53 protein-coding genes and 2 tRNA genes (1 of these 55 cut by a window edge) are annotated in these 56,002 nt (G+C 62.1%); 25 read left to right on the top strand and 30 right to left on the bottom strand.

The window, feature by feature from the left end:
- From ACLBXN_RS21110 to ACLBXN_RS21120, 3 genes are all read right to left on the bottom strand, one after another.
- Positions 1–397 (bottom strand): nuclear transport factor 2 family protein (locus ACLBXN_RS21110; RefSeq protein WP_447613465.1); only part of this gene is annotated, 397 nt, incomplete at its 3' end.
- Entirely contained in the window at positions 397–2,880 is a 2,484-nt protein-coding gene (locus tag ACLBXN_RS21115; RefSeq protein WP_447613466.1) for an efflux RND transporter permease subunit, read from the bottom strand. The genes ACLBXN_RS21115 and ACLBXN_RS21110, both read right to left, overlap by 1 nt.
- Positions 2,877–3,884 (bottom strand): WD40/YVTN/BNR-like repeat-containing protein, encoded by a 1,008-nt coding sequence (locus ACLBXN_RS21120; RefSeq protein WP_447613467.1) that lies wholly within the window; start codon positions 3,882–3,884, stop codon positions 2,877–2,879. Before ACLBXN_RS21120 ends, ACLBXN_RS21115 begins: the two co-directional genes overlap by 4 nt.
- 210 nt (positions 3,885–4,094) lie before the next feature.
- On the opposite strand from ACLBXN_RS21120, the gene ACLBXN_RS21125 reads away from it, so the two are divergent.
- From ACLBXN_RS21125 to ACLBXN_RS21140, 4 genes are all read left to right on the top strand, one after another.
- Entirely contained in the window at positions 4,095–5,309 is a 1,215-nt protein-coding gene (locus tag ACLBXN_RS21125) for a thiolase family protein (RefSeq protein WP_003057311.1), read from the top strand.
- Between the two features lie 4 nt (positions 5,310–5,313).
- Entirely contained in the window at positions 5,314–6,252 is a 939-nt protein-coding gene (locus ACLBXN_RS21130) for a bifunctional OB-fold nucleic acid binding domain-containing protein/MaoC family dehydratase (RefSeq protein ID WP_407715530.1), read from the top strand.
- A gap of 350 nt (positions 6,253–6,602) precedes the next feature.
- Positions 6,603–6,806, top strand: coding sequence for a hypothetical protein (locus ACLBXN_RS21135; RefSeq protein WP_447613468.1), 204 nt, complete (start codon positions 6,603–6,605; stop codon positions 6,804–6,806).
- 214 nt (positions 6,807–7,020) lie between these two features.
- Positions 7,021–9,120 carry a TonB-dependent receptor gene (locus tag ACLBXN_RS21140; protein WP_447613469.1) on the top strand — a complete coding sequence of 700 codons (2,100 nt, stop codon included), beginning with the start codon at positions 7,021–7,023 and terminating at the stop codon, positions 9,118–9,120.
- A 178-nt stretch (positions 9,121–9,298) separates the two neighbouring features.
- On the opposite strand, the gene tesG is transcribed toward ACLBXN_RS21140, so the two are convergent.
- From tesG to ACLBXN_RS21165, 5 genes are all read right to left on the bottom strand, one after another.
- Positions 9,299–10,351, bottom strand: a complete 1,053-nt coding sequence (tesG, locus tag ACLBXN_RS21145) for a 4-hydroxy-2-oxovalerate aldolase TesG (protein ID WP_211455589.1) — start codon at positions 10,349–10,351, stop codon at positions 9,299–9,301.
- Between the two features lie 16 nt (positions 10,352–10,367).
- Positions 10,368–11,291: an acetaldehyde dehydrogenase TesF gene (gene tesF / locus ACLBXN_RS21150; RefSeq protein ID WP_211455590.1), complete on the bottom strand. Its 924-nt coding sequence runs from the start codon at positions 11,289–11,291 to the stop codon at positions 10,368–10,370.
- Between the two features lie 6 nt (positions 11,292–11,297).
- On the bottom strand, positions 11,298–12,092 hold the full coding sequence (gene tesE / locus ACLBXN_RS21155; protein WP_447613470.1) for a 2-hydroxyhexa-2,4-dienoate hydratase TesE: 795 nt from the start codon (positions 12,090–12,092) through the stop codon (positions 11,298–11,300).
- 4 nt (positions 12,093–12,096) lie between these two features.
- Entirely contained in the window at positions 12,097–12,936 is an 840-nt protein-coding gene (locus ACLBXN_RS21160; protein WP_447613471.1) for an alpha/beta fold hydrolase, read from the bottom strand.
- 79 nt (positions 12,937–13,015) lie between these two features.
- On the bottom strand, positions 13,016–13,993 hold the full coding sequence (locus tag ACLBXN_RS21165; RefSeq protein ID WP_447613472.1) for a flavin reductase: 978 nt from the start codon (positions 13,991–13,993) through the stop codon (positions 13,016–13,018).
- 287 nt (positions 13,994–14,280) lie between these two features.
- On the opposite strand from ACLBXN_RS21165, the gene ACLBXN_RS21170 reads away from it, so the two are divergent.
- The 9 genes from ACLBXN_RS21170 to ACLBXN_RS21210 all read left to right on the top strand — a co-directional run bounded on the left by ACLBXN_RS21170 (position 14,281) and on the right by ACLBXN_RS21210 (position 23,726).
- Positions 14,281–15,468: an acyl-CoA dehydrogenase family protein gene (locus tag ACLBXN_RS21170; RefSeq protein WP_447613508.1), complete on the top strand. Its 1,188-nt coding sequence runs from the start codon at positions 14,281–14,283 to the stop codon at positions 15,466–15,468.
- A gap of 104 nt (positions 15,469–15,572) precedes the next feature.
- Complete coding sequence (locus ACLBXN_RS21175; protein WP_447613473.1) at positions 15,573–17,303, top strand: FAD-dependent oxidoreductase; 1,731 nt, start codon at positions 15,573–15,575, stop codon at positions 17,301–17,303.
- A gap of 15 nt (positions 17,304–17,318) precedes the next feature.
- Entirely contained in the window at positions 17,319–19,055 is a 1,737-nt protein-coding gene (locus ACLBXN_RS21180; protein WP_447613474.1) for an FAD-binding protein, read from the top strand.
- A gap of 80 nt (positions 19,056–19,135) precedes the next feature.
- Entirely contained in the window at positions 19,136–20,203 is a 1,068-nt protein-coding gene (locus ACLBXN_RS21185) for a 2Fe-2S iron-sulfur cluster-binding protein (RefSeq protein ID WP_447613475.1), read from the top strand.
- 3 nt (positions 20,204–20,206) lie between these two features.
- Positions 20,207–21,829, top strand: coding sequence for a FadD3 family acyl-CoA ligase (locus ACLBXN_RS21190; RefSeq protein WP_447613476.1), 1,623 nt, complete (start codon positions 20,207–20,209; stop codon positions 21,827–21,829).
- 99 nt (positions 21,830–21,928) lie between these two features.
- Positions 21,929–22,004 (top strand) — tRNA-Gly (locus tag ACLBXN_RS21195).
- Positions 22,005–22,103: 99 nt separating this feature from the next.
- Positions 22,104–22,192 (top strand) — tRNA-Leu (locus ACLBXN_RS21200).
- A gap of 225 nt (positions 22,193–22,417) precedes the next feature.
- Positions 22,418–23,047 carry a DUF6806 family protein gene (locus tag ACLBXN_RS21205; protein ID WP_003057277.1) on the top strand — a complete coding sequence of 210 codons (630 nt, stop codon included), beginning with the start codon at positions 22,418–22,420 and terminating at the stop codon, positions 23,045–23,047.
- Between the two features lie 73 nt (positions 23,048–23,120).
- Positions 23,121–23,726, top strand: coding sequence for a YgjP-like metallopeptidase domain-containing protein (locus ACLBXN_RS21210; protein ID WP_447613477.1), 606 nt, complete (start codon positions 23,121–23,123; stop codon positions 23,724–23,726).
- A gap of 9 nt (positions 23,727–23,735) precedes the next feature.
- On the opposite strand, the gene murI is transcribed toward ACLBXN_RS21210, so the two are convergent.
- From murI to ACLBXN_RS21230, 4 genes are all read right to left on the bottom strand, one after another.
- The gene (gene murI, locus ACLBXN_RS21215; protein WP_211455599.1) at positions 23,736–24,632 is read right to left on the bottom strand and encodes a glutamate racemase; all 897 of its coding nucleotides are present in this window, start codon (positions 24,630–24,632) and stop codon (positions 23,736–23,738) included.
- Positions 24,633–24,719: 87 nt separating this feature from the next.
- Complete coding sequence (locus ACLBXN_RS21220; RefSeq protein WP_211455600.1) at positions 24,720–25,247, bottom strand: hypothetical protein; 528 nt, start codon at positions 25,245–25,247, stop codon at positions 24,720–24,722.
- Between the two features lie 94 nt (positions 25,248–25,341).
- Positions 25,342–25,932: a hypothetical protein gene (locus ACLBXN_RS21225; RefSeq protein ID WP_211455601.1), complete on the bottom strand. Its 591-nt coding sequence runs from the start codon at positions 25,930–25,932 to the stop codon at positions 25,342–25,344.
- A complete protein-coding gene (locus ACLBXN_RS21230) occupies positions 25,929–26,420 on the bottom strand; it encodes a GNAT family N-acetyltransferase (RefSeq protein WP_211455602.1) in 492 nt (163 codons plus the stop codon). The genes ACLBXN_RS21225 and ACLBXN_RS21230 overlap by 4 nt, the downstream gene beginning before the upstream one ends.
- A gap of 226 nt (positions 26,421–26,646) precedes the next feature.
- On the opposite strand from ACLBXN_RS21230, the gene ACLBXN_RS21235 reads away from it, so the two are divergent.
- The 8 genes from ACLBXN_RS21235 (at position 26,647) to ACLBXN_RS21270 (ending at position 34,540) form a co-directional block, all read left to right on the top strand.
- Positions 26,647–29,622 carry a monovalent cation/H+ antiporter subunit A gene (locus ACLBXN_RS21235; protein WP_211455603.1) on the top strand — a complete coding sequence of 992 codons (2,976 nt, stop codon included), beginning with the start codon at positions 26,647–26,649 and terminating at the stop codon, positions 29,620–29,622.
- A complete protein-coding gene (locus tag ACLBXN_RS21240; protein WP_003057261.1) occupies positions 29,622–29,987 on the top strand; it encodes a Na+/H+ antiporter subunit C in 366 nt (121 codons plus the stop codon). The genes ACLBXN_RS21235 and ACLBXN_RS21240 overlap by 1 nt, the downstream gene beginning before the upstream one ends.
- Positions 29,984–31,816 (top strand): monovalent cation/H+ antiporter subunit D, encoded by a 1,833-nt coding sequence (locus tag ACLBXN_RS21245; RefSeq protein ID WP_043005734.1) that lies wholly within the window; start codon positions 29,984–29,986, stop codon positions 31,814–31,816. The genes ACLBXN_RS21240 and ACLBXN_RS21245 overlap by 4 nt, the downstream gene beginning before the upstream one ends.
- Positions 31,813–32,313, top strand: a complete 501-nt coding sequence (locus ACLBXN_RS21250; protein WP_043005733.1) for a Na+/H+ antiporter subunit E — start codon at positions 31,813–31,815, stop codon at positions 32,311–32,313. Before ACLBXN_RS21245 ends, ACLBXN_RS21250 begins: the two co-directional genes overlap by 4 nt.
- Positions 32,310–32,588 (top strand): K+/H+ antiporter subunit F, encoded by a 279-nt coding sequence (locus ACLBXN_RS21255; protein ID WP_003057255.1) that lies wholly within the window; start codon positions 32,310–32,312, stop codon positions 32,586–32,588. The genes ACLBXN_RS21250 and ACLBXN_RS21255 overlap by 4 nt, the downstream gene beginning before the upstream one ends.
- Complete coding sequence (mnhG, locus tag ACLBXN_RS21260) at positions 32,585–33,013, top strand: monovalent cation/H(+) antiporter subunit G (protein ID WP_043005732.1); 429 nt, start codon at positions 32,585–32,587, stop codon at positions 33,011–33,013. The genes ACLBXN_RS21255 and mnhG overlap by 4 nt, the downstream gene beginning before the upstream one ends.
- Positions 33,014–33,066: 53 nt before the next feature.
- Complete coding sequence (gene crcB, locus ACLBXN_RS21265; RefSeq protein ID WP_043005880.1) at positions 33,067–33,444, top strand: fluoride efflux transporter CrcB; 378 nt, start codon at positions 33,067–33,069, stop codon at positions 33,442–33,444.
- Positions 33,445–33,661: 217 nt separating this feature from the next.
- Complete coding sequence (locus ACLBXN_RS21270) at positions 33,662–34,540, top strand: LOG family protein (RefSeq protein WP_167009657.1); 879 nt, start codon at positions 33,662–33,664, stop codon at positions 34,538–34,540.
- Positions 34,541–34,652: 112 nt separating this feature from the next.
- On the opposite strand, the gene ACLBXN_RS21275 is transcribed toward ACLBXN_RS21270, so the two are convergent.
- From ACLBXN_RS21275 to ACLBXN_RS21305, 7 genes are all read right to left on the bottom strand, one after another.
- Positions 34,653–35,174 carry a DUF2199 domain-containing protein gene (locus ACLBXN_RS21275; protein WP_050872680.1) on the bottom strand — a complete coding sequence of 174 codons (522 nt, stop codon included), beginning with the start codon at positions 35,172–35,174 and terminating at the stop codon, positions 34,653–34,655.
- A gap of 11 nt (positions 35,175–35,185) precedes the next feature.
- A complete protein-coding gene (locus tag ACLBXN_RS21280; protein ID WP_447613478.1) occupies positions 35,186–35,818 on the bottom strand; it encodes a DUF938 domain-containing protein in 633 nt (210 codons plus the stop codon).
- A gap of 79 nt (positions 35,819–35,897) precedes the next feature.
- On the bottom strand, positions 35,898–36,482 hold the full coding sequence (locus ACLBXN_RS21285; protein WP_043005727.1) for a hypothetical protein: 585 nt from the start codon (positions 36,480–36,482) through the stop codon (positions 35,898–35,900).
- Between the two features lie 209 nt (positions 36,483–36,691).
- A complete protein-coding gene (locus ACLBXN_RS21290) occupies positions 36,692–37,417 on the bottom strand; it encodes a hypothetical protein (protein ID WP_343678853.1) in 726 nt (241 codons plus the stop codon).
- Positions 37,418–37,607: 190 nt separating this feature from the next.
- Positions 37,608–38,108, bottom strand: a complete 501-nt coding sequence (locus tag ACLBXN_RS21295; RefSeq protein WP_447613480.1) for a GNAT family N-acetyltransferase — start codon at positions 38,106–38,108, stop codon at positions 37,608–37,610.
- 157 nt (positions 38,109–38,265) lie between these two features.
- Positions 38,266–39,819, bottom strand: coding sequence for a fumarate hydratase (locus tag ACLBXN_RS21300; RefSeq protein ID WP_407715551.1), 1,554 nt, complete (start codon positions 39,817–39,819; stop codon positions 38,266–38,268).
- 135 nt (positions 39,820–39,954) lie between these two features.
- Entirely contained in the window at positions 39,955–42,141 is a 2,187-nt protein-coding gene (locus ACLBXN_RS21305) for a putative bifunctional diguanylate cyclase/phosphodiesterase (RefSeq protein WP_447613481.1), read from the bottom strand.
- 242 nt (positions 42,142–42,383) lie between these two features.
- Between ACLBXN_RS21305 and fumC the strand changes: the two genes are divergently transcribed.
- The 3 genes from fumC to ACLBXN_RS21320 all read left to right on the top strand — a co-directional run bounded on the left by fumC (position 42,384) and on the right by ACLBXN_RS21320 (position 44,579).
- Positions 42,384–43,775, top strand: a complete 1,392-nt coding sequence (gene fumC, locus ACLBXN_RS21310; protein WP_447613482.1) for a class II fumarate hydratase — start codon at positions 42,384–42,386, stop codon at positions 43,773–43,775.
- A 181-nt stretch (positions 43,776–43,956) separates the two neighbouring features.
- Positions 43,957–44,406 carry a ParB-like protein gene (locus ACLBXN_RS21315; protein ID WP_447613483.1) on the top strand — a complete coding sequence of 150 codons (450 nt, stop codon included), beginning with the start codon at positions 43,957–43,959 and terminating at the stop codon, positions 44,404–44,406.
- Positions 44,403–44,579, top strand: coding sequence for a hypothetical protein (locus tag ACLBXN_RS21320; RefSeq protein ID WP_447613484.1), 177 nt, complete (start codon positions 44,403–44,405; stop codon positions 44,577–44,579). The genes ACLBXN_RS21315 and ACLBXN_RS21320 overlap by 4 nt, the downstream gene beginning before the upstream one ends.
- On the opposite strand, the gene ACLBXN_RS21325 is transcribed toward ACLBXN_RS21320, so the two are convergent.
- The 5 genes from ACLBXN_RS21325 to ACLBXN_RS21345 form a co-directional block, all read right to left on the bottom strand.
- Positions 44,534–45,112: an SMI1/KNR4 family protein gene (locus ACLBXN_RS21325; protein WP_447613485.1), complete on the bottom strand. Its 579-nt coding sequence runs from the start codon at positions 45,110–45,112 to the stop codon at positions 44,534–44,536. The genes ACLBXN_RS21320 and ACLBXN_RS21325 overlap by 46 nt on opposite strands.
- A gap of 53 nt (positions 45,113–45,165) precedes the next feature.
- On the bottom strand, positions 45,166–46,362 hold the full coding sequence (locus ACLBXN_RS21330) for a multidrug effflux MFS transporter (RefSeq protein ID WP_447613486.1): 1,197 nt from the start codon (positions 46,360–46,362) through the stop codon (positions 45,166–45,168).
- Positions 46,363–46,416: 54 nt separating this feature from the next.
- The gene (locus ACLBXN_RS21335) at positions 46,417–46,899 is read right to left on the bottom strand and encodes a MarR family winged helix-turn-helix transcriptional regulator (RefSeq protein ID WP_447613487.1); all 483 of its coding nucleotides are present in this window, start codon (positions 46,897–46,899) and stop codon (positions 46,417–46,419) included.
- 233 nt (positions 46,900–47,132) lie between these two features.
- A complete protein-coding gene (locus ACLBXN_RS21340; protein WP_447613488.1) occupies positions 47,133–47,771 on the bottom strand; it encodes a hypothetical protein in 639 nt (212 codons plus the stop codon).
- Positions 47,772–47,834: 63 nt separating this feature from the next.
- The gene (locus ACLBXN_RS21345; protein ID WP_211455615.1) at positions 47,835–48,521 is read right to left on the bottom strand and encodes a DUF3334 family protein; all 687 of its coding nucleotides are present in this window, start codon (positions 48,519–48,521) and stop codon (positions 47,835–47,837) included.
- Between the two features lie 124 nt (positions 48,522–48,645).
- Here ACLBXN_RS21345 and ACLBXN_RS21350 point away from each other — a divergent pair, with 124 nt between their 5' ends.
- Entirely contained in the window at positions 48,646–49,158 is a 513-nt protein-coding gene (locus ACLBXN_RS21350) for a hypothetical protein (protein ID WP_447613489.1), read from the top strand.
- Positions 49,159–49,235: 77 nt separating this feature from the next.
- Here ACLBXN_RS21350 and proX (ACLBXN_RS21355) read toward each other — a convergent pair whose 3' ends face one another.
- The 6 genes from proX (ACLBXN_RS21355) to ACLBXN_RS21380 all read right to left on the bottom strand — a co-directional run.
- Positions 49,236–50,282, bottom strand: a complete 1,047-nt coding sequence (gene proX, locus ACLBXN_RS21355) for a glycine betaine/L-proline ABC transporter substrate-binding protein ProX (protein ID WP_447613490.1) — start codon at positions 50,280–50,282, stop codon at positions 49,236–49,238.
- A gap of 106 nt (positions 50,283–50,388) precedes the next feature.
- Positions 50,389–51,459 carry a glycine betaine/L-proline ABC transporter substrate-binding protein ProX gene (proX, locus tag ACLBXN_RS21360; RefSeq protein ID WP_447613491.1) on the bottom strand — a complete coding sequence of 357 codons (1,071 nt, stop codon included), beginning with the start codon at positions 51,457–51,459 and terminating at the stop codon, positions 50,389–50,391.
- Between the two features lie 174 nt (positions 51,460–51,633).
- Positions 51,634–52,689: a glycine betaine/L-proline ABC transporter substrate-binding protein ProX gene (gene proX / locus ACLBXN_RS21365; RefSeq protein WP_447613492.1), complete on the bottom strand. Its 1,056-nt coding sequence runs from the start codon at positions 52,687–52,689 to the stop codon at positions 51,634–51,636.
- A 20-nt stretch (positions 52,690–52,709) separates the two neighbouring features.
- On the bottom strand, positions 52,710–53,954 hold the full coding sequence (gene proW, locus ACLBXN_RS21370; protein WP_447613493.1) for a glycine betaine/L-proline ABC transporter permease ProW: 1,245 nt from the start codon (positions 53,952–53,954) through the stop codon (positions 52,710–52,712).
- An 18-nt stretch (positions 53,955–53,972) separates the two neighbouring features.
- On the bottom strand, positions 53,973–55,265 hold the full coding sequence (gene proV / locus ACLBXN_RS21375; protein ID WP_447613494.1) for a glycine betaine/L-proline ABC transporter ATP-binding protein ProV: 1,293 nt from the start codon (positions 55,263–55,265) through the stop codon (positions 53,973–53,975).
- Positions 55,266–55,984: 719 nt separating this feature from the next.
- Positions 55,985–56,002, bottom strand: partial view of a YqhA family protein gene (locus tag ACLBXN_RS21380; RefSeq protein WP_447613495.1) — the final stretch only. It continues 621 nt past the right edge of the window; 18 of the gene's 639 nt are visible here — the last part of the coding sequence; the start codon falls outside the window, past its right edge — the gene reads right to left on this strand; the stop codon is at positions 55,985–55,987.

Below are 56,002 nucleotides of genomic sequence, written 5' to 3' on the forward strand. Positions count from 1 at the left end.
TCTGGATGCGCCAGCCTTCGGAAAGCCTTACCCATTCGTCTTCATAGAAGCCGATGGCGTCGTAGCGCAGATGACTGCGCGGGCCCAGTCCCTGATGCACGGCACGCACCTGGATCCTGCTGCGTGGGCGAGCCGGGTTGTCGGCATCGACCTCCAGATTGCCCAGCAGATGCTGGGTGGGGCCGCAGCCGTCAAGGTGTGTGCTGATCATGCGGCGCACCTTGGCGACCCCTTCGCAGAGGTAGCTGCCACCATAGACCGTGGTGCAGTCGGGTGCGAACACCTGCTGCAGCAGGTCCCAGTTGCGTGTGTCGCAGGCCGTGGCGTAGCGGATCAGGGTCTGGGCCAGAGCATGTTCCAGAAGAATCTGCTCCAGCGTGCTTGCTGCGGTCTGCATCACAGTTTGCCGTTCACGGAGGACTGGGGTTCTGGTTTGAGCATGCCGCCCGCATGGCCGATGCCGCCTGCGCTGCCTGCAGCATGTGCATGTCTGGGCTGCTGGTGCAAGCGCTTGACACGCGCCTTGGCTTCGGCCGCACCCACATTCAGCCAGTAGGCCATGGCGGGCAGCAGGAAGATGGCGCCCAGCATGTTCACGAGGAACATGAAGGCCAGAAGAATGCCCATGTCAGCCTGGAACTTCAGCGCCGAGAAAGCCCAGGTGCCCACACCTATGGACATGGTCAGTGCCGTGAAGATGGCGGCATTGCCGCGCTGGCGCATGGCTTCATAGAAGGCCTCGCGCAGCGTGATGTCGCGCTCGCGCAGCTCGTGTTGCATGCTCTCGAACAGGTAGATGCCGTAGTCCACGCCCACGCCCACGCCCAGGGCCACCACGGGCAGCGTGGGGACCTTCAGGCCAATGCCCAGTATGGCCATCAAGGCATTGCAGAGTATGGAGACGATGGCCAGGGGCACGACAATGCACAGCACGGCGCGCCAGCTACGGAAGGTCAGCCAGCATAGCAAGGTAATGGCGCCGAAGATGGAGCCCAGCATCTGCACTTCAGCATGTTCCACGGCTTCGTTGGTGGCGACCGCGACACCGGCATTGCCCCCGGCCAGCAGGAACTTGACGTTGGGCGTATTGTCCGCAGCGATGAAGTGGCGCACCTCGTCCACCACATGGGTCAGTGTGGCGCCTTCGTGGTCCTTGAGGAAGACTTGCAGATTGATGACCTTGCAGCCTTCGGTGTTCAGGCCCAGATCGGGAGACAGTGCCTTGGCACCCGAGCGCAACGCGGCTTCGGTGCGCTGCAGCGCCGCCCAGCGAGGGTTGCCCTCGTTGTTGCTGGAAGCCGCAATCTTGGCCAGACCGGAGACGCTGGAGACCGATTGCACGCCGTCGACCCGGCGCATGCGCGATTCGAAGCGCTCCACGGCATTCATCACCTGCCAGTTCAGGCAGCCTTCGTCGAGATTGGAGGTTTCGACGAAGACGGACAGCACATCCATGCCGATCGAGTAGCTGCCGATGATGTTGTCGTTGTCGCGGTTGTAGCGCGATTCGGCGCGCAGTTCCGGAGCGCCCGTGCCCACGTCGCCGGTCAGCAGCTTGCGCGACTCGTAGGTGCCCGCGGCCAGCAGCAGCAGCGACACCACCAGCGTCAGCATGGCGGGGCGGGACTCGGCCAGTGCCGACAGCTTCCACCAGAGGGGGTTGCGTCCGTTGGCGGTGGAGGAGGGCGCCTGCAAGGCTTTTTTCTCCAGGCGCAGATTGGCCAGCACCGCGGGCAGGAAGACCTTGTTGGTGATGATCATCAGCAGCACGCCCATGCAGGCGGTCACACCCAGCTCGTGCACGATGGGGATGTCGATCAGCATGATGACCATGAAGCCCAGGGCATTGGTCAGCAGTGCCAGAGCGCCGGGAATGGCCAGCTTGCGAATCGCGTTCTCGGCGGCCAGCCTGGAGCTGAGGCCGGCGCGCACGTCATGCTTCCAGGCGCCCGTCATCTGCACGGCGTGGGATACGCCGATGGAGAAGATCAGAAAGGGCACCAGGATGGACATGGGATCGATGCCGTAGCCGATCAGCGGCAGGATGCCGAGCAGCCAGATCACAGGCAGCAATGCCACGGCCAGCCCGACTACCGTGATGTTGGTGGACCGGGTATAGAGGCGCAGCATGATGGCCGTGATGACAAAGGCGATGGCGAAAAAGGTCATGACCGTGGTCAGCCCGTCCATCACATCGCCCAGCACCTTGGAGAAGCCGATGATGTGAATCGAGATGTCCTTGTTCTCGAACTTGCTGCGGATCTCTTCCAGGCGCTGCGCAACCTGGTGATAGTCGAGCTTTTCGCCGCTCTTGGGGTCGACCTCGAGCAGGTCGGCGCGCACCATGGCGGACTTCAGATCGTTGCTGACCAGGGAGCCGATCTGGCCGGACTTGGCCACGTTGGAGCGCACCTGGGCCAGGCCTTGCTCGTTGGCTTCGAAGCGGGACGGAATAAGTACCTCACCCACGTAGCCGTCTTCGGTGATCTCGATGTACTTCACGTTCGGTGTGAACAGCGAATACACCTGGCCGCGATTGACGCCGGGGGTGAAGAAGACTTCGTCCGTCACGCCGCGCAGCGTATCGAGGAATTCCTTGTTGTAGATGTCGCCTTGCTGGCCCTTCCACTCAACGCTCACCAGAATGCGGTTGGCGCCCGAGAAGGTGGCTGCATGCTTGAGAAACGCCGTCATGTACTCATGGCGCATGGGGATCAGCTTGTTGAAGCCGGGGTCCAGATGCGTGCGCATGGCCGAGGCGGCCAGCAGTGCCGTGGCAATCAGCGTCAGTACGACGATGGACTTGCTCCACGAGATCAGCCAGCGTGCCGTGGATGCAATGAACCGGTCCAGCCGGCTGGTGGGGTCGCTCAGAGTCATGGGGTCGCTCCTGGGTCAGCCTGAGTGGCTGCCTTGGCTTGTTGTGAAGGAGGGAAGGGCTGGAGACCCGCATCGCTGGACATCCAGCCGCTGTCAGGGCCGGTCAGAACGATGTCGGTCAGGGTGGCGCGGCCTTTGGCGCGTTGCAGACTGAAGCTCTTGCCGCCGTCCTTGCTCAGGCCCAGCATGCTGCCCTGTCCCACCAGGATGAGGGTTCCGTCCTTTTCCTGGGCATGGCCGAAAAAGGAAACCGGAGCTGGTATCGCCGACTTGAGCCATGGCGTGCCGGGCGCTGCCTGCACGAAGGCGTTGCCGCGCATGCCGTAGATCAGCCAGCCGCCCTCGCGCGTGGCCATGGCGTTGTAGAAAGAGCCCTTGTAGAACTCGGGCTCGATCTGCCAGCTGGCGCCGGAGTCCTCGGATCTGATGACCAGACCGCGCTCGCCCACGATCAGCCAGTGCTTGCCGTCCTCGGTGCTGGCAATGCGGTTCATATGCTTGTCCTCGACCTCTGCGGGCAGGGCCAGCGGCTCCCAGGTCTGGCCGTTGTCCCTGGAGGTGATGGCACGGCCGAAGGCGCCGACGCTGATCCAGTCGCCCGAGGGAAGGCGTGCGATCGACATCAGAGGCTCACCGTTTTCCTTGGAGAAGGCGACCTCCTCCCAGGTGCTGCCGCCGTCCCTGCTGCGCAGAATCCAGCCCTCGTGACCCACGGCAAAGCCGGTTTTTCTGTCGGGCGCAAAAGTCATGCTGATAAGCAGTGCCTGGCGCTGCTCCTTGATCCGTGCCTGCAGCCAGTGTGCGCCCTTGTCGTCCGAGTACAGGATCTCGCCCAGTGCGCCAGCGGCCAGCAGACGTTCACCCACCTGTGTGACGGTGTTGAAATGGCTGCGCTCGACGCCAATGGTGGTGGGCGCCAGCGGGGGCGGTGTGCGGGGCGCAAAGGCGAGCGCTGAGGCGAAGGCCACCAATGCTGCTGCGCCTATACCGACGGCTGTTTTCACGTTGTCTCCTTGTTGATTCGTACACGCTGTGCATGTATTGCAAACACGGGTGCAGGTTCTTGATTTGGAGCTTCAGCAACATCGTCCGAATGGACGTTTGCCCGGAGAATTAGGGGTATGTACGGGGCCGGCTTTTTAGTCTCTACAGACGATGGATTCGGTCTGCTTCATTTACACAATGAATGCACACTTTCTTGGTAAGGGAGACATATGGGTTTGCAAGGAAAAGCGGCGCTGGTTGGCGTCGCGCAGTACAAGCCGCAGAAGTACGCAACGGCTCCACGCATGTTCCATCTGGAGCAGGTGGCCGACCTGACGCTGCAGGCTCTGGAGGACGCCGGCATGGAGCTGTCCGAGGTGGACGGCCTGATCACCAGCGCTCCGCACTTTCATGAGGCCAGCTGCTTTGTGCCGGCCATGGCCGGCGAGTACCTGGGCGTGCGCCTGAACTTTGCCGAAGTGGTCGACCTGGGTGGGGCCAGCTCCGTGGCCATGGTCTGGCGCGCGGCGGCAGCGATCGAGCTGGGGCTGTGCAACACCGTGGTCTGCGTGCTGCCGTCGCGCATGGCACCGATCTCCGAGCATGACGACCACATCAAGGAAGTCATGAAGGCCAGCCGCTTCGGCGGCCACAGCACCCGCTTTGGCGCACCCGAGGCCGAGATGGATCTGCCCTATGGTCACATGGCGCAGAACACTGGTTACGCCATGATTGCCCAGCGCTACGGCGCGGTCCATGGCTACGACGCGGCCGCTCTGGCGCGCATTTGCGTGGACCAGCGCTTCAATGCCTGCCACAACCCCGATGCCATGTTCTACGGCCAGCCCATCACCGTCGATGACGTGCTGAACTCGCGCATGGTGGCCGACCCTCTGCATGTACTGGAAATCGTGCTGCCAGCTGCGGGCGGCGGCGCCATGATCGTCACCCGTGCAGACCGCGCCAGAACCACCAGACACCGCCCCGTCAGCATCGTCGGCTGCGGCGAGCATGTGAGCAGCAAGTCGCCCACCTATATGGCCGACATGCTGCAGACCCCCATCGGTCCGGCCTCTGCCAAGGCTTTCGAGATGGCGGGCATGCGCCCTTCCGATATGCATATGGCGCAGATCTATGACTGCTACACGATCACCGTGATGCTGACGCTGGAAGACGCGGGCTTTTGCGAGAAGGGCAAGGGCATGGACTTCCTGCGCAACAACGATTTCACCTTCAAGGGCAACTTCCCCATGAACACCCATGGCGGCCAGCTGAGCTTTGGCCAGTCCGGCACGGCGGGCGGCATGTCCCAGGTGATAGAGGCGGTGCACCAGATTCAGGGGCGTGCCGGCGACAGGCAACTGGGTCGCAACGATCTGGCCTATGTGTCCGGCACCGGTGGCGTGATGAGCGAGCAGGGCGCCTTGATCCTGCGGGGAGCATAAGAACATGGCTTGGAACAAACCTCTGCCCCATCCCACGGAAATTTCTGCGCCGTACTGGGAAGGTCTCAAGGCCCACGAAGTGCGCATTCAGCAATGCGATCGTGGACATTCGCTGTTTTTCCCGCGCACCCATTGCCCTACTTGCGGATCGCGTTCCTTGAAGTGGAGCAAGGTATCGGGCGAGGGCACGCTCTACAGCTTCACCGTTGCGCGCATTCCCACCATGCCCGAATTCACCGACGAGATGCCCCAGGCCCTGGCGGTGGTCGAACTCCGTGAAGGCGTGCGGATCAACACCACCATGGTCGGCGTGGCGCCCGAGGCACTCAAGGTGGGCATGGAGGTGCGCCCCGTGTTTGACGAACGCCCCGGTGAGGTCACCCTGCTGCGCTTTACCGCCCATGCGGGCAGCCATCCGAGCGTCATCAAGGCCGATGCCGAGTCCGAAGTTGCAGTAGTGGAGCAGGCTGTCGCTGCCAAGCGCAAGATTTCCGTCAAGGACATCGAGGCCATGAAGTCGCTGGTGTCCGAGGAGTACAGCCCCTGGTCCAACGAGTTCACCGTGAGCCAGGAAGTCATCGACGAGTTTGCCAGACTCTCGGGCGATGACTACTGGATTCACACCGACCCCGTGCAGGCGCGTGAGAAAAGCCCGTTCGGCACCACCATCGCCCATGGCGCCCTGGTACAGGTGCTGGCCAGTCAGCTCAGGATTCCGCTGGACTACGAGGTGGTGGACTTCAACAACATGGTCAACTATGGCTCGGATCGTCTGCGCTTCCCGACCCCTGTGCCCTCCGGTTGCAAGATCCGTGCGCGGGCCCGCATCAAGGCGGTGGAGCAGGTCAGGAGCGGCGTTCAGGCCACGATGGAGCTCAATATCCACGTGGTCGGCCAGGATCGTCCGGCCGTCATCAACGACCTGGTGATTCTCTACATGTGATCGCCGCAGCCCGCCCTTTGAGGGCGGGTGTTTCAGTTTCTTCAAGGGTTGGGGCTTTGCGCAGGCAAAGCCCTTTTTTTGCGGCCATCCACAAATGGGTCGCTTGCCCTGTGCCGCTTGAAAAATATAAGACAAATTGGCTTTATAGCTATGCCTGTAAATCGATGGCAGCTATCAAATTATGAAGATTGTGCTTGCCATTAGCCCAAGTCGTGCGATGGCACCACCGGGTCATCAGTCTGGGGTTGCCACCTAAGTAAATACCTGCTCATCAAAATGGACGATGTTGCGTTTTTCGTGCTGGCCATACTGCAGACCAGAAGGCCATAGAGCCTGCACAGGAGACAAGCATGAAAACCTCTTTTCGCTGGATGAATGCACTTCGCGCAGTGTCGCTGGCCTCAGCGGCACTGGCGCTATACCTGCCCGCCATGAATCTGCCACAGAGTGCCGCGGTGGCTGCGCAGGCGGACTCTGCGCTCAAGCTGCCCGCCGGCATCGTGCTGGCCAGTGCCCAGACTTCCTGGAGCGCGGTTTTTTCATCGGGCTATTGAGTCTCGGCAGACCCCGAATCCTGCGGTTTTTTGCTGCTTAGCCGACTTTGATCTCTGGGCGATTTCTGTACTGTAAAGTACAGGTAAATGAGACTGATTCTCGATTATGATGCGCACGCTTTTGCACAGCACACAGGTTGTAGCCAATTGATGCCGTAGTCGTTGCGGACGATACCCGCCAAGCCGAATTACAACTCCGTATAACGAGGCATTCATGGCATTGAGGTATTCGCCGCTGGCAGCGGCATTGGGGCTGGCTTTTTCCAGCGCGGCATGGGCGCAGAAGGCTCCAGAGGTGGTACTGGACGAGGTACAGGTCCGCAGCGATCGCCAGCCGGATTCGAGCTACAACCCTCCCACGGCAACGAGCGCCACCAAGATCGAGGCCCCGCTGCGTGATATTCCTCAGACCGTGAATGTGGTGCCGCAGAGCCTGCTGCGCGACCAGGCAGCGCAGTCCATGCAGGACGCTCTCAAGGCCGTTCCCGGTGTGGGCTTCTCTCATGGCGACGGCCAGCGCGACCAGGTCACCATTCGCGGCTTCTCGGCGATTGCCGACCAGTTCGTGGACGGCCTGCGCGATGACGCACTGTACTTCCGCGATCTGTCCAATATCGAGCAGATCGAAGTGCTCAAGGGCCCGGCATCGGTGCTGTACGGGCGCGGCTCATCGGGCGGTCTGATCAATCGCATCACCAAGAAGCCCGGCGTCAATCTCAGCGAAGTGTGCTTGACTCTGGGGCGCTGGAACCAGCGCCGCGGCGAGTTCGACCTGGCACGCGCGCCACAGGACAGTGCAGTCTCCTATCGCCTGACCGGCGCTATAGAGCGCGCCGACAGCTTCCGCGACCAGCAGTTTCTCGACCGCAAGGCGCTCGCGGCATCGGTGCTGATCAAGCCCAGCTCGGATACCAGCGTGCTGTTGCAGGCCGATTATCTGAAGGACAGCCGCCTGACGGACTTCGGTATTCCCGCGTACCAGGGCCGACCTGTCAATGTGTCGCCCGGCACCTACTACGGCGCGGCCAATGCCAGGGATGTGGATGTCAGCCGTGCCGAAGTGGCATCGCTGGGGGCGACGCTGAATCACCGCATCAGCGACAGCCTGTCCTTGCGCAATGCCTTGCGCTTCTACGACTACTCGCTGGATAGAAACAACACGCTCGTGGGCTCGGTCAACGAAAAGGCCCTGACCGCATCGCTGACCCGGGGCAATGTCCAGCGTGATGAGAGCGGCTTTTTCAACCAGACCGAATTGACCCAGAAGCTTGAGCTGGCGGGGATGAAGCATCAGCTGCTGTACGGCTTTGAATTCGGTCGCCAGAGCAAGGACCTGCTGTCATACAGCCAGGCCAATGTGGCGACGGTCTCGCTGTTCAATCCGGTGCTGCCGACTTTGCCGCTGCGCATCAACGGCAAGCCTTCGGCGGACAATCACAGCGTCTTCAAGGTGGCCAGCCTGTATCTGCAGGATCTGGTCAGCATCAACTCTCAGTGGAAGGCTCTGGCCGGCGTGCGCTATGACCGTTTCCAGCAGGAAACGCACGAGCGCCAGCCGGGCAAGCCGGATCTGGGCCGCACGGACACGGCCTGGAGCCCGCGCGTCGGGCTGGTCTATCAGCCATCGTCGGCATGGTCTTACTATGCATCGTGGAGCAAGTCCTTCCAGCCCTCGGGCGAAACCTTTGCCCTGGCGGCCAACAATGCGCAACTGGCACCGGAAAAAACCACCAGTCAGGAAGTCGGCGTCAAATGGGATCTGCCTGATGGCAAGGCGTCGGTCACTGCCTCGCTGTTCAAGCTGGAGCGCACCAATATCAAGAGCGTCGATCCTGTCAGCAACACCGTGGTGCCTCTGGGCGTGCAGCGCACCAACGGGCTGGAGCTGACCTTTGCCGGAGAGATTGCACCGAGCTGGCAGGTCTGGGCCGGCTACGCATTCCTCGATGGCGAGATGACCACATCGCCTGCCGTCGATGCCGGCCAGCCGGTTCAGGGCAAGCGCCCCACGCTGACGCCCAGGCAAAGTGCCAACCTCTGGGTGACCAAGGCGCTGGGCCACGGTTTCGGCCTGGGCGGGGGGCTGAACTATGTCGGCGCCCGGTATGCCAATCCTGGCAATACCGTGACCTTGCCAGGCTACACCACGGTGGATGCCATGGCCTACTACCGCATGGGCCCCTGGGATGTGCAGCTCAAGCTCAACAATCTGCTGGATCGTCGCTACATCGTGGCTGGTCATGGCAGCTCGCCGAACCTCAACCTGCCGGGGGCACCGCGCTCGGCCCAGGTGGTGGCGCGCTATCGCTTCTAGAAAAGCTGGGGCATAGAGCCCGGGCCGGTTGGCCTGGGTCAGAGCCGCTGCCAGGGCCGACGGCTGGATGGATAGAGGCCTGACGCTCAGGACGATGCCGCAAAAAAGGGTTCAACGGCCGCCCCAAGCAGCCGCTGAACCCGATACAAAGTGGCAAAGAGAATGTGAAGTCAGGCGATCAGGCAGCCACGGCCACCTTTTGTGCCTGCTTCTGGCGCTCGCGTACCATGGTCAGTGCGGTGTCTTCGATCATGTCTTCCTGGCCGCCCACCATGCCGCGGCGGCCCAGCTCCAGCAGCAGCTCGCGCGCGGGGATGCCGTACTTGGCTTCGGCACGCTTGGCAAACAGCAGGAAGCTGCCGTAGACGCCGGCATAGCCCAGAGTCAGTGCGTCGCGGTCGATGCGGATGGGGAAGTCCATCAAGGGCACGACCAGGTCTTCGGCAACGTCCTGAATCTTGAACACGTCCACGCCGGTTTCAATGCCCATGCGCGCGCATACGGCCACCAGCACTTCCATGGGCGTGTTGCCCGCGCCAGCGCCCAGGCCTGCGGCCGCGGCGTCAATGCGATTGGCACCGACTTCGACGGCGGCCAGCGAGTTGGCGATGCCCATGGCCAGGTTGTGGTGGCCATGGAAGCCCAGCTCGGTCTCGGCCTTGAGGGCCTGGCGAACGGCGGACAGGCGCTTCTTCACGTCATCGGGCAGCATATAGCCGGCCGAGTCGGTGATGTAGATGCAGTTGGCGCCGTAGCTTTCCATCAGCCTGGCCTGCTTGACCAGACCTTCGGCGCTGTTCATGTGGGCCATCATCAGAAAGCCCACGGTGTCCATGCCCATCTTGCGGGCCATGGAGATGTGCTGCTCGGAGACATCGGCCTCGGTGCAATGCGTGGCCACTCGGATGGTGGAGACGCCCAGCTCATGGGCCATCTTCAGGTGGTCGACGGTGCCGATGCCGGGCAGCAGCAGGGCCGAGACCTTGGCCTGCTTCATCAGCGGGATGACGGTGGACAGGTATTCCTCGTCTGTGTGCGCAGGAAAGCCGTAGTTGACCGAGCTGCCGCCCAGGCCGTCGCCATGGGTCACTTCAATCAGGGGTACGCCGGCTGCGTCCAGGCCGCAGGCCACGGACTTCATCTGCTCCAGCGTCATCTGGTGGCGCTTGGGGTGCATGCCGTCACGCAGCGTCATGTCGTGAACGGTGATCTTCTTACCTTTGAGGGACATGTTCTTCTCTCCTTGATCAGGCGGCAACGGCAGCTTCGGCCAGTTCGAAGCGGCCGGCGAGGATTTCTTCAGCAAACATCTCGGCCGTGCGCGCGGCGGCGGCGGTCATGATGTCCAGATTGCCGGCGTACTTGGGCAGGTAGTCGCCCAGGCCTTCGACCTCCATGTAGATGGAGACGCGGTTGCCGTCGATCACGGGGCCGTTGACCAGCTTGTAGCCGGGCACGTATTTCTGCACTTCCTTGATCATGTCCTGCACCGAGGCTTCGATCTCTTCCTTCTTGGGCGCGTCCACCGTCAGGCAGTGGATGGTGTCGCGCATGATCAGAGGCGGCTCGGCGGGGTTGATGACGATGATGGCCTTGCCTTTTTGCGCGCCGCCGATCTTTTCGACCGCTCCCGAGGTGGTGCGGGTGAACTCGTCGATGTTCTTGCGGGTACCGGGGCCGACGGAGCGGCTGGACACCGTGGCCACGATTTCGCCATAGCTCACGGCCTGCACACGCGAGACTGCCGCCACCATGGGAATGGTGGCCTGACCGCCGCAGGTGACCATGTTCACGTTCATGGCCTTTTCAGCCACCTTCTCGGCCAGGTTCACGCTGGGCACGCAGTAGGGGCCGATGGCCGCAGGCGTGAGATCAATCATCAGCACGCCCAGCTCGTTGAGCTTGCGGCTGTTTTCGGCGTGGACATAGGCGCTGGTGGCGTCGAAGGCGATCTGGATGCCGTCTTCCTTGACGAAAGGCAGCAGGCCGTCCACGCCTTCGGCCGTGGTCTTGATACCCATTTCACGGGCGCGCTTGAGACCATCGGATTCAGGGTCGATGCCGACCATCCACACAGGCTCCAGCAGGGGAGAGCGCTGCAGTTTCATGAGCAGATCGGTGCCGATATTGCCGGGGCCGATCAGTGCGCACTTGATTTTCTTTTGCGTCATGGTGTCTTACTCCGTGAATTGAATGGAACAGCTGCCCAGGCCTTCGATGACCATCTCGAAGCGGTCGCCGGCAGCGGCAGGCACCAGCGGGGCGAGGGAGCCCGAGAGAATGACCTCGCCGGCCTTGAAGGGAATGCCAAAAGCGCCAAGCGTGTTCGCCAGCCAGGCCACGGCTTCGGCAGGGTGGCCTTGCACGGCGCTGCCCAGGCCCGATCCGGCGGGTTGGCCGTTCTTGCTCATCTGCATGGAAGCAGCGGCCAGATTCAGCGTGGCCGGATCGGTGTGCTGCTTGCCGATGACAAAGACGCCGCAGGACGCGTTGTCGGCCACTGTGTCCTGGATCTTGATCTTCCAGTCATTGATGCGTGAATCGACGATCTCGAAGCAGGGTGCTACCCACTCAGTGGCTGCCAGCACGTCTTCGCGGGTCACGCCCGGGCCTTGCAGGTCTTTCTTGAGCATGAAGGCGATCTCGCCTTCGGCGCGGGGTTGGATCAGGCCTGCAGACTTAAGCGAGACGGCGGCGCCGTCCTCGTATTCCATGGAGTCGGTCAGAAATCCGAAGTCGGGCTGGAACACACCCAGCATGTCCTGCACGGGCTTGGAGGTCACGCCGATCTTCTTGCCGATCACACGTTCGCCCGATGCTTCGCGCAGGCGCAGCATGTGCAGGGAGATGTGATAGGCATCCTCGACCGTCATTTCGGGGTGGCTGTCGGTCAGCGGTGCCAGCGTCCTGGCCGAGCGCAGTGCCTCATAAAGGCGCTGGCCTTGCGTTTCGATGAACTGCTTGTCACTCATTGCTTCAACCGTTCTTCATGAAGTCGATGCAGCTGCGGTTGAACATCTCGCGATGCTCGACCTGCACCCAGTGGCCGCACTGGTTGACCAGCACCACGCGGCAGTTCTTGATGCCCTTGGCCAGCTTGTCGGCACCGCCCACGGGATTGAAGGCGTCCTGCATGCCCCAGAAGCCCAGCACATTGCACTTCAGATCGGGCAGTTGCTCTGTCATATTGGGGATATACAGACGCTGGCGTGAGGCTTCGGTCTGGGTCAGGGCAATGGGTGCGCGCTCGTTGATGATCTCGTCGGTCAGCAGCGCCTGGTCCACCACCTGCATGCTCATGACGGCGCGCATGGCTTCTGGGCCGGTCTTGCCCGACTTGTAGACATTGAACATATTGGCAATGCCGGGCATGGTCATATAGGCTTCGAACTCTTCCACGCCGCCGGGAGCCATGAGGATCAGGCTCTTCACATCTTCGGGGTACTTGAGCGCATAGCCCAGAGCCACGGCACCGCCCAGCGAGTTGCCCAGAATGGTGATGTTCTTCAGGCCCAGTTGGTCCACCAGACCTTTGACGCCGGCGATGAAGAAATCCATGTCGTACTGCCTGGGCTCCTCGGTCTTGGACGACAGGCCGTAGCCCAGCAGGTCGGGGACGATGGAGCGGAAACCCGCCTTGGCAAATTCAGGGTAGTTGCCCTTGAAGTTGCTGTAACCGCTGGCGCCGGTGCCTGCGCCATGCAGAAAGATCACGGGGTCACCCGAACCCTGCTCGTGGTAGTGCACGCGCTGGGGATGGCCGGCCACATTGCCGATGTCCACATATTTGCCCTCGGGAATGGAAAAAGTGCTCATCTCTGTTCTTTATGGTTGGAGTGGGTAGGCGAAGGCTGTCTCCTGCCTTCGGGTGAGGAATCGTTGCTGGCTCCAGCTCTCAGGCCTTGGCCTGCCAGAGCTTGGGCAGGCCGGGGTCTGTGGCCGCAATGGCTTTCTTGAGCAGGTTGCGCAAGGTGGCGGCTTCCATCTCGCCCAGGCTGGCGATCAGATCGGTTTCCACGGCCTTGGCGGCGGCCAGCACATGGAGGATGGCTTCGTTGCCCTGAGTGGTCAGTTGCAGGGACTCGGCGCGGTCACGGCTTTCTTCCACCCAGCCTTTGCTGATCAGCGACTGCAGGGCCACGGCGCCGATATCGGTGCCGGTATAGGCCATGTGAGAGGCAATCTCGGCAGGCGACTGGGGCTGTTGGATGCTCAGCAGCGAGAGCACGTAGAAATCGGCGTCGGTCATGCCGTAGGCCGCCATGGGCCTACGCAGGCCGCTCAGAAACTGGAAGTGCGCGCGGCCCATCAGATAGCCGATCAGGTTTTCGGAATAGGCGGTGTTGGTGTCGGCTGCGGGTTCGCTGGCCACGGGGCTTGCCTTGCGCGAAGCCATGGCGTAGCCACCCGTCACATAGAGCAGCGGTGGGTGAGGGTTGGCGTCGTAGCCTGTGACCTCGCCCACGAAGATGATGTGGTCGCCGCCGTCGTACTGGAAGGCTGTCTTGCACTTGAAGCGGGCGCTGCAGTCTTGCAGCAGCGGGGCATGGGCTTCCTCGGAGTCCAGCGGCAGGCCCGAGAACTTGTCCTCGCCGACGCGTGCAAAGCGGTTGGAAAGTGCTTCTTGCTCGTTGGAGAGAATGTGCACGTTCCAGGTGCTGGCGCTCTGGAACACCGGCAGGCTGCGCGCGTTCTTGGCCAGGCTCCACAGCACCATGGGGGGCTCCAGCGAAACCGAATTGAAGCTGTTGGCGGTGATTCCTACAGGCTCGCCATTCTCGGCACGGGTGGTGACGATGGTGACCCCGGTGCCGAACATGCCCAGGGCACGGCGAAAGTCTTTGGGGTCGAAGGTTGCTGCAGTACTTTGCATGAGGTGAATGTCTCCTTGCTGCAAGAGTGCTGCGAACGGGGTTTTGATGAATCCTTCACTTGGACTAGCAAGGGAAAGCCGGGACTGGTATTTGTCCTAGGCCCTGTGTTTTTGGTGCACCGGATCCGGTTCCCGAAAGCTCCGAAAACGCCAGCGTCATCGTTAGTCTGATCGGACGATGAACGGAAAATTGCATGGTGCGAGCATTTCTGTCATAGGCGAGAAGCCTTGCCCACCACACCACAAGCCGTCCGGTGGAGCGGCAACCGGAGACCTGAATGAACACAATGACAGACAACTACCTCACCCCCGATGCGCTGGCCGTGATCGAGCGTGCCAGGGCTCTGGCGCCCAAGCTGGCGGCCCGCGCCCAGCAGGCGGATCGCGAAGGAAAGATCAGCGACGAAACCGTTCAGGAGATGGCCGAGGCAGGTCTGTTCCGTGTGTTGCAGCCCAAGCGCTGGGGCGGCTATGAAATGGATCCCCGTGCGTTCTACAGCGTGCAGATGGAATTGGCCAAGGGCTGCATGTCCACGGCCTGGATCTATGGCGTGGTCGGTGTTCACCCCTGGCAACTGGCGCTGTTTCCCGCTCAGGCGCAGGAAGATGTCTGGGGCAAGGATACGGGCGTGCGCATTGCCTCGACCTATATGCCCACCGGCAAGGCCGAGCCCGTGGAAGGCGGCTTCCGGTTCAACGGTCGCTGGAGCTTCTCCACGGGCTCCAAGCATTGCGACTGGCTGTTTCTCGGCGGCCTGCTGCCCAACCGTGATGGCACGCCCGGTATGGAGCATGTGACCTTTCTGCTGCCCAAGTCCGACTACCGCATCGAGGACAACTGGGATGTGCTGGGCCTGCGCGGCACGGGCAGCCATGACATCGTGGTGGAAAACGCCTTTGTGCCCGCTCACCGCATCCAGTACACCAATGACCATAGCGATGTGGGCTGCCCCGGCCGCAAGGAGAACTCGGGCTGGCTGTTCCGCATCCCGTTCACCCATGTGTTCCAGCGCGCCGTGTCTACGGCATGCCTGGGTGCACTGGAAGGCACGATTGCCGCCTTCACCGAGCGCGCTACGGCCCACGTCGGCAAGCATGGCAACAAGATGGCCGAGGACGTGAACGCCCAGACGGCAGTGACCGAAGCCACGATTGCACTGGACCAGCTCAAGCTGGTTCTGTTCCGCAACTACGCCCGCATCGTCGATGCTGCCAAGACCGGTATTCAGCTGTCGTTGCAAGAGCGCCTGCTGCAGCGTGCGCAGGCTGCCTATGTGCCCAAGCTCACGGGCTTTCATGTCAACGAGATGATGCGCGCCTGCGCTGCCAGCGGCACCTTCAAGAGCAACCCCATCGAGCGTGTGTTCCGCGACATACATCAGGGCCGTACCCATATCGCGAACAATACCGACGCCTATGTGCGTGCCTATGGGTCGCATGTGCTGGGTATTCCTAACCAGGAAGCGTATGTGTAAGTCGTTCTGATTGCGAGTGCGGCAGTGGTCTTTGCAAGGGCTGCTGCCGCATGCAGGTATTTGCAGAAGCCCATCCAATAAAACAAATATTTCGGAGACAAGGTATGGCAGAACAGGAATATGACCTGATCGTCGTGGGCTCGGGGGCCGGCGCTTTGCTGGGCGCGATTCGTGCGCAGGAGCAGGGTCTCAGGACTCTGGTGGTGGAGAAGACCGAACTGTTTGGTGGTACCTCGGCCCTGTCCGGTGGTGGCATCTGGATTCCGGTCAATTACGATCAGAAAAATGCCGGCATCCAGGATGATCTGGAAACTGCGTTCGGCTATATGAAGCGCTGCGTGCGCGGCATGGCCACCGACGACCGCGTGCTGGCCTATGTGGAAACCGCGAGCAAGATGGCCGAGTACCTGCGCCAGATCGGCATTCCCTACCGTGCCATGGCCAAGTATGCGGATTACTACCCCCATATCGAAGGCTCCAGGCCCGGTGGCCGCACCATGGACCCGGTGGATTTCAATGCAGCCAAGCTGGGCGTGGCGGCGCTGGAAACCATGCGCCCCGGCCCTCCGGGCAATCAGCTGTTCGGCCGCATGAGCATCAACGCTTTCGAGGCGCATTCCATGCTGTCGCGCGAGCTGAAGTCGCGCTTCACCATTCTCGGCATCATGCTCAGGTATTTCCTGGACTACCCCTGGCGCAGCAAGACCAAGCGTGACCGCCGCATGACCGGTGGCCAGGCGCTGATTGCCGGTCTGCTGACCGCAGCCAACAAGGCGGGCGTCGAGCTGCGGAGCAATAGCCCGCTCAAGGAGCTGGTGCAGGATGCATCGGGGCGTGTCATCGGAGTTGTCCTTGAAAAGAATGGTCAGCGCACACAAGTCAAGGCCAGGCGTGGCGTGCTGCTGGGCGCCGGTGGTTTTGAGCGCAACCAGGAAATGCGCGACCAGTATCTGAACAAGCCCACCAGGGCCGAATGGACGGCCACCCCTGTGGGCGGCAATACCGGCGATGCCCATCGCGCAGGCCAGGCTGTGGGTGCGCAGCTGGCGCTGATGGACTGGTCCTGGGGCGTGCCCACCATGGACGTTCCCAAGGAACCCGCTTTCCGCGGCATTTTCGTGGAGCGCTCGCTGCCGGGTTGCATGGTGGTCAACGCAAAAGGGCAACGCTTTTTGAATGAATCCGGCCCTTATCCCGAGTTCCAGCAAGCCATGCTGGCCGAGCATGCCAAGGGTAATGGCGGCGTGCCTGCATGGATTGTGTTCGATGCCAGCTTCCGCGCGCAAAACCCCATGGGCCCTCTGATGCCCGGCTCCGCAGTGCCGGATAGCAAGCTTCGCAAGAGCTGGCTGAACAATGTCTACTGGAAGGGCGAGACGCTGGAGGATCTGGCGCGCCAGATCGGCGTGGATGCCGCCGGCCTGAAGGACAGTGCGCGGCGCATGACCGAATACGCCAGGACCGGCAAGGATCTGGACTTCGACCGCGGCGGCAATGTGTTCGACCGCTACTACGGCGATCCGCGACTTGGCAATCCCAACCTCGGCCCCATCGAGAAAGGCCCCTTCTACGCCATGCGCCTGTGGCCCGGCGAGATCGGCACCAAGGGCGGGCTGCTGACCGACAGAGAAGGCCGTGTGATCGACACCCATGGCCGGATCATCGAAGGCCTGTACTGCGTGGGCAACAACTCCGCCTCCGTCATGGGGCCGGCCTACGCCGGCGCTGGTTCCACCCTGGGGCCGGCCATGACTTTCGCCTTCCGCGCCGTGGCCGACATGGTGGGCAAGCCTTTGCCACTCGAGAACCCGCATCTGCTGGGTAAGGCCATTTAGGAAGGAGGCATGGAGATGTCCAATTCCAAGAAACTCGTCAGCACCGTCAATCCCGTGAGGGCTGCGCTGGATGTGCGCTCGGCCGATGAGATCCAGTGGTCCGATGCCAGTGATGTGGTGGTTGTCGGTTGGGGAGGCGCAGGCGCAAGCGCAGCCATCGAGGCACGCGAGCAAGGTGCCGAGGTGCTGGTCATCGACCGTTTCGGCGGCGGCGGTGCCAGTGTGCTTTCAGGCGGCGTGGTCTATGCCGGCGGCGGCACCAGATACCAGAAGGAGGCCGGCTTCGAGGATTCGCCCGAAGCCATGGCCGCTTACCTCAAGCATGAGGTCAATGGCGTGGTCAGCGACGAAACACTGGCCCGCTTCAGCCGCGACAGCGTGGACAACCTCGACTGGCTCGAGAAGCAGGGCGCCACATTTGCATCCACCATGCCGGCGTACAAGACGTCCTATCCGGCAGACGGCATGTATCTCTACTACTCGGGCAACGAGGTCGTGCCGGCCTACGGCAACCCCCAGCTGACTAGCAAGCCCGCGCCGCGCGGTCATCGCGTGGTGGCCAAGGGGCAGTCGGGAGCGACGTTCTTCGCCGCACTGCAGAAGTCCACCTTGGCGCACGGAGCCCGTACCTTGACGCAGGCCCGCGTCCAGCGGCTGGTGCGCGAGAAGGACAGCGGCCGCGTGCTGGGCGTGGAGGTGATGGTCTTGCCTGAAGGCGATCCACTGACCGAGCGCCATAAGAAGCTGGACGAGCTGGTGGCCAAGTGGCGTCTGTATCAGGCGCCACGGGCCCAGGCGGGGCGCCGCGAAGCGGCACAGATCGAAAGCGAGATCGGCGAGAAGCGCTATATCCGCGCCCGCAAGGCGGTGGTGCTGTCCACCGGTGGCTATATCTTCAATTCGGAGCTGCTGGATCGGCATGCGCCGGCCTACAAGCCTGGCTGGCTGACCGGTGCGGCGGGCTGTGATGGCTCCGGTCTGCGGCTCGGGCTGTCCGCGGGAGGGGTGGCCCAGGACCTGAACAATATCTCGGCCTGGCGCTTCATCACGCCGCCCTCGGTCTGGCCCAAAGGCCTGGTGGTCAACACCCGGGGCGAGCGCTTCTGCAACGAACAGGTCTACGGCGCCAAGCTCGGCTACGAGCTGATGGAAAAGCAGGGCGGCAAGGCCTGGCTCATTATTGACGGCAAGCTACGCAGGCAGGCCGCCTGGCAGTGCCTGTTTGGAGGCCTGTGGGCTTTCCAGTCCATGCCCGCGTTGGCGCTGATGTACAAGGTCGCGATCAAGGGTCGATCGGTCGCCGATCTGGCCCGCAAGCTCGATATGGATGCGGCGGTTCTGCAGCGCCAGTTTGACGGTGCCAATGCCGCTGCTCGCGGCGAGATCGACGACCCTCAGGGCAAGTCCAGCGATATGCGCCATGAGTTCAAGGGCGGTTCGCTGTTTGCCATCGATATCTCCATCAGCCAGAAGATGTTCCCGCTGGCCGTGCTGAGTCTGGGAGGTCTCAGGGTCAACGAGGACAACGGTGCGGTGATCGATGGCGCGGGCAGGGACATTCCAGGGCTGTATGCCGCAGGGCGTACCGCTATCGGCGTGGCTTCCTCGCGCTATGTGAGTGGCCTGTCTCTGGCCGACTGTGTGTTCTCGGGCCGTCGTGCCGGCAAGGCTGCGGCGCTTGAGGATGACAAGTCCCTGACCGGCCAGGCCGCGCGCCAGCAGGCACCCGCTGTGGAAAGCGTCAGTTCCTGACCCCTCGAATCGGGGGGCGATCCTGCGCCGGGGCGCCGCTGCAAGACGGTACAGAAAGAGTGAGTAAGGGGTAAGAAGAAATGAGCAGTGAAGCCATGACAACCGCATCGCGCTACCACCCGCTGCGTGTGCGTGCAGTGATTGACGAGACGCACGATACCAAGTCCATCGTCTTCGAAGTGCCGGGGGAACTGGCCGAGCAGTTCAGATATCGGCCTGGTCAGTTTCTGACATTGCGCCTGCCCATCGAAGGGCGTTATGTGCCTCGCTGCTATTCCATGTCCAGCGCTCCGACGCTCGACGATGCCTTGCGCGTGACCGTCAAGCGCGTGGAAAAGGGGCGAGGCTCCAACTGGGTGTGCGACCGGATCCGGGTCGGTGATTCCATCGAACTGATGCCGCCCTCGGGCTTGTTCTCGCCGCGCAATCTGTCGCAGAACTTCTTGCTGCTGGCCGGTGGCAGCGGCATCACGCCGGTGTTCTCCATCCTGCGCACCGTGCTCAAGCAGCATCAGGGCAATGTGGTGCTGTTCTATGCCAACCGCGACGAGCGCTCGGTCATCTTCAAGAAGGACCTGCAGCTGCTGGCGGCCGAGTATCCGGATCGCCTGCAGGTCATTCACTGGCTGGACTCGGTGCAGGGGGCGCCGTCGCAGAGGCAGATCGCTGCCTGGGCCACGCCATGGGTGGCCGATGCGGGCCAGGCCTTTATCTGCGGGCCGGGACCCTTCATGGATGCCGCACAGGCCGCGATGATAGAAGCCGGCATGCCAGCCGATCAGGTGCATGTGGAGCGCTTTGTCTCCCTGCCTGACGAAGAGACCCTGCAGCAGCTGCAGGAGGCTGCAACTCCCGTGGCGGCTGCAGTCGAGCAGGCCGTGGTGCAGCTGCGCCTGGACGGCGAGGAATACGAATTCAGCTGCAGCGGCACCGAGACCATTCTGGAGGCTGGACTGCGCGCCGGCATCAACGTGCCGTACTCCTGCCAGGCCGGCATGTGCGCCTCCTGCATGTGCCAGGTACAGGACGGCAGCGTACATCTGCGTCACAACGAAGTGCTGGATGCCAAGGATCTGTCCAGGAACTGGACGCTGGCCTGTCAGTCCGTGCCCACCAGTGAAAAGCTGCGCGTCAAATTTCCGGAGTAATTTATGTCGAAACCCAACCAGAGTGCGATGCCCGAGTCCTCGCTGACCTTGCCGGGCATGCTGGCCGATGTGGTCAGCCGCTTTTCCGCCCGCGCGGCGATTGTCGAAAGCGGCAAGTCCATCAGCTATGCTGAGCTGCAGCAACTGAGCCGCCAGGCCGCACGAGCCTTGATGAGCCTGGGCGTGCAGGCCGGTGACCGGGTGGCGCTGTGGGCGCCGAATCTCAGCGAGTGGATCGTGGCTGCCTGCGGGGTGCATGCCGCTGGCGGCGTGCTGGTGCCCTTGAACACCCGCATGAAGGGTGCTGAAGCTGCCGACATTCTGGAGCGCAGTCGCGCCAGAGTGCTGGTTTGCGTGGGGGACTTTCTGAACAACTACTACCCCGATCTGCTGCAGGGTCTGCGTCCTGCCACGCTGGAACAGGTGGTGGTGCTCGGTGACAAGGTGCTGCCCAGCGCGGACCTGAGCTGGGCGCAGTTCATGGCCAGGGCCGAGGGCACGACGGCCCAGGCCCAGCAGCAGCGAGAAGCCGGGATCAAGCCCGACGACACGGCCGACCTGATGTTCACCTCCGGCACCACGGGCCGCCCCAAGGGCGTGATGTGCGCTCACCGACCGACGATTCTGGCTTTCAAGGCATGGTCGGAGGTGGTGGGGTTGACCGAGGGCAGCCGCTACCTGATCGTAAACCCCTTCTTCCACACCTTTGGCTACAAGGCGGGCTGGGTGGCGGCCTTGCTGCAGGGCTCCACCGTCTATCCCGAGCAGGTGTTCGATGCGCAGGCCATCTTGCAGCGCATCGAGAGCGACCGCATCAGCTTCCTGCCCGGGCCGCCCACCCTGTTCCTGTCCATGCTGGCGCATCCGGGGCTCAGGGATTTCGACCTGAGTTCGCTGAAGTCCTCCGTGACGGGCGCCTCCACCGTTCCTCCCATTCTCATCAAACGCATGCGCGAGGAGCTGGGTATCCAGAATGTCACCACGGCCTACGGCCTGACGGAATGCGGTGGTTGCGCCACGCTCTGTGAGCCGGCCGACAATGTGGAGACTGTCGCCAATACCTGCGGCAAGGCCCTGCCCGGGACCGAGGTGTGCTGCGTCAACGAGCAGGGGCAGCCCGTGGCCCCCGGCGAGGCGGGCGAGGTGCTGCTGCGTGGCTATCACATCATGCAGGGCTACTTCGAGGACGAAAAGGCCACGGCCGAGACCATCGATGCCGATGGCTGGCTGCATACCGGCGATGTGGGCGTGCTTGATGAGCGCGGCTATCTGCGCATCACCGATCGCCTCAAGGACATGTTCATCGTGGGCGGCTTCAATTGCTACCCTGCAGAGATCGAGCGCATGCTCTCCAACCATCCCGAGGTGGCACAGGTCGCCGTGGTCGGCGTGGCCGACGAGCGCATGGGCGAGGTCGGCTGTGCCTGCGTGGTGGCACGCAACGGCATCACGCTGGACAAGGAAGCCTTCACCGCCTGGTGCCGCGCGAATATGGCCAACTACAAGGTGCCGCGCTTCGTGCTGCAGCTGGACGGCCTGCCCGTCAACGCCTCCAACAAGGTGCAAAAGCGCGATCTGCTGCAGATCGTCAAGAGCAGGCTCGCGCCTGCTTCACAGCCGGCCTGAACAGCTCTGTCTGAAAAAGCCAGGCGGTTTTCGGAAAGCGGCCAAAAATCATGGCTATAATTCGAGACTGCTCTGTAAGGCACACAGCTTTTCAGAAATGCGGGAATAGCTCAGTTGGTAGAGCGATACCTTGCCAAGGTATAGGTCGACGGTTCGAACCCGTTTTCCCGCTCCAGGTTTTGAAAAGGGAAGCAAAAGCTTCCCTTTTTTATTGCTTTGGTCGCTTGGCTGATGCAATACTTCCCCCTGGCGCCCGGCGCTAGTGGTGAAGTGGGCCTCGATGGTGAAATTGGTAGACACTGCAGACTTAAAATCTGCCGCTTTTAACGAAGCGTGCCGGTTCGATTCCGGCTCGAGGCACCAGAATTGAAAAGCCTGCTATATTTTTTGTAGCGGGCTTTTTTTATTTGTGGCTTGATGGCCGCTGCCGCCCGCAGTCTTGCCGAAGGTGGGAAAATCAAGGGCTGTGATGCCGTAGGGCAGTGCGATGTCGGGCTTTGTCAAGGCACTTGGAAAAGCTCCGGCTTCAATGCAATATGGCTTGCAGTTCTGTCATGCTGACGGGGTCTGCACTCCTAGAGAGAAAAGATGTCTAGTTACAACGCTGCTTTTGAAATTCATGTCCACGGTCAGGTTCTGCTCCGTGCTGACGTTACGTATGAGCAGCTGCAAGATGCATTGCGTCCCCTGTGGGCCTATGCCGGCGCGCGCTCATTGACGGATGGCGAGGGAAGTCTTTACGAAGAAGAGCCCGGCATCCAGTTCGAGGCCAAGGAGCATCTGCTGCAGATGTGCTGGACCGTGCGCGGCGACGATGACTTCCGCCAGGCTCTGGACGATATGTGCATGGGCCTGAACGAACTGGCCGAGCAGGGCTCGCCGATCGAAGTGACCTTCTACGACACCGAGTTCGACGAGGAAGAGGCTCCTGCCGAGGCCCAGAGCCGCGATGACTTCCTGATGCTGTTTGTCGGCCCCAATCCTGCGGCCATCATGCAGGTGCAGCGCGATCTGCTGGTGCAGGACGTCATCAACATGATGGAGCGCCACTTCGATGGCGCCGAACTCGGCGGCGTGGTGCAGGAAATCGACAAGCTGTTCTCGCAGCGTTTCGAAGCCCTGGTCAGCTCGCTGGAGCTGGGCAAGCCGCCGCGTGGCGGATCGGGCGGCTCGGCTTCCGGTCATGGCGGCAATCGCCGCCCGCGCCATCTGCATTGATTCTTCGCTCATTCGCCGTCAAAACCCTCTGTGCTGCAGTCTCGAGACTGTGACAGGGGGTTTGTCTTTTGCCATGAAGCCCATTCCCACCCCCAAATATTCGGGAGCCGTCACGCAGCAGCTGCTCAAGGACAGGGCTGCGCGCGCCAGCATGGGCGAAGCAGAAGCACCTCTGGCATTGCCCTATCTTTCGGGTTATGCGCCATCGCTGCAGAACCAGGTGCGCGATTGGCTGCTGGCAGGCAAGGCCGGTGACTGGCTGCTGCGCAAATATCCGCAGGCCCACGCGGTACGCACTGACAGGGCGCTTTATGACTATGTCGATGCGCTCAAGGCCCAGTATCTGCGCAATGCCGGTCAGCTGCACAAGGTCGCTTACGACAGCAGGATCCATGTGGTGCGCAATGCGCTGGGTCTGCATACGCGGCGTGCGATTGCGCATGGCGGCCGGCTCAATGCGCGGCACGAGATCCATGTGGCGGCCATGTTCAAGCAGGCGCCCGATGCCTTTTTGCGCATGATCTGCGTGCATGAGCTGGCCCATATCCGCATCATGGATCACGACAAGGCGTTCTATCAGTTATGCACGCACATGGAGCCTGATTACCACCAGTTGGAGTTTGATGTGCGCTTTTACCTCAGTTATCTGGATCAGGGTGGCCAGCCACTCTGGGTCTGATGGCGCAGCTCAGGCGGGTGTGGCGACGGCGCTTGGCGAGCACACGCTGACAGCCTGGCTGCAAGCGGCAGGCAAATCCAGCCAGCGCTGGGCCGCGGCTTGCATGGCCGTCAGGCGGCCGGTTGTCATGAGCCGGATCTGCTCGGCCTGGGCCAGCTGCAGCGATCCATCGGTCTCGGGCCCGAGCAGATGGCGCTGCTCCAGCATGCGTCGGGTCTGGCGTGCGACAGGGGCGCCTGTGTCCAGAAACTGGATATCCGGCCCCAGCAGGGCGCGCAGGTCGTCCTTGACGAAGACATAGTGGGTGCAGCCCAGCACCAGCGTATCCATCTGCCCGGTCTTATGGCCGAAACTGCCTAAAGCGCCCGCATATTTCGTGCAAAGCGCTCTGATTTCGGTGGCGCTTGCATCCTCGGGCAATGCCTGCTCGGTGCTTTGCTCGATGGCTCTGGCCAGGCCATCGCAGGCCTGCAGATGAAACTCGGCGCGCTGGCCATGTTCGGCCACCAGGCGTGCCACGCGCTGGCTGGAGACGGTGCCCCGGGTGGCCATCACTCCCACATGATGGGTCTGGCTGGAAAAAGAGGCCGGCTTGATGGCGGGCTCCACGCCGATGACGGGCAACTGAGGCATGCGTTCGCGCATCAGCTCCACGGCCGCAGCCGTCGCGGTATTGCAGGCAATCACCAGAATCTTGATGTCGTGCTGCTGCTGCAGATACTGCGCAATGGCCAGGCTGCGCTCCTGCACAAACGCATCGCCCCGTGCGTCGCCATAAGGGGCATTGCCGCTGTCGGCCAGATAGACGAACTGCTCGTGCGGCAGTTCGTGGCGCAGTGCCTGCAGCACGCTGAGGCCACCCACACCGCTATCAAAAATGCCGATGGGGGAGTGAGGAGTGGGCATGGTGCAAAAAGATGAGTGCAGGCAATGATGCGGCCGCCAGTATGCGCCGCTTTGCGCCTGGGTGGCGCGTTCAGGGGTATGGATGCGTCACGCGTCCTGGCTGCTGTGGTCTGCGGGTAGGCCGCAGACCGGGCAGAAATTATTGCCATGAGCGACTTCATGCCCGGCCGGGCAGTGGCGGGGCGCCAGGAGGGAGGGCAGGTTCCAGCTCGAGAAGAAGATGCAGAACGCCATGCCGTAGAAGATCATCCAGTGGCCCGAAAACACGCGCAGGCCTGTCATGCCGACTGCAATGCTGAGAAAGAAGTTGACAAAAGCATAGATGAAGATCGTGTAAGCGCTGATGCGCATCCAGGCGGGGCAGCCTGCGAGTACCTTTTTCCAGGAAAACTGCTGACGATTGCCATTGTTGATGCGCTGGGCGATCAGCGCCGCAGGTACCCAGACTGCAAAAATTCCCATGCTCATCACGCTGGTGAATATTCTCAATGCATCTTTAGGTAAATGAACTCCAAGTACGTCTATCTGTCCAGAAAGTGCTGCCAAGTGCGTGATTGCGCTGAGTACAAAGCCCATGCCGGAAATCATCAGCAGTGGCGGTAGAAGAATGGGCATGGCGGCGATGAAAAGATAAAAAAGGAAGCTGCTAGCGCTTGTTTGACGGGGGATTTAGGCATGAATAGTGTAATTTTTCAAGCCGAAGCTGCGATCAATGCTCATCTTTTTGCTGAGGATGGGACAGGCGAATGCTGTCCACCAGCTTGCCGAAGTAGCTTTGGCGTATGGACAGCAGGGCGGGCAACGGGCCAGAGGGCAGGCGCTCGGAGCCTTCTTCATTGATGCAGAACTCGAAGAAGAGATAGTCCACTTCAGCCAGCTTGAGCTGATGGCGGCAGGCATGGCGGCCCGACCCCCGCTTTTTCTCAGCAACGGTCTGCAGGCTGGCATCGCTTCCCAGCACTGCCGTATAGGCCATGGGCAGGGTGGCTGCCAGATCGAGCCAGAGCACAAAAACCATGAAGGCGCTGCAGAGCAGGCCCATTAGCCAGCGCTTGACAGGACCGTAGCTGGGCCAGGGGCCTGCCGGCTGCCACAGTCCCAGCCTGTGCAGCCGCCGCAGCCAGATGCCCGCTGCCGAAGTCAGCGCCAGCGACAGATACAGCGCGAGCAATTGCCAGCGGGCCTCCGGTATGAAGCTGCGCCAGACGATGGGGGCGAGGGCTCCCAGCATCACCGCCATGAAAACCGCGATCAGCCATTTCTGCGGGGTGGAGGTTTCAGGTTTCCAGAGCCAGTTCATGCAGCAGAATCCGCAGTCCGGGGTCGGATCGCTTTTCGCATGCGCGCGTTGCTCAGGGCAATGCCTCTCACGACGGGCATTTGCCGGCGCTGCTGCTCAAAGCCGAAATGGGCGAAGAAGCCCTGAGCGTTGAGACTGACATCGGCGCTCAGCTCCGGCAGGCCGTTTTGCCGCGCGGCATGCTCGATATGCGTGAGCAGGAGCCGGCCCACGCCCTGGCCGGCATGTTGCGGAGCCACAAAAAAGTGATCGATATAGCCGTTGGCTTGCAGATCTGCATAAGCCAGGGGTAGATCATTGGCACAGACGGCGACAAAAGGGCTCAGTGCCTGGATGCGCCTGCTCCACTCCGCCCGGTCGGGCTGTGGCGGCGCCCAGGCATCGAGCTGCTCGGGGCTGTAGTGATTTGCGGCCAGTTGATGCACGGCGTCGTGGAACACCTGCCACAGTGCGATTTCATCTCCGGGGCGATAGCTGCGTATATGCATGGGTTGGCAGATGGATTGAGTTTGGCAAAAATGCTTTTCAGCAGCAGAGGCATGACATCGGTTCCGCGCGCATGGGTAGATCGGATGCACTTCTTTATCTGCACGCAACCCGCTGTTTTGATGGATTTTCTGTCATCAATTAAAGCTGAACAGTGGTCTAAAGTCTGTGAAATGCTCAGGTTTTTATAGCGGAAAAAATAACGTCAACCTCTAGAATGATCCGCCCATGCCCTTGATCTACCTTATCCTCCTACCTTTCGCAGGCAGCCTTCTGGCTGCCTTATTGCCTGCAAATGCGCGCAATACGGAATCCACACTTGCAGGTGTCATTGCGCTGATATGCGCGATTCAGGTAGGGATGCTGTTCCCGGAAATGGCCGATGGAGCGGTGCTCAGGCAGGAGGTGTCCTGGCTGCCGGCGCTGGGCCTGAATCTGGTGATTCGCATGGACGGGTTTGCCTGGTTGTTCTCCATGCTGGTCTTCGGCATTGGTGCACTGGTGGTGCTTTATGCGCGCTACTACATGTCGCCCGCTGATCCGGTTCCGCGCTTTTTCTCGTTTTTTCTGGCTTTCATGGGGGCCATGGCGGGGGTGGTGCTCTCGGGAAACATCATTCAGCTGGTGTTTTTCTGGGAACTGACCAGTCTTTTCTCCTTCCTGCTGATCGGCTACTGGTATCACCGCAAGGATGCGCGCCGGGGCGCGCGCATGGCCTTGACGGTCACGGGCACGGGCGGGCTGGCCATGCTGGTGGGCATGCTGGTGCTGGGTCATATCGTGGGCAGCTATGACCTCGACAATGTACTGGCGGCAGGCCAGCAGATTCGCGACAGCCACCTCTATCTGCTGGCATTGGTGCTGATCTTGCTTGGTGCACTCACCAAAAGTGCTCAATTTCCGTTCCAGTTCTGGCTGCCCAATGCCATGGCAGCACCGACGCCCGTGTCGGCCTATCTGCACTCGGCCACCATGGTCAAGGCTGGTGTATTTCTGCTGGCGCGGTTGTGGCCGGTGCTGGCGGACACCGATGCATGGTTCTGGCTGGTCGGTGGCGCCGGTGCCATGACGCTGCTGATTGGCGGCTATTGCGCGATGTTCCAGCACGATCTCAAGGGTTTGCTGGCTTATTCAACGATCTCGCATCTGGGGCTGATTACCTTGCTGCTGGGCCTGAACAGCAAGCTGGCTGCCGTGGCCGCAGTTTTTCACATCATGAATCACGCGACCTTCAAGGCTTCGCTGTTCATGGCGGCGGGCATTGTGGACCATGAAAGCGGCACGCGGGACATCCGGCGCCTGTCGGGTTTGCGCTTCATGATGCCGATCACGGCCACGCTGGCCTGTGTGGCCAGTGCCGCCATGGCCGGCGTGCCGCTGCTCAACGGATTCATCTCCAAGGAAATGTTCTTTGCCGAGACCGTCTATCTGGACGCAGCTCCCTGGGTCAAGACCGTGCTGCCGGTGGTGGCGACGGTGGCCGGCATGTTCAGCGTGGCCTATTCGCTGCGCTTCACGTTCGATGTCTTCTTTGGTCCCCAGGCCGACGATTTGCCGCACGAGCCCCACGAGCCGCCGCACTGGATGCGTGTGCCCGTGGAGTTGCTGGTGCTGGCCTGCCTGATCGTGGGCATCTTCCCGGCCTGGGCGGTGGGCGGTTTTCTCGCGGTGGCCGCAACGCCTGTCGTGGGCGGCGACTTGCCGGAGTACAGCCTAGCCATCTGGCATGGCTGGAATATGCCGCTCATCATGAGCCTGGTGGCACTGGCCGGCGGTATCGTGCTCTACACCATGCTGCGCTGGCAGCGCACGGTCGGGCACTTCGACACCACGCCCGTGCTGGGCCGTGTCAGCGGTCGCAGGATCTTCGAGAATCTGCTGGCCCGCATCACCTGGCTGGGCCGGGCGGGGCGCCGCAATCTCTCCACGCGCCGCCTGCAGTGGCAGATGCTGTGGCTGGTCTGCGTCGCCCTGGTCGCAGCGGCCCTGCCTCTATGGCTATGGGGCATGAAGCTGGGTGACCGCGGCACTTTGCCGGTGTCTTCGGCTTTTGTCCTGCTCTGGGCGATTGGCTGTCTGTGCGCGCTGGGAACGGCCTGGAAAGCCAAGTACCACCGGATGACCGCGTTGATCATGCTGGGCGGCACGGGGCTGTGCACGGTGCTGACCTTCCTCTGGTTCTCGGCGCCCGATCTGGCGCTGACCCAACTGGTGGTGGAAGTTGCCACCACGGTGCTGATCCTGCTGGGGCTGCGCTGGCTGCCCAAGCGGGACAAGAACATGCGTACCGCCGACAACGCCGATGCGCGGGCCAAGGCACGCCGCCTGCGCGATCTGGTGCTGTCGCTGATTGCCGGTGGCGGCATGGCCTGGCTGGCCTTTGCCATGATGAGCCGGCCCTTCTACGAAAGCACCTCCACCTTCTTCCTCGAAAACGCGCTGGGCGGCGGTGGCGGCACCAATGTGGTCAATGTGACGCTGGTGGACTTCCGTGGCTTCGACACCTTTGGCGAGATCGTGGTGCTGGGCATCGTGGCCGTCGTCATCTATGCGCTGCTGCGCCGCTTCCGTCCGGCGCGCGAGGCCATGGACATTCCGGAGCAGCAGCGCTATGTGCCCGGCGATTTGCAGACCGATTTGCTCAACCCGCGCAATGCCAGCGATACGGCGGTGGGCTACCTCATGGTGCCAGCCGTGCTGGTGCGGCTGCTGCTGCCGTTCGCAACGCTGGTGGCCGCCTATATCTTCGTGCGCGGACACAACCAGCCGGGTGGCGGTTTCGTGGCCGGGCTGGTGTTCTCGGTCGCCTTGCTGATGCAGTACATCATCTCGGGCACGCATTGGGTGGAGGCGCATCTGCCGCTGTATCCGCGCCGCTGGATTGCCGCAGGCCTGCTGTTTGCGCTGGGCACGGGCCTGGGCTCGGTGGCCGTGGGCTACCCCTTCCTGACCAGCCACAGCTTTGACTTTTCGCTGCCCTTGGTGGGACATGTGCATCTCGCCAGCGCCACCTTCTTCGATATCGGCGTGTTTGCGCTGGTGGTGGGCTCCACCATGCTGATCCTGACGGCGATTGCCCACCAATCGGTACGCGGACACCGCTTCCATGCGCGCTTGCTGGAAGAGCAGGAACAAGAGGCCAAGAAGGCCGAGGCCGAGGTGCAGGCGGCCACGGCCGCGGCGCTGGCAAGGGGAGGTATGTAATGGAAATCGTTCTGGCCATTGCCATCGGTGTGCTCACCGGCTCGGGCGTCTGGCTGCTGCTGCGTCCGCGCAGCTACCAGGTCATCATGGGGTTGGCGTTGCTGTCGTATGCCGTCAACCTGTTCATCTTCTCGATGGGGCGTCAAGGCCTCTCGATCAACAAGGTGCCGGTGCTGCAAAACGGTGTGCCCACCGATTTGTCGCACTATGCCGACCCCATGCCGCAGGCGCTGGTGCTGACCGCCATCGTCATCGGCTTTGCCATGACGGCGCTGTTCCTGGTCGTGCTGCTGGCGTCGCGAGGCGCTTCCGGCAATGACCATGTGGATGGCGCGCACTCGCGAACCGAACAGGAAATGCTATGAGCGAGTGGATTGAGCGTCTGATGCCGCACCTGATGCTGGCCCCCATCATGCTGCCCATGCTGACGGCAGCGCTGATGCTGTTCTTGCGCGAGGAGCGCCAGCGCCTGAAGCTGGGCATGAACATCCTCTCCACCACGATCAGCCTGGTGATCGTGGTCATGCTGCTGAGCTGGACCAATCAGGCGGGCTCGGCCGTCACCATGTCGGTCTACATGCCAGGCAACTGGCCTGCGCCCTTCGGCATTGCGCTGGCGCTGGACCGGCTCACGGCCCTGATGCTGCTGGTCACCTATGTGGTGGCACTGGCCGCGCTGGTGTTCTCTGCGGCGCGCTGGCACAAGGCCGGGGTGCACTTTCACCCCCTGTTCCAGCTGCAGCTGATGGGGCTCAGCGGCGCCTTCATCACGGCGGACCTGTTCAATCTGTTTGTGTTCTTCGAGATCATGCTGGCAGCCTCTTACGGTCTGCTGCTGCATGGCTCCGGCAGCACGCGTATTCAGGCCGGTCTTCACTATATCGCCATCAATCTGGCAGCGTCTTCGCTGTTCCTGATCGGCGTGTCCATGCTCTATGGCATTACCGGCACGCTCAATATGGCCGATCTGGCCCGGGCCATTCCACTGGTGCAGGATGCCGACCGCGGCCTGCTGCATGCAGCGGCAGGTGTGCTGGGCACGGCCTTTCTGATCAAGGCGGCGCTGTGGCCGCTGAACTTCTGGCTGGTGCCTGGCTACAGCGCGGCGACTGCGCCCGTGGGAGCCCTGTTTGCGCTCATGACCAAGGTGGGGGTCTATGTCATCTTGCGTCTGTGGACCCTGCTGTTCAGCTCGGAAGCCGGGGCATCGGCCCTGTTTGGCAGCACCTGGCTGATCGTGGGCGGCATGCTGACCATGGCTTTTGGTGCCATCGGCATGCTGGGCTCGCAGCGGCTGACCCATCTGGCGGGTTTTGCGGCGATTCTTTCGTCCGGCACCCTGCTGGCAGCGACAGGCTTCGGGCAGAACCTGCTGACGGCCGGACTGCTGTATTACCTGCCGGGCTCCACGCTGGCCGTGGCCTCCCTGTTCCTGATCGCCGATGTCGTGGATCGCTGGCGCGTGGATGACGATGCGGGCGAGCCCTACGAGGATGATGAGGCACCGTTCCTGAATGCCGAGTTGCTGCCGACCGAGGGCTTCAACCTCGACGATGACGAAGAGCTCATGATCGGTCGGGCCTTCCCGGCGGCAGCGGCTTTTCTGGGTCTGAGCTTCATGGCCTGTACCTTGCTGATCTCGGGCTTGCCGCCGCTGTCGGGCTTTCTCGGCAAGTTCGCCATGCTGACCAGCCTGCTCAATCCGCTGGGCATGGGCACCTCCAGTGGCGTGAAGGCCGGCCCGCTTGGCTGGAGCATGGTGGCCCTGCTCATCATCACCGGCCTGATGGCACTGATTGCGCTCACGCGCGCCGGCATCCGGCATTTCTGGGCCAACCCGGAGCAGAGCGCTCCCTCACTCAAGGTGGCCGAAGGCCTGCCCATCGCTGCGCTGCTGCTGTGCTGCATGGTGCTGACGGTCAAGGCCGATGACGTGATGCGCTACACCCAGCGGGCGGCCAATGCACTGCATTCGCCCGATGTCTATGTGCGCACCGTCATGGGCCTGGCTCCCGTGCCAGCGCCCAAGGAGAAGAAGGCTCAGGAAGCCGCAGGCCCCGAGGCGGCAGCGCGTGCGGCTGCGCTGGAAATGCAGGCCGAGCTCCTGCCCGGTATCGGCGATGAACGCGAAGCCGAGCAGAACGCCGTGACCCAGACCACGGCTTCGGTTCAAAAGGAAGAGAGCCGCCCATGAGAAACATCATGAAGTCCATCTTCCCGGCACCGCTGCTGTCGATCGCGCTGCTGGTGCTGTGGCTGCTGCTCAACCGCTCGGTTAGTGCCGGCCAGATTCTGCTGGGCCTGATCCTGGGCCTGCTGATCCCCGTGCTGCTGCGCGGCCTGCGCCCCTTGCCGGTGCGGGTCAGCCATCCGCTGAGCATTCTCAAGCTGGCCTTTCGGGTGGTCTGCGACACCTCGATCTCCAACTTCAACGTGGTGCGCTTTCTATTGTTGCCGCGCATGCGCAAGCACCCGGCGGCCTTTGTCCCGATTCCGCTGGACCTGCGTGACCCCAACGGACTGGCGGTGCTGGCCATGATCGTCTGTCTGACGCCGGGCACGTCCTGGGCCGAGATTTCGCGTGACCGCTCCATGCTGCTGCTGCATGCGCTGGAAGTGGAGGATGCCAAGAAGCTGGCCGACTTTGTGAAGTCCCGCTACGAAAGCCTGCTGATGGAGATTTTTGAATGAACCCCTGGTTTTATTGGGTGCTGATGGCATCTCTGGTCATGCTGCTGGCGGCCATGGGCTGCTCGGTGCTGCGCCTTCTCAAGGGACCGCATGCGCAGGACCGTGTGCTGGCGCTGGACTGCATGTATCTCAATGGCATGCTGGCCATGCTGGTCATGGGAATTCTCTATGACAGCACCAACTACTTCGAGGCGGCCTTGCTGGTGGCCTTGTTCGGCTGCGTGGGCTCCACGGCCATGGCCAAGTTCCTGCTGCGCGGCGAGGTGATCGAATGAGTACCGAGGTCATTGGCGTGGATCTGCCGCTGTGGGCCCAGATCCTGGTGGCGGCCCTGGTGTTTGGCGGCTCCCTGATTGCGCTCATGGGCTCCGTGGGCTTGCTGCGGCTCAAGAGCTATTTCGAGCGCGTGCATGCGCCCTCCATCATTGCCACCATGGGCTGCTGGCTCATCATGCATGCCACCTGGATCTACTTTTCCGTCAGTGGCCAGGGCTTTGTCATGCACTCGGTGCTGATTGCCATCTTCATTGCCGTGACCGTGCCCATCACCACCATCTTCCTCATGCGCGCGGCGCTGTTCCGCTCGCGCCGTGCAGGGGAGAGCGTGCCGCCCACGCTCAGCAATCTGGTGCGCAACGAACCCCTGGACGAGGAAGAGGCCGCCGAGGCCGATGAGAAGCCTGTGGCGAATAAAGCCTGAAATCCTGTCGTCCAAACATTTCAGGGCCGCCGTCTTGCGCTAGATTGGCGGCCATGCTCAATATTTTCGCCATCTGCATCGGTGCCTGTCTTGGCGCCCTGTCGCGCTGGGGGCTGGGACTGTGGCTGAGCGCAGGCGCCAGCCTGCCCTGGGGCACCCTGGCCGCCAATCTGATCGGCGGCTATCTGATCGGTGTCTTCATCGCGCTGTTTCAGGCCATGCCCCAGCTGGATCCGGCCTGGAAACTGGCCATCATCACCGGCTTTCTCGGAGCCCTGACCACGTTTTCCAGCTATTCGGCCGAGGTCATCGGCCTGCTGCAACAGCAACGTCTGGCTGCCGCTCTGGGCTGGACCAGCGTGCACCTGGTCGGCTCACTGTTCATGACCTACATGGGCATGCTCAGCTGGAGCATCTGGTTCAGCCGTTAGGCTGGCAGACCATTTGCCACTATTGAGGCAAACTGCTTCAGCGTTTAGAGGCGAAATACTCTCCTGGGCTATAGCTTTGTGAGCGTATAGTGCAAGCATCATCTGCACTACAGGTGCATTTGAGCTTGAAGTACTTGACGGATGGGCGGTCAGCGCTACGAAATCTTTAGGGATGGCTGTAGCCCGTACCACTCAGCATTCTAAGAACCGAGGGTCCATGCAAATTTCATCTCCCCTGTCCGATACCGATCTGGCCAATGCCTGGGCCGAGCTGCACAACCAGGCCCATAACGGCAAAGAGCTGGAACCTCAATCCAACCGCCTTGCATTCGCCGATCCGGAGTTCATGTTCCGCCGTGAAACGCGTGGCATCCGCATGCAGCTGGAAATGCTCAAACCCGATCTGACCCAGATCGAGCGAGGCATCGAGCACACGGTGGTGGTCTATGGCAGCGCGCGCTTTGTCGATATGGATCAGGCGCGCGAGCAGCTTGCGCAAGCCAAGGCCAGCGGCGATACCCAGCGCATGGCGCTGGCCGAGCGCGGCATGCGCAACGCCGAGCGTTATGAGGCGGCACGCGCCTTTGCACGCATCGTGGCGACCGAAGGCATGAAGCAGGCGCCCAGCGAGCGCTTCTACATCTGCACCGGCGGCGGCCCAGGCATCATGGAGGCCGCCAACCGCGGCGCCCATGATGCAGGTGCACCCAATGTGGGGCTGAACATCTATCTGCCGCACGAGCAGCATGGCAACCCCTACATCACGCCGGGGCTGAGCTTCAAGTTCCACTACTTTGCGCTGCGCAAAATGCATTTCATGATGCGTGCCAAGGCGCTGGTGGCCTTCCCTGGCGGCTTCGGCACCATGGACGAGCTGTTTGAAGTGCTGACGCTGGTGCAGACCCACAAGAGCAAGCCCGTGCCCGTGATCCTGTTCGGCACGGAGTTCTGGAAGCGGGTGCTGAACTTCGACGTGCTGGTGGAGGAGGGCACCATTTCCGCCAAGGATCTGAACCTGTTCCGCTACACCGATGATCCGGCCGAGGCCTGGTCCTTCATCCAGCAGTTCTATCAGACCGGCTGGAACAACGGATAAGCGTTCACACCACCCCCCGAACCGCCAGAAGGTTTTCCTCTGGCGGTTTTTTATTGCGCATCAACGCATGGTCGATAGCTTCTGCGGAGTCAGCGCTCGGCCCTGCTTCGGCCTATATGCCATGCAGCGATTGCTCGGCCAGTTGCTGGGCCCGCGCGATCGAAATGCCTTCGTGCTGGTCGATGACCAGCGCATCGCTCTCGTTGTCGCCGCGGTGCAGCACTACGCGCGGGCGTGTGCCGTCGGCCTGGATATGCACATCGGCCGGGCGTGACTTCTGCGTGGGGTAGACGGCAATCAGATTGGACAGCCAGCCAAAGAAAATCGGGTCTTCGGGCGGCTTGTCGAAGGAATCCAGATAGCGGTGAAAGCTGGCCTCGCTGGCCGACACCCAGATGCCCCAGAGAAAGGGCTCGTCCAGGCCATGGATCGGCACTTCCAGAATGGCGCGCACATAGTATTGCGTGCCTTCGGGATGGCTGATGACGCAGAGCTCGTCGCTCAGCTCGGCCCATGCCTCGCGTTCTTGCTCGCTCAGGCGCCGGTAAGGTGCAGGGGCATCGAAAGCAAAGCTCGGCGATCCTTCGTGAATCTCATCGCATTTGCTGCATTGGTAGGCAAAGATGGCGGCCATGGTGTGAGCTTTCAGCGTTTGTGAAATACCAGCGTGCGGTTGTTGGCCGGCATGGCCTGGTCGAGCTGCAGCTCCATGCCGTGTTCTGCGGCCAGCGCCACGATGGCTTCAAAATCGCGCAGGCCGCTGCGCGCATCGCGCTGGCGCAGCCAGGCATCGAAGGCGCGGTTGCTGTCGCTGGTGAAACGACCGCCATAGTTGAACGGACCATAGACGGCAAACACGCCGCCCACGGGAAGATGCGAGCCCACCAGCTCGAACATGCGCTGCACCAGCGGCCAGGCCACGATATGACAGGTGTTGCTGGTGAAGACGGCATCGAAGCCGGATGAATCCGCGGTTGCCGGCCAGGCATCGGTCGCCAGGTCGAACTCCAGCGGCGCACGCAGATTGGGAGCGCCTTGGGCGGCGTGCCAGGCCTGGATGCCTGCGTGACTGTCGGCCAGGTCACTGGTCTGCCAGAGCAGCTGCGGCAGGCGCGGTGCGAAGTACACGCTATGCTGGCCTGTGCCGGAGCCTATCTCAAGCACATGCCGGCAGTGCTGGAAGGCGGATTGCAGCACCTCGAAGATTGCAGCCTGATTGTTTTCGCAGGCCTGGGAAAAAGGCAGTTGCGGTGCTGTCGATGAAGAGTTGGAGGTCATAAGGGACTCGGCGGGCAGACACAGGAAATGGTGCAGGCATCTTCCCCCCAAATGCCAAGTCCGCGCTGTGCGACGGCCTTCACGGCTTGAAGCGCAGCCTGATCTCGGGTCGCACGTTCAAGCTGCCGATTTTCCAGCTGTACGAGCCCAGGCCCAGCGTGGGTGTGGAGCTGGCGTTTTGCGAGAGTACCTCGGCATTGCCGGGCAGGCTGACCTTCAGGTTGCCATGCATGGTGATGCCCAGTTGCGCAAAGTCTCTCTTTTCCTTGTCCTTGAGCGGCTTGGCGGCAATCGTCATCACGCCGTTCCTGTCGGTCTGTACGGTGAACAGGTCCAGCAATCGCAGGCCTTCGCCGGGCTTGCGCTGGCCGGCAATCTCCAGCGCATAGCGGGCATTGCCGTTGTAGACGGCTTTCCGGACCTCGGGCTCGCGGCTCAGTTGCTGCGCTTGCTCAGCCAGCTCGCGGTGGTCTTTCTCGCTCAGCACGCCCTGTTTTCTGAGCTTCATCACGGCCAGGGCATTCACCACCGTGCCGTCAAAGCGGTAGCTGTAGCTGCCGTCTGGCTGTACTTCCACACTGGCAGAGAATCGCTCGGGCACCAGGCAGGCGCTCAGCAAGGCGGCGAGGGCGGCGGCCGTCGACAGCGCCAAAAGCTTGTGCATGAAGACTCCTTTCGAGCGGCATCGCGGCATTCCGGAGTGCGGATGCCTGAGTCATCGTAGAACAAACAGGAATCACGCCAATAGGGGCTGCCATCAAGACGGTATGGAGTCCTCTCGCAAGACTATTCAAAAAGAGGAGCTTCAATCGCTTGCTGTATAAGGGATACAAGCCATTTTTGTTTTCGATTGGCTTGGCCGAGGGCAGGCTCTCACTTGGTTTTGGATTTGGATTCGGCTTTGAGCTGGCTGATCGCTTCCTGAAAGCCCTGCAGATACTTGGAGCGCGTCTGCTCGGCCAGGGCAGGCCACTGCGCAGCTGGCAGGCTCAGCGATTCCAGCGTCAGCCTGGCGGCCAGTTGCGGGTCCCGCGAGGCCTGTACCGCCTGCATGCCGTGCAGATTGATCCAGTGCGGATCGTAGGCGTGGGGCGTGCGGCGATCCCAGTCCACGACTTTGGCAATCAACTCCTGAGCCTTGTCCAGATCCTGAAACAGATAGCGGTTGATGGGGGCTCCATAGCTCTGGTTCATCACATCGACTGCTTGCCTGGCGGTCACGTCTGCACAGCGATTGGCGTCGAAGCGGGCACGCAGCTGGCCGGCGTAGTACCAGAAGGCTGCCTCGTCGCGCTGGCCTGCCTTGAACAGCGCCTGCGACAGGACGTAGAACACCGGAGGCTGAAAGCGCTCGGGTGCGGCGCGTACGCGCTCCAGCACGGCTTGTTGCTGCTGAGGCGTACCCTGAGACAGCAGGCGAAGTGCTTCCTGCCCCAGTCTGGTGTCGATCTGCGCATACACCCCCTGGGGGGGCAGTACCTGAGTCGAAGGGGAGGGCAGTGGCTTGGGCGCAGCCGATGGCTGCTGAGTCTGTGCGGAAGCAAAGCCCGAGAGCGCCACCAGCGCACCGGTCACCATCTTTGCTGCGACATGGCTCATGCTGAACTCCTTGTGCTTGCGTTGCAAATCATTCCGGACGGTGTCAGACAAATACCCACTCTGTCGCCTATCTTAAATAGCAAGCGTGTTATCGGTGTCTCGTATTTACCAAGAAGTGTTGATTTCAAGGAAAACCAGGCATCGCCTATCGCCCCGAGGCCGGCATGCAGCGCTGGCTGAAACCGGCGTATCAGTCCCTGGCACTGAAGGCGCTGTGATAACTCACTTCACCCTGGGGCAGCGGACCTGCGAAAGACAGGGCCTGAAAGTACTCGGCAGGCACTCCAGGCAGCACCAGGCCCGGGACCGCCCGAAAGCCGAAACGCCAGTAGTAGCCCGGGTCACCGAGCAGCACGCATCCCTGCGCGGACTGCGCCCGCAGAGCGCTGATGGCCGCCTGCATCAAGGCGCTGCCTATGCCTTGCTGCTGCTTTTCAGGAAGTACGGAGATCGGGCCCAGGCCAAACCAGTGCTGGCTGCCATCGCTGATGGTGACGGGGGAGACGGCGACATGCCCGACGATCAGTCCGTCTATCTCCGCGACCAGAGACAAGGCAAGAGCCCCGGCCGCACGCAGTGCACGCACGATGAACTGCTCGGTGTGGTCTGAATGCGGTGCGTGCCTGAAGGCCAGGATCGTCACCTGCTCTATGGCCTCGGCATCGGCGGGGAGTTCTGCTCGGATTTGCATGGCTTGAAATGGGTTCACAAAAATTCTGCCTCGACTATGCCGCAAACAGAGAAGAGCTGGGGAAACGGCCAATGGCCCTGCTGCAGCCGCTGTCCAGGCGATCGGACATGAAAAAACCGCCCGAAGGCGGTTCTTCAAGGCAGGGCCTGACGGGTGATTACACGCCGGCCACTTCAATGCCCTTGAATTCCCCGGTCGCGATCTTTTCCTTCCAGATGGCGGGGCCGGTGATGTGGGCGCTGGTGCCGCCGGCATCCACGGCCACGGTGACAGGCATGTCGACCACGTCGAATTCATAGATGGCTTCCATGCCCAGGTCTTCGAAGCCAACGACCTTGGCTTGCTTGATGGCCTTGGAAACCAGGTAGGCGGCGCCGCCCACGGCCATCAGATAGGCACTCTTGTGCTTCTTGATGGCTTCGATAGCGACGGGGCCGCGCTCGGACTTGCCGATCATCGAGATCAGGCCGGTCTGCGACAGCATCATGTCGGTGAACTTGTCCATGCGGGTGGCCGTGGTGGGGCCTGCAGGGCCAACCACTTCGTCGCGCACGGGGTCCACGGGGCCGACGTAGTAGATCACTCGGTTGGTGAAGTCCACGGGCAGCTTTTCGCCCTTGGCCAGCATGTCCTGGATGCGCTTGTGGGCCGCATCACGGCCGGTCAGCATCTTGCCGTTGAGCAGCAGGGTGTCGCCGGGCTTCCAACTGGCCACTTCCGCGGGGGTCAGCGTGTTCAGGTCGACCTTCTTGGACTTGTTGTAGTCGGGGTGCCAGTCGATCTTGGGCCAGGTGTCCAGCGAAGGTGCATCCAGGTAAACGGGGCCGGAGCCGTCCATCACAAAATGGGCGTGGCGGGTGGCGGCGCAGTTGGGGATCATGGCCACGGGCTTGGAGGCAGCGTGCGTGGGGTACATATTGATCTTGACGTCCAGCACCGTGGTCAGGCCGCCCAGGCCTTGGGCGCCAATGCCCAGGGCGTTGATCTTCTCGAACAGCTCCAGACGCAGCTTTTCCACGTCGTCGAGCTCTGCACCGCTGGCAGCTTTCTGCTGCAGCTCGTACATGTTCAGGTCTTCCATCAGGCTTTCCTTGGCCAGCAGCACAGCCTTCTCGGCCGTGCCGCCGATGCCGATGCCCAGCATGCCGGGAGGGCACCAGCCGGCGCCCATGGTGGGGACGGTCTTCAGAACCCAGTCCACCAGGTCATCACTGGGGTTCATCATGATCATCTTGGACTTGTTCTCGGAGCCGCCACCCTTGGCAGCCACGGTCACGTCCACCTTGTCGCCGGGCACGATCTGCACATTGATCACGGCAGGAGTGTTGTCCTTGGTGTTCTTGCGCTTGAAGTGGGGGTCGGCCACGACCGAGGCACGCAGCGTGTTGTCGGGGTGGTTGTAGCCGCGGCGCACGCCTTCGTTGATGGCGTCTTCCAGGCCCATGGTGAAGCCTTCCCACTTGACGTCCATGCCCACTTTCAGGAACACGTTAACGATGCCGGTGTCCTGACAGATGGGGCGCTGGCCGGTGGCAGACATCTTGGAGTTGGTCAGGATCTGAGCCATCGCATCCTTGGCCGCAGGGCTTTGCTCGCGCTCATAGGCGCGGGCCAGATGCTGGATGAAATCCGGCGTGTGGTAGTAACTGATGTACTGCAGGGCACCTGCGATCGAATCGATCAGGTCCTGCTGGCGGATGGAGGTCGTCATCGTGAAGCTTCTCGGGGGTTGCAATCTGTACGCGTGGGGCGCGCACGGTAAACCCATCGATTATCGGCCCAGACGACAAATCTTGCAGCCATAACCCACCAGTCTTATATATGACTTGCGGGCGTTTTGCAGGGCTCAGCCGGTCAGCGATCCGAGGATGGACGCCGAGAAGTCGGCCTGGCCTGCGCGCTGATCGCCTCTGGCCCAGGCCAGCAGGCTGTCCGCCGGCATGGGGCGCGCATAGAAATAGCCCTGCAGCTCATCGCATTGCATGTCGATCAGAATGTCCCGTTGCCCTGCGGTCTCCACACCTTCGGCCACCACGCGCAGGCCCAGGGCATGGGCCAGGCGCACGACGGCATGGACCACTGCGCGGGCATCTTCCTCGGTTTCCAGGTCGCGGATGAAGCTGCGGTCGATCTTCAGCTGCTGGGCAGGCAGCTGACGCAGATAGTTGAGGCTGGAGTAGCCGGTGCCGAAGTCATCGATCGAGAGAAAGATGCCGATATCGCGCAATTCCTCGATTGCGCGCTGTGTGGCCTGGGTGTCTTCCATGGCCACGGACTCGGTGATCTCGCACAGCAGTTGGCTGGCCTGAACATCGTGGCGCAGCAGCGTCTGGGTGATGCGATCTGCCAGGCCGCTTTCGCGCAGCTGGTGCACGGAAAGATTGATCGCCACCCGCATCTGCAGTCCCATGTTGCGCCACAGGGCCAACTGGCGGCAGGCTTCTTCGATCACCCAGTTGCCCAGGCTGTTGATGATGCCGAAGCGCTCGGCCAGGGGGATGAAGATGTCCGGGGCAATCATGCCGCGTTCGGGGTGGGCCCAGCGCAGCAGCGCCTCGACCCCGATGATGTTGCCGCGCTCGCCGTCGATCTTGGGCTGGTAGTGCAGCTCCATCTGGCCGCGCTGAATCGCGTTGCGCAAATCGTTTTGCAGTTCCAGCTGCTCGGAGGCGTCGCTGCCCATATGTGGCTCGAACACGGCAAAGCCGTTGCCGCCATTGCGTTTTGCGGCATACATGGCCGCATCGGCGTTGGCGATCAGGTGGTCGCGGTCGCCATGGTCGGGAAAGGCCACGATGCCGATGGAGCAGGTGATCTGCAGCTCCTTGTTGCCAAGCTGGAAGGGCTGGCTCAGGGCCTTGAGAATGCGATTGGCCACGGCCATACAGGCGGCCACATCCTGGGTGTCCTCCAGCAGCACCAGAAACTCATCCCCGCCCACGCGGGCCACGGTATCGCTGCTGCGGGCTTCCGCCATGAGGCGCTCGGCCGCGCTGACGAGGATCTGGTCGCCTGCGGCATGACCGAAGGAGTCGTTAATGGGTTTGAAACCGTCCAGATCCACGAACAGAATGCCCAGCCTCTCCTTGGTGCGCGAGCGGTTGGCGCGTTCCAGGCGCAGCAGGGCATGGATGAGACGGTCTTCGAACAGCAGCCGGTTGGGCAGATTGGTCAGCGGATCGGCAAAGGCGCGCTGGCGCAGCTCGGTATTGGCCAGCTGCAGCTTGGCATTGGTTTCCTGCAGCGATTGATTGAGCTTGAAGGCCGTGCTCTGCAGACGTGCATCGAGCAGGGTGCTGAACAGCGCTGCGATCAGCAGCATCACCGTGGTGATGATGATGATGGTGGTGAGTTCGGGCCCGCTCAGCGCCTCTGCACTCAGGCAGACCGAGCCGCTGGCAAAGCTGGCGGCCGACATGCCGGTGTAGTGCATGCCGCAGATGGCAAAGCCCATGACCAGTGCCGCCGAAGACTGGAACAGCCACAGACGCCGGCCGGAAAGCGAGAACAGCGCGCGAAACAGATTCAGCGCCGTGGCCGAGGCCAGCACCGCGATCAGGGCGGAGGCCGCAATTAGCGACCAGTCCCAGGCAATCGGGATGGACATCTCGATGGCCAGCATTCCCAGATAGTGCATGGCGCAGATGCCGCCGCCCATGAGCAGCGAGGCCGCGAGAAAATGGGGCCAGCGGTATTCGGCCCTGGTTGCCACGCCGAAAGCCAATGCCGAGGCCGCGACTGCTGCAACCCAGGAGGCCAGCGTCAGGGCACCGCTGTAGCCGAGGGTGATGGGCAGCTCGAAGGCCTGCATGCCGATGAAGTGCATGGCCCAGACCCCCGTGCCCATGACCATGGCGCCGATGGCCCACCAGATGCGTCCTATCCTGCCCGAGGCCATGCGCATGCGACGGGCCAGGCCCAGCGTCACAAAGGAAGCAAACACCGCGATGACGATGGAGACACACACCATCATGGCGCTGTAGCTTGATGTCATGAAGGTGTTGGCGACAGGGGCGGAGAGATCAGTGAACATTGATGTGGCGGTCCAGCAAGGCCGGTCGGATTCTTTGTCCGATATTGATTTAATGTAACTATGTATTTCTGGCCTTGCCGGCGCAGGGGTGTTGCCCCAGTTGTGCTTGCCGGCCCTCGGGCTGAGCTAGCATGGACCGGTTGTGGAAGTCGTCCGCCTGGCGGTGGGTCGACTTCCGTTTCCGGCCAACGGCAGCCAAATTTTCAGCCAGCTGCGCCGAGTTGTATGCAAGGAGCGATTCCATGACAGTCACCCGCCAGGAAAAAGACACTTTTGGCCTGATCGATGTACCCGCCGACAAACTCTGGGGAGCGCAGACGCAGCGCTCGCTGCAGAATTTTGACATCAGCGGCGAGCAGCAACCGCGTGAAATCATTGCTGCGCTGGCGCAGGTCAAAAAGGCCTCTGCCAGCGTCAACCATGCGCTGGGTCTGCTGGATGAGAAAAAATCCAGGGCCATCAATGCGGCCGCCGACGAGGTGCTTGCGGGCAAGCATCCCGACGAGTTCCCTCTGGTGGTCTGGCAGACCGGTTCCGGCACCCAGACCAATATGAACGTCAACGAGGTACTGGCCAACCGGGCCAGCGAACTCATGGGCGGCGAACGCGGCGAAGCCCGTCTGGTGCACCCGAACGACGATGTGAACAAGAGCCAGTCCAGCAACGATGTCTATCCCACGGCCATGCATGTGGCGGCGGTAACGGCCATCGAGCACAAGCTGCTGCCCGCCATCGCCAAGCTGCGTGTCACGCTGCTGGCCAAGAGCGAAGCCTTTGCCGATATCGTCAAGATCGGCCGCACGCATTTGCAGGATGCCACGCCGCTGACGCTGGGCCAGGAAATATCCGGCTGGGTGGCCCAGCTGGCCCATGGTGAAGCCCATGTGCGTGCTGCGCTGCCGCATCTGCATGAGCTGGCCCTGGGTGGGACGGCTGTGGGTACGGGGCTGAACGCCCCCAAAGGCTATGCCGAGGGCGTGGCGGCCGAGCTGGCCAGACTCACGGGCTCTGCCTTTGTCACCTCGCCCAACAAGTTCGAGTCCCTCGCGAGCTGCGACGGCCTGGTCTATGCACATGGCGCTCTCAAGACGCTGGCCGCCAGCCTGATGAAAATCGCCAACGATGTGCGCTGGCTGGCCTCCGGTCCCCGCAGCGGCCTGGGCGAGATTTCGATTCCCGAGAACGAGCCGGGTTCGTCCATCATGCCGGGCAAGGTCAATCCCACGCAGTCCGAAGCCGTGACCATGCTGTGTGCCCAGGTGTTCGGCAACGACGTGGCCATCAACTTCGGCGGAGCCTCGGGCAATTTCGAGCTCAATGTGTTTCGCCCCATGGTGGCGCACAACTTCCTGCAAAGCGTGCGCCTGCTGGCCGACGGCATGGTCAGTTTCAACGATCACTGCGCCGTGGGCATAGAACCCAATCGCGCGCGCATCGAGGAGCTGGTGGGCCGTTCGCTGATGCTGGTGACGGCGCTCAACACGCATATCGGCTACGACAAGGCGGCCTATATTGCCAAGAAGGCGCACAAGGAAGGCAGCAGCCTGCGTGAGGCGGCCATTGCCAGCGGCCATGTGACGGCCGAGCAGTTTGACCAGTGGGTGGTGCCTGCGAATATGGTGGGTAATCTCTAAAGTTTGGTGAGCATTGACTGTTGTTGAAAAAGAGCCCGCAAGCCGGGCTCTTTTCTTTTGCCATGCGTCTGCCCACAATGGCTGAGCTCAATCAGGGGAGTCGGCATGAGCGCACGGCAGCATCTGGAGCCGGTTTCGCTTTCCGATTTGCGCCCTACACAGATGACGGTGGGCGCGCCGAGTGGGCCAGGCTCAAGCCCAAGGCGCGGGGCAAGCTGTTGCTCAACCACTGGTTTCCGGCGGTCTGTGCTACATCGTCGACCACCACCATCTGGGGCAAGCGTTGTGGCAGGAGCAGGTGACATCGGTCTGGGTCATGCAGCTGGCGGACTTCAGCGCCATGGAGATGGGTATGTTCTGTCGGCTCATGGAGTTTCACCGGTGGGCCCATCCGTACAACGACAAGGGCGAGCGCTGCGGGTTCTCGGCTATTCCCAAGCAGCTTGAGCGACTCAAGGACGACCCCTGTCGCAGCCTGGTCGCAGAGGTGCGCAAGGCCGGTGGTTATGCCAAAGAGGCCGCGCCTTATACCGAATTTCTCTGGGCCGATTTCTTTCGCCTGCTGTTTCGCAAAAGCGATCTGCGCAGCAGTGGCTGTGGGTGCGGGGTTTTCGGCCAGCTCGGCCAATGAGGTGGCTGGCCCGCGTCAAGGACAGTCTGCGCGAGCTGCTGCAGCGCGTGCAGATGCCGGGGCTCAACCCCGACTGCTATTCAGCCTGGAGCGTGGACGATGCCGTGCAGGCCTTGACCGCCGATTTTCACCAGGTGTCCGGCGGTGCCACGCAGCCTGCGTCTTCGATGTAGACATGTTTGCCTTGCTCCAGCTCATCGGCCAGCAGTGCCAGCCATGCCGAGAAGCTGGGTGCAAACACCCCTTTGGGGCCTGCCTCGTGATCAAACTCGATGATCTGGCCCGCATGGCCACCAGCCGCTGGCGCAAGGTCCAGCATGGCGCCATCGCCGCAGTTGTCGGTCAGTGGAATACGCAGTGCATCCCAGTACACGGGACGCAGGGGGCCTTGCAGATAGTCAGGGTTGTAGTCCGGGCCAAGCCCCCAGCCTTCGCTCTTTTGCATGTCCACGTACATCTGCCAGACCTCCAGCATGCGCTGTGTGGACAGCAGCTCGCCAAAGTACAGCAGATAGGCCTCATTGGCCGCGCCGTTGTACAGGGCCAGTGACTCACGCACATCATCCGGCAGACGCTGACCCAGGGCGGCTTCCAGCTCGGCGATTTCTGCCTCGCTGGCGCCATCGGCCAAGACCAGAGTGTCTTTGGGTGTGTTCTGGGCATACCAGGCGCTGATGCGATGCCAGCTTTGGGCGATGGATGACATGGTGCTCCTTGAATCTGTCTGCTACTGAATATATAGCTGTTTACGATTTTCCATCAAGCGCTAGAGGCTGGTTTCATCTTGAGCGCGCCGCGAAAGCCCAGCTGACCCACGATGCAGGCAATCAGCAGCACGGCAAAAGCCGATAGCGCAGGGCTACTGCCCAGGCTGGCTCCCAGCGTGCACAGACCACCCACGGCCATCTGGGAAAAGCCGTATACCCCGGCGGCCGAGCCTGTCAGATCGCTATGCACGCCCAGAGCCTTGGTCAACGCAGCGGGGCTGGTCAGGCCCGAGCCCACGGTGAACAGCAGCATCAGGCCAACGACCACAGGCACGTTGATCTGCTGCAGCAGGGTCAGGGCCACCAGCGCTGCGGCGCAGCCCAGGCTCAGCATATTGCCGCCCAGTATCAGCCGCTCCAGCGGCCAGCGTTTGATGAGCTGGCGCGCCAGGGCATTGCCCGCAGCCATGCCTGCCATCAGCACCCCCAGGTATATGCCGAGCTGGGCCTTGCTGGTGTGCAACTGTTCGATGAAGATGAAAGGCGCTGCCGCAATAAAGGCATACATGGATGTGGTGGCGCTGCCCCCGCCTATGGCGAAGCCCAGGAACTGGGGCGAGCCCAGCAAGGTGCGATAGTCATTGCGCACGGTGCGCCAGTTCAGCTGGCCGCTGGGGCGACCGGTTTCGGGCAGCAGGCGCCAGACCCCGAGGGTCGTCAGCGCACCCATCAGCGCCAGCACGGCAAAAATCACGCGCCAGCCGAAGAGGGCGTCCAGCCCCGAACCTATGGAAGGGGCGATGCCCGGGCCGATCATCATCATGAGATTGAGCAGGGCCAGGCTGCCCACGGCGGTCTCGGGTGTCGCGGTGTCGCGCGCAATGGCGCGGCCCAGTGCCAGGCCGGCACAGCCGCCCAGCGCCTGCATCAGGCGTGCGCCGATCAGCATATTCGCGCTGGGCGCCAGAAAGGCTGCAAGACTGGCGACGGTGTAGAGACTCAGGCCGGTCAGCAGCATGGGGCGGCGGCCCAGTGCATCCGACAGGGGACCGTAGATCAGCTGGCCCAGCGCCAGCCCGAGGATGTAGACCGTGATGGTCTGCTGCATCTGCGCGCTGCTGGCGCCAAAGTGACGCGCTGCATCAGGCAGAGCCGGTATGAACATATGCATGGCCATGGTGCCGGCAATGGTGACCATGGCCAGCAGCCAGAGCGGCGCTTTGCGTGAGGAGGAGGCAGGACTTTGCATACAGTTGAGATCAGGAGCTGACGGGGAGAGGACGGCGGCGTGTGCGGCGCGCCTTCAGCTGCCCGGTCGCGAAGCCGCGTCGGCGCTCATCTCCAGGGAGGCCATCTTCTCCAGCATGGTCTCCAGTGCATCCAGGGTGGCATCCAGCAGATCGGGGGCCAGCTCCTGCATGACTTCGCTGCGGACATCCGCCACGATGGACTTGACGGTCTCGACCTGTGCCAGGCCGGCTGTCGTGAGCTGTATGCGCTTGACGCGCCGGTCGGCATCGTCGAGGCGCTCCACCCAGCCCTGGGCCTCCAGGCCATCGATCAGGCGCACGACAGAAGAGCTGTCCAGAGCCAGCGCCTGGGCCAGATCCTTTTGCCGCATGGCTCCCGCGCTGCGCTCCAGATGGACCAGAGGCAGCCACAGCGCCTGGGTCAGGCCCAGCGGAGCCAGGACCTTGTCCAGCGTGCGCCGCCATTGCTTGTTGACCTGTGCCATGACGAAGATGAGCTGACGCTGGCGGCTGGGCAGTGATGCAGTGCTGGACATTGCGAATGCATTCAAATAGTTGGTATTCAAATTATTGCGCAAACAGTATTTATCTTGTTAACAGGGTCTTGTTACTTCACGCTGCCGCCTTTGGTCGGCAAAGAGGCGTACTTGCCTGCTGTGCAGGGCATTGCCCTACAGGCTCTCGCCTGGCCTGGCCTGGGAAGGGGCGGCTCGCATGAGCCCAGCAGGCGCCGAAAGCCGGCGGCGGAGACTGGGCAGGCTTGGTCTTGCTAGCATCCGCTTGCGGCAAGTGGCACTGGTGTGCCTGGCGCGGCTCCGGTCGTACCGGCTTTGAGAGTGCAGGCGGGGCAGGAGGGGTGGGTCCCGACGCCGATGCCAAGGCCGGAGAGGGCTGATATCGGCAGACTGTGGTCAGGTGGCGACAGCCTGCGCGTTGGCCGATGCGAGGCTGCTGCAGGCTTGCTGCAAGCGGATGGAAAGCCTTGGGGGCGCGGCCCGGCTCCGGGGCCCGAGCGGGCAGCGGCCGCTGCGGCGTCCATCTGCTCCAGGCGCTTCTGTATGCTTTCATGCGTGCTGCCGCCGCTTGAAGGCCGCGCGAACATATGGCGCCCTTCTTCGTTGGGGATGGCAGAATCGAGCTTGAGCTCCAGGCGCTTCTGTATGCTTTCATGCGTGCTGCCGCCGCTTGAAGGCCACGCGAACATATGGCGCCCTTCTTCGCTGGGGATGGTGGAATCGAGCTTGAGCTCCTGGCGCTTGAGCTGCTGGCCAGAGTGCATGCTTTGGCCATGCATGATGGCTTCATTGCCTTTGCCATTGGTATCGACGCAGCGGGCCTTTTGAGCGAGCGTTGCCTGCGCAGTCAGCAGCAGACTGCAGAACATGAATGCAGAGGCGAGAGTGCGCATGGTGTTTCTTCTGGTGGAGGCAGCATGCAGGGGGCATGGCGCCTCACGCGCTGCCAGGCTGTCTTAGAGGCCCAGGGACTTGAGCAGATCGTCGGTGTCGCTGGAGGCTGGGGCCGCCGGCTGCTGAACCGACTGGGCTTCGCGGGTCTGGGCCATGACCAGATCGGGGTCCGGCTTCTCCTGGGCTTCGAAGTCCTTGATCTTGATGAACTCCATGTGATCCACCGCCATCTCCAGATAGAAGATGTTGTTGTTGCCCGTGTAGAAGGTCACGCGGCGAGCTTCGGGGGCATCGAGGTTGGCATCCACGCTCAGATTGACCTGCTTGTTCAGGCGGATCATCTTGGGCTGGCTTTGCGCGATATGGGTTTGCAGCTCGCGCTGCACCTTGCTGGTGAAGTCGCCCACGACCTGGTTCATCAGCTCGCCCATGACGTTGCTCACGTCATCCGAGGTATAGGAATTGGCCAGATCACTCTCGGCCATGCCCATGGACAGCAGATAGCTGCGGTAGAGCTCCATGGCCGCATCGGCCGAGAAATTGATGATGATGAGTGCCGAAAAGCCGCCATCGATGAGCACGAAGCAGCCGATATCGGGTTTGAGACTGGTCTTGGTGATGCGTTGCACCATGCCCGAGTACTGGATCGGGCACTGGGTGGCCACCTGCAGCACGCGCGAGACGGAGTTGCACAGGGCAATCAGCACATCTTCGGTGCCGTGGACGATGGGGGCGTTGGGTTGACTCATGGCTGCATTGGTTCAAGAGATGGCTGATTATGTATGCAACACTTTGTTGCATCGAGATATCTGCAGCAATTGCAGGCTGCCGCTGTCTGTTAACGTGCCTGCTTTTGCAAAATCAGAGGTATTCATGCAGAGCAAGCTGTGGCGCCTGGCGGCCAGTGTCATTGTGGTGACGGGTTTGACCGCCTGTTCGAGCTTGTCCGGCATGACGGACAAGGTTTCCCAGACCTGGGACAAGACCTGGACCGGTCTGACGGGCAAGAAGCAGGCCCAGACCCAGGCTGCGGTCAAGCAGGCCGGACCTTTATCTGGGGGCCTCAAGCCCAGTCAGGAAAGCGGGCGCTGGCAGGGACTGTACAGCCTGGATGGCGAGACAGCGCGCTTTCAGGAGTGTGAAACCGGTCAGGTCATCAGCGTCCTGCCCGAAGGCGACAGCGTGCTGCTGGAGCAGGCTTATCTGAACACGCGCAGCAGCGCCACCATCGCCATGCTGGCCGAGGTGCAGGGCCAGGTGGTGGAGCGAGCCGTGGCCGATCCGGTGCTGGCCCGGCAGGGGCGCAAGATGCTGGCGCTGCGGGTGGAGCGCTTTGTTGCCCTGTCCAGCCAGGCGGCCTGCCGTAATGCCAAGGCCAACTGGTAGGCAGTGGGCCCGCTGTTCCAAGCACTTTTGATAGCTGCTAGCGCTTTACCATCAAGCGCTGGGGCCGTTTTTGATACTTATTTGGCAGCGGCGCGCGCCTGTTCCAGCCAACCGTCAAAAGTCTGCTGATGGGCCTTGATCCAGCCGTCCACATGGCGGCCGACATCGGCCGCGCTGCTCTCGCCCTGGCGCATGCGCATGTTCTGGGCGTTGATGTCCTCGATGGGCAGCTGCATCACGGCAAACAGCTTGGCTGCCGCCGGATTTTTCTCGGCCCAGGCCTTGTTGGCCAGTATGTATTGCTGATTGAGCTTGAAGCCGTAGTTCTTGCCATTGGGTAGCTGGGTCTGGTCTTCGCCCTGGGCACCGGGGATATTGGGTACCTCCAGCCAGCTGACCTCCTTGCCCGGGCGCAGCACGGTGTTCACCCAGAACGGGGTCCAGACGTAATACAGAATGGGCTTGCCGTTTTTGTAGCGGGTGATGGTGTCGGCAATCAAGGCCTGGTAGTTGCCTTGCCTGTGGGTGATGCTGGAATCCAGATCCAGTCCCTTGAGATGTTTGTTGATGGCCAGCTCGCAGCCCCAGCCCGGGTTGCAGCCCGTCAGATCGGCCTTGCCGTCGCCATCAGTGTCGAACAGCGCTGCCAGCTTTGGGTCCTTGAGTTGCGTGATGCTGGTGATCCCGTACTTCTCGGCCGTGGCCTTGTCGATCAGATAGCCCTGCACTGCATTGCGCGAATAGGTACCGGCTCGATAGAAGGCCTTGTCTGCGCCATTGTTCTCATAGAAGGCACGGTGCAGCGGCATCCAGTGAGTGGCGGTAAACGTGGCGTCGCCCTGGGCCACGGCCACATGCTGGGTGCCGTTTTCCAGACTCTTGACGGGCTGTACCCGGTAGCCCAGCTTCTCCAGAGCGCGCGAAACCAGCAGGGTCTGGAACATTTCCTCATCCACCGTGCCCTTGAGCGGTTGCACCGAGACGCCTTTGCCGGGCAGCTCGCCAGTGTTCGTCTGCGCTTGTGCGGCAGTGGCGCCAAAGCTCAGCAGGGCAATGGCAGTCAGACAGCGGTATTGGTACTGCAGGTTTGGGAAAGGCGAATGTGCGGGCTTGTTGCTGTGCATGAATACTCCTTGGGTGTTGGGTGCCTACCCCGAAATCGGCATGAAAAAGCGAGAGGGTTGATGAAGGAAACGGCGCCCGGATCAGGTCCGGTGCGCCGTTGGCGAATCAGGATTTCAGGGCTGCGGCCTTGGCCTGGGCAATCCAGGCGTCAAAAGTCTTTTGGTGGGCCTTGATCCACGCGTCCACATGGCGCTGGATATCGGCGGGCTTGCTTTCCCCATCGCGCAGCAGCTGGTTCTGGCGGCTGATGTCATTGATGGGAATCTGCATGATCTCGAACAGCTTGCCGGCGGCCGGGTTCTGTTCGACCCAGAGCTTGTTGGCCACGATGTACTCGTTGTTGAGCGGAAAGCCGTAGTTGCGGCCATTGGGCAGCTTGGTGTCGGTGCCGGCCTGCACGCCGGGCATGGAAGAGCGCGACACCTGCAGCCACACCACTTCCTGGCCCGGGCGCAGCACATTGCTGAGCCAGTAGGGCGTCCATGCGTAATACAGCACAGGCTTGCCGGCCTTGAAGCGCGCCAGCGTGTCGGCAATCAGGGCCGGATAGTTGCCCTGGGTGTAGCTGACGGTATTTTCCAGACCGAAAGCCTTGATCTGGTGGGTCACCACGGCCTCGCCGCCCCAGCCGGCATTGGGGCCGATCAGATTGGCCTTGCCGTCGCCGTCGATATCGAACAGGGCCGCCAGTGCAGGATCTTTGAGCTGGTCGAGATGGGTGATCTTGTGTTCGTCGGCCGTCTTCTTGTCGATCATGTAGCCCTGGGCCGCACCGGCTGCATACACGCCCTTGCGCGAGAGCTTGGCGTCGCCACCGGCCTGCTGATAGAACTCTGCGTGATGAGGGTTCCAGTGGTTGGCCATGAAGCTGGCGTCGCCATTGGCTACGGCCACATGGATCAACGGGTAGTCCAGCTCTTCCCAGGGCTTTACCGTGTAGCCCAGCTGCTGCAGCGCCTTCATCACCAGCAGCGTCTGGAAGCTCTCCTCGGCCAGAGCGCTCTTGACGGGCAGCACGGTGATGCCTTGGCCGGGAAGCGCATTGCCAGGCACATTCTGGCCGGCTGCCCAGCCAGGCGACTGACCCAGACCCAGCGCCGCAGCGCCGGCCGTGCCCAGCAGCAGCTGGCGCCTGGTGTGTTGGCTTGGGGTCGGGGTCTGCACAGACTTGCTCATTGTTCTTGTCTCTCCTTGGTTTGGTTGGGCTTGCGGCCCGATTGAAATTGACACCCCACGCTCCCCGCTGCGTGTGGTTCGCTGCCCTCCAGGAGGGGCGCTTTTATCTCGGGGCGGCCCGGTGATAAAAAAACGGCGGCCGCGCAAGCGGTCGCCGTGATTCGGGGATGGGGGTCAGGACTTCTTGGCAGCCGCCAGAGCCTGGCTGATCCAGCCGTCGAAAGTCTTTTGATGGGCCTTGATCCAGCCGTCGGTGTGACGCTCGATGTCGGAGGCCTTGTTCTGGCCCTGGCTCATCATGTAGTTTTGGGCATTGATGTCGCCCACGGGCAGCTTGATGATTTCAAACAGCTTGGCTGCCGCAGGGTTCTGCTCGGCCCAGGCCTTGTTGGCCACGATTTGCTGGTTGTTGGCAATGAAGCCGTAGTTCTTGCCGTTGGCCAGCTTGGTGTCGGTGCCGGACTGCTCGCCGGGCAGGGCGGAGAACGGCACCTCCAGCCACACCACGTCCTTGCCGGGCTTGAGCACATTGCTCACCCAGTAGGGCGTCCAGGTGTAGTAGAGGATGGGCTTGCCGGCCTTGTAGCGTGTGATGGTGTCGGCCATCAGCGCCGAATAGGTTCCCTGCTTGTGAGTGACCGTGTCGCGCAGCTTGTAGGCACCGAGCTGGTGCTCGATCATGGCCTCGCAGCCCCAACCGGGCGTGCAACCTGTCAGGTCGGCCTTGCCGTCACCGTCGGTGTCGAACAGCTTGGCAATTTCGGGGTCCTTGAGCTGGCCCAGATTCGTGATCTTGTGCGCATCGGCCGTCTTCTTGTCGATCAGATAGCCCTGAGCGGCATTGGCCGAGAACACACCCTTGCGGTAGAGCTTGGCGTCGCCGCCAGCATTCTTGTAGTAGTCGGCGTGCAGCGGGTTCCAGTGATTGGCCATGAAGGTGGCGTCGCCGTTGGCCAGTGCAATATGGGCCGTGGGGTATTCCACTTCCTTCATGGGCTGGACCTCGTAGCCCAGCTTTTCCAGGGCCTTCATGACGAGCTGGGTCTGGAAGGTTTCTTCGGCAATCGAGCTCTTGAGCGGCTGGACCTTGATGCCCTTGCCTGGAAGCTCGTCGGCAGCGAAGGCGCCGGTGCTGACCATGGACAGGGCCATGGAGGCTGCGGCTGTACTGGCAAGCAGCCAGTGGCCCAGGCCGTTGCGGATGCTGACAGTGTGGTTGGCTGTATTCATGTGTTCTCCTTGTTCTTGATTCAGATCGTCGCGGGCTTGGCGGCCTCGCTGTCGCGCTTGGCGGCTGGTGCAGAGCGCTTGTTGTCGAGCAGGCGCATGACCAGACCGGCCGGGCCGGTGGCCCACCAGCGGGCACTGCCGCGCTTGGGCTCGCCCATGGCTTGGGTGATGCGGTCCAGCACGATGGCCAGCAGCACGATACCCAGGCCGCCGACGGTGGCCAGACCCATGTCCAGACGGCCGATACCGCGCAGCACCATCTGGCCCAGGCCGCCCACGGCAATCATGGAAGCGATCACCACCATGGACAGCGACAGCATCAGCGCCTGGTTGATACCGGCCATGATGGAAGGCATGGCCAGCGGCAGTTGCACCTTCCACAGCAGCTGGGCCGGCGATGCACCGTAGGCGCGGCTGGCCTCGATCAGGTCAGGGCGTACCTGGCGAATGCCCAGATTGGTCAGGCGGATCAGCGGCGGCAGCGCAAACACGATGGTCACGATCACGCCGGGCACATTGCCGATACCGAACAGCATGACCACCGGCACCAGATAGACGAAGGCCGGCGTGGTCTGCATGGCGTCCAGGAAGGGGCGCGTCCAGCGCTGGGCTCGGTCGCTGCTGGCCAGCAGGATGCCCACGGGCAGGCCGATGGCAATGCAGAAGAACAGCGAGGTCAGCACCAGGGCCAGGGTGACCATGGCTTCGGACCAGATACCGAGCAGGGCCACGCCCAGCAGGGCGACGGCCGAGCCTATGGCCAGCTTGCGGCCCGCAAACTGCCAGGCCAGCAGGGCAATCAGCAGTACCAGCGCGGGCATGGGAATGGTCTGCAACACATCGGTCACGCCGTTGAGCGTGGCGTCGATGGGCGTGCGAACGGCCTGGAAGAAGGGACGGAAATGGTCGACGACCCAGGTGAGACCGTTGTTGATCGAGTCCTGCACGGGCAGGCCCTCGGTGGTGATCTGGTGCCAGAGCTGGCCGATGCCGCCGTCATGTTCGGGCACATCGGTGGGCGAGGGGGCGCTGAGCCAGTCGGTGCTGCTGACCTGGCTGGCGGCATCGCCGCCGCTCCAGGCATCGCTGCCCGAGCCTGCATTCGCATCGGCATAGGAGGCGGCCCAGGGGTCGGCATCTGCGGCCGAGGCTGTGGCATCGGCGCTGGTGGGTTCGGTGGTGGGCGCAGAGGCTGCTGCCCACGGGTCTTCAAAGGCCGCGCTGTTGGTTTCTGTGTTGGGGGTATTCAGTGCGTTGTCGTTCAAATCGGCTCCCTCCTTTTATTACGCTGCGTGTCGGGCAGCTTGCGTGTTGGACATGGGCTGGAAGTGCTGGTCCAGCTTGATGGGTGGAATTTCCTTCTGGGGCGGCGGCACCGGCGGGGTGGCCCGATCCAGGAACTTGAGCATGGTGGTACGGCTGATCACGCCCAGGTACTTGCCGTCTTCATCGACCACGGGCAGCGGATAGGCCGGAGCGGCCACGGCGCCGAACAGCTCGGCCACCGGGGTGTTGCTGGCGATAGGCTGCACATCGGGGATGAAGGCGTGCTTGAGGCCCAGCATTCCGTCGTGGCCGTGCAGCGCATCGCGCAGCGACTGCGACGAGACCATGCCCAGAAAGCGCTTGCGGGCATTGAGCACATAGGCGTAGTCGCGGTCGGAGTCCTCCAGCAGTCGCAGCGCGGCGCGGCAGCCACGGTCGCTGTGTTCGGAGATCACGGTCAGCGCCTGACGGGCGATGTCGGCCGCCTTGAACACGGCTGCCGCATCCACGCCCTGGATGAAGGTGCGTACATAGTCGTTGGCCGGGTTGCGCAGAATCTCGTCGGGCGTGCCGACCTGCTGCACCATGCCGTCCTTCATGATGGCGATGCGGTCGCCAATGCGCATGGCTTCGTCCAGATCGTGGGAAATGAAGACGATGGTGCGGCGCTTGATTTCCTGCAGGCGCAACAGTTCGGACTGCATTTCTGTACGGATGATGGGATCCAGCGCCGAGAAGGCCTCGTCCATCAGCAGGATGGAGGGGTCGGAGGCCAGCGCACGGGCCAGGCCCACGCGCTGCTGCATGCCGCCGGAGAGCTCGTCGGGGTAGCTGGCACCCCAGGCGCCCAGGCCCACCTGCTCCAGGGCATCCTGCGCCTGCTGCTGGCGCGTGGCACGGTCCACGCCGGCCAGCTCCAGGCCAAAGGCCGTGTTGTCCAGCACCGTGAGGTGGGGCATGAGCGCAAAGGACTGGAACACCATGGAGATGTCCTTGCGGCGCAGTGCACGCAGTTCCTTGTCGTTAAGCGCATTGATGTCCTGGCCGTCGACCAGGATGCGGCCGCTGGTGGGCTCGATCAGGCGGTTGAGCATGCGCACCAGGGTGGACTTGCCCGAGCCCGACAGGCCCATGACCACGAAGATTTCACCGGCTTCGATGGTGAAGTCGGCGTCGAACACGCCGATGGATTGCCCGGTCTGGGCGAGGATCTCCTGCTTGCTCAGGCCCTGTTTCACGAGGCTGAGAGCGGTTTTCGGATCGTTGCCGAAGACCTTGAAGACATGATCGATAGCGATTTGCTTGGCCACTGTGGCGTTCTCCTTTTTGATGGGATGGAACACAGTCCAGCGCCCACGACCGGTAATGCCGGTGGGCGCTGGCGCACAAGCCAAAATAAAAGCCCTGATGCCGCAGCCCAGCCCGGTCTGGTGGACAGGACTGCGCAATGCAGATGGCGCTGCGATGGCGCCGAGTTTTCAGCCCGGATGGCACAGCCAGGTGTGCGCAAGAGCTGGCAAATTGGAAGAAGCAGCTGGCTGGCAGAGCAGGTACCGACTGGCACGCATCTGCACGGCTTCTTGTCAGGCCAACCCCGGCACATCGGCCGGGGAGAGCCCCCTACATCAGGGCCGTGTTTCGGCCCGGTTGACGGGGCTGCGCCAAAGAGCGGCAAGCGCTCTTGAATTGACACAACGATCCGCCGGGAAGTGAGTCAACCGCATCTCAACAATGCAGTGACGACCTGCGCGGCAGGTTGTAAATGACTTTTTAATATATCGAATTGAGTTTTATGCGTCAAATCGAGCTGTAAGCTTTGCCCTCAGCATTCGCCGGAAATGGCACCGCTGAAACATTCGCATACGTAAAAATGGCTGGCGCAAGTTATTGATATATAAGGATTTGTGCTGGATTGACGGATTATTTTTGACGGCTGTCAGCTTTTGGCGAGCATTGCGTTCGCTGCAGACATGAAAAAAGCCCCTCCATGGACAACCATGCGGGGCTTTTTGGGGAGAAGGGTGCGGCTTCAGTGGTGAGCGCTTTG

The sequence above is a fragment of the Comamonas sp. C24C genome (genome assembly GCF_053345995.1).

What these genes read in the sequence shown, in the direction of transcription:
- ACLBXN_RS21130 (WP_407715530.1), top strand. Translation starts at nt 5,314, where the DNA reads ATGGCTTGGAACAAACCTCTGCCCCATCCCACGGAAATTTCTGCGCCG.
- ACLBXN_RS21280 (WP_447613478.1), bottom strand. Translation starts at nt 35,818, where the DNA reads ATGACCTCCAACTCTTCATCGACAGCACCGCAACTGCCTTTTTCCCAG.
- ACLBXN_RS21180 (WP_447613474.1), top strand. Translation starts at nt 17,319, where the DNA reads ATGTCCAATTCCAAGAAACTCGTCAGCACCGTCAATCCCGTGAGGGCT.
- ACLBXN_RS21285 (WP_043005727.1), bottom strand. Translation starts at nt 36,482, where the DNA reads ATGCACAAGCTTTTGGCGCTGTCGACGGCCGCCGCCCTCGCCGCCTTG.
- ACLBXN_RS21300 (WP_407715551.1), bottom strand. Translation starts at nt 39,819, where the DNA reads ATGACGACCTCCATCCGCCAGCAGGACCTGATCGATTCGATCGCAGGT.
- ACLBXN_RS21135 (WP_447613468.1), top strand. Translation starts at nt 6,603, where the DNA reads ATGAAAACCTCTTTTCGCTGGATGAATGCACTTCGCGCAGTGTCGCTG.
- ACLBXN_RS21220 (WP_211455600.1), bottom strand. Translation starts at nt 25,247, where the DNA reads ATGCCCATTCTTCTACCGCCACTGCTGATGATTTCCGGCATGGGCTTT.
- proX (WP_447613490.1), bottom strand. Translation starts at nt 50,282, where the DNA reads ATGCACAGCAACAAGCCCGCACATTCGCCTTTCCCAAACCTGCAGTAC.
- ACLBXN_RS21140 (WP_447613469.1), top strand. Translation starts at nt 7,021, where the DNA reads ATGGCATTGAGGTATTCGCCGCTGGCAGCGGCATTGGGGCTGGCTTTT.
- ACLBXN_RS21305 (WP_447613481.1), bottom strand. Translation starts at nt 42,141, where the DNA reads ATGTTCACTGATCTCTCCGCCCCTGTCGCCAACACCTTCATGACATCA.
- tesF (WP_211455590.1), bottom strand. Translation starts at nt 11,291, where the DNA reads ATGACGCAAAAGAAAATCAAGTGCGCACTGATCGGCCCCGGCAATATC.
- ACLBXN_RS21125 (WP_003057311.1), top strand. Translation starts at nt 4,095, where the DNA reads ATGGGTTTGCAAGGAAAAGCGGCGCTGGTTGGCGTCGCGCAGTACAAG.
- ACLBXN_RS21295 (WP_447613480.1), bottom strand. Translation starts at nt 38,108, where the DNA reads ATGCAAATCCGAGCAGAACTCCCCGCCGATGCCGAGGCCATAGAGCAG.
- ACLBXN_RS21160 (WP_447613471.1), bottom strand. Translation starts at nt 12,936, where the DNA reads ATGAGCACTTTTTCCATTCCCGAGGGCAAATATGTGGACATCGGCAAT.
- ACLBXN_RS21340 (WP_447613488.1), bottom strand. Translation starts at nt 47,771, where the DNA reads ATGCGCACTCTCGCCTCTGCATTCATGTTCTGCAGTCTGCTGCTGACT.
- ACLBXN_RS21350 (WP_447613489.1), top strand. Translation starts at nt 48,646, where the DNA reads ATGCAGAGCAAGCTGTGGCGCCTGGCGGCCAGTGTCATTGTGGTGACG.
- mnhG (WP_043005732.1), top strand. Translation starts at nt 32,585, where the DNA reads ATGAGTACCGAGGTCATTGGCGTGGATCTGCCGCTGTGGGCCCAGATC.
- ACLBXN_RS21190 (WP_447613476.1), top strand. Translation starts at nt 20,207, where the DNA reads ATGTCGAAACCCAACCAGAGTGCGATGCCCGAGTCCTCGCTGACCTTG.
- tesE (WP_447613470.1), bottom strand. Translation starts at nt 12,092, where the DNA reads ATGAGTGACAAGCAGTTCATCGAAACGCAAGGCCAGCGCCTTTATGAG.
- ACLBXN_RS21115 (WP_447613466.1), bottom strand. Translation starts at nt 2,880, where the DNA reads ATGACTCTGAGCGACCCCACCAGCCGGCTGGACCGGTTCATTGCATCC.
- ACLBXN_RS21205 (WP_003057277.1), top strand. Translation starts at nt 22,418, where the DNA reads ATGTCTAGTTACAACGCTGCTTTTGAAATTCATGTCCACGGTCAGGTT.
- proX (WP_447613492.1), bottom strand. Translation starts at nt 52,689, where the DNA reads ATGAATACAGCCAACCACACTGTCAGCATCCGCAACGGCCTGGGCCAC.
- crcB (WP_043005880.1), top strand. Translation starts at nt 33,067, where the DNA reads ATGCTCAATATTTTCGCCATCTGCATCGGTGCCTGTCTTGGCGCCCTG.
- ACLBXN_RS21320 (WP_447613484.1), top strand. Translation starts at nt 44,403, where the DNA reads ATGAGGTGGCTGGCCCGCGTCAAGGACAGTCTGCGCGAGCTGCTGCAG.
- ACLBXN_RS21245 (WP_043005734.1), top strand. Translation starts at nt 29,984, where the DNA reads ATGAGCGAGTGGATTGAGCGTCTGATGCCGCACCTGATGCTGGCCCCC.
- ACLBXN_RS21250 (WP_043005733.1), top strand. Translation starts at nt 31,813, where the DNA reads ATGAGAAACATCATGAAGTCCATCTTCCCGGCACCGCTGCTGTCGATC.
- ACLBXN_RS21325 (WP_447613485.1), bottom strand. Translation starts at nt 45,112, where the DNA reads ATGTCATCCATCGCCCAAAGCTGGCATCGCATCAGCGCCTGGTATGCC.
- ACLBXN_RS21330 (WP_447613486.1), bottom strand. Translation starts at nt 46,362, where the DNA reads ATGCAAAGTCCTGCCTCCTCCTCACGCAAAGCGCCGCTCTGGCTGCTG.
- ACLBXN_RS21210 (WP_447613477.1), top strand. Translation starts at nt 23,121, where the DNA reads ATGAAGCCCATTCCCACCCCCAAATATTCGGGAGCCGTCACGCAGCAG.
- ACLBXN_RS21335 (WP_447613487.1), bottom strand. Translation starts at nt 46,899, where the DNA reads ATGTCCAGCACTGCATCACTGCCCAGCCGCCAGCGTCAGCTCATCTTC.
- ACLBXN_RS21270 (WP_167009657.1), top strand. Translation starts at nt 33,662, where the DNA reads ATGCAAATTTCATCTCCCCTGTCCGATACCGATCTGGCCAATGCCTGG.
- proX (WP_447613491.1), bottom strand. Translation starts at nt 51,459, where the DNA reads ATGAGCAAGTCTGTGCAGACCCCGACCCCAAGCCAACACACCAGGCGC.
- ACLBXN_RS21345 (WP_211455615.1), bottom strand. Translation starts at nt 48,521, where the DNA reads ATGAGTCAACCCAACGCCCCCATCGTCCACGGCACCGAAGATGTGCTG.
- ACLBXN_RS21170 (WP_447613508.1), top strand. Translation starts at nt 14,281, where the DNA reads ATGACAGACAACTACCTCACCCCCGATGCGCTGGCCGTGATCGAGCGT.
- ACLBXN_RS21290 (WP_343678853.1), bottom strand. Translation starts at nt 37,417, where the DNA reads ATGAGCCATGTCGCAGCAAAGATGGTGACCGGTGCGCTGGTGGCGCTC.
- ACLBXN_RS21175 (WP_447613473.1), top strand. Translation starts at nt 15,573, where the DNA reads ATGGCAGAACAGGAATATGACCTGATCGTCGTGGGCTCGGGGGCCGGC.
- fumC (WP_447613482.1), top strand. Translation starts at nt 42,384, where the DNA reads ATGACAGTCACCCGCCAGGAAAAAGACACTTTTGGCCTGATCGATGTA.
- ACLBXN_RS21225 (WP_211455601.1), bottom strand. Translation starts at nt 25,932, where the DNA reads ATGAACTGGCTCTGGAAACCTGAAACCTCCACCCCGCAGAAATGGCTG.
- tesG (WP_211455589.1), bottom strand. Translation starts at nt 10,351, where the DNA reads ATGTCCCTCAAAGGTAAGAAGATCACCGTTCACGACATGACGCTGCGT.
- ACLBXN_RS21165 (WP_447613472.1), bottom strand. Translation starts at nt 13,993, where the DNA reads ATGCAAAGTACTGCAGCAACCTTCGACCCCAAAGACTTTCGCCGTGCC.
- ACLBXN_RS21185 (WP_447613475.1), top strand. Translation starts at nt 19,136, where the DNA reads ATGAGCAGTGAAGCCATGACAACCGCATCGCGCTACCACCCGCTGCGT.
- ACLBXN_RS21235 (WP_211455603.1), top strand. Translation starts at nt 26,647, where the DNA reads ATGCCCTTGATCTACCTTATCCTCCTACCTTTCGCAGGCAGCCTTCTG.
- ACLBXN_RS21230 (WP_211455602.1), bottom strand. Translation starts at nt 26,420, where the DNA reads ATGCATATACGCAGCTATCGCCCCGGAGATGAAATCGCACTGTGGCAG.
- murI (WP_211455599.1), bottom strand. Translation starts at nt 24,632, where the DNA reads ATGCCCACTCCTCACTCCCCCATCGGCATTTTTGATAGCGGTGTGGGT.
- ACLBXN_RS21255 (WP_003057255.1), top strand. Translation starts at nt 32,310, where the DNA reads ATGAACCCCTGGTTTTATTGGGTGCTGATGGCATCTCTGGTCATGCTG.
- ACLBXN_RS21240 (WP_003057261.1), top strand. Translation starts at nt 29,622, where the DNA reads ATGGAAATCGTTCTGGCCATTGCCATCGGTGTGCTCACCGGCTCGGGC.
- ACLBXN_RS21275 (WP_050872680.1), bottom strand. Translation starts at nt 35,174, where the DNA reads ATGGCCGCCATCTTTGCCTACCAATGCAGCAAATGCGATGAGATTCAC.